The organism is Pseudomonas sp. 43NM1 (assembly GCF_002836905.1).
GTDB lineage: Bacteria > Pseudomonadota > Gammaproteobacteria > Pseudomonadales > Pseudomonadaceae > Aquipseudomonas > Aquipseudomonas prosekii.
Genome location: NZ_MKGS01000206.1, coordinates 57,278 through 106,114, shown reverse-complemented (window position 1 = coordinate 106,114; position 48,837 = coordinate 57,278). Strand labels below are relative to the sequence as shown.

The window sequence follows — 48,837 nt, the reverse complement described above, 5'->3', positions numbered from 1 at the left end:
ACCCAAAACTTTCATAACCCACCCCCCGCCATGCCTCTGCGCGACAAGCCTTACCTGTGCACGAAAATTACTTTCACCTCGTTTGAATATCGCGCTCTGAAATGATTTATGAGTTTCACAAATCAATCGACGTGACCCTTTCGAGGAGTACCGCATGACGCCTTCCTTTGGCTATTGGCTGCTGGTTTATGCCGCTGTCGCCATCATTGCGCTGATCGTTCTGATCGCGCGTTATCGACTCAATCCGTTCATCGTCATCACCCTGGTTTCGATTGGCTTGGCGCTGTTGGCAGGGATGCCGCCGTCGGGCGTGGTGGGCGCTTATGAGGCGGGCGTGGGCAAGACGCTGGGGCATATTGCGCTGGTGGTGGCGTTGGGGACGATGCTTGGCAAGATGATGGCCGAGTCGGGTGGCGCGGAGCAGATGGCGCGCACGCTGATCGACCGTTTTGGCGAGAAGAATGCACATTGGGCAATGGTGTGCATCGCGTTTCTGGTCGGGTTGCCGCTGTTTTTCGAGGTCGGTTTTGTCTTGCTGGTGCCGATTGCGTTCACCGTGGCGCGGCGCGTCGGGGTGTCGATTCTGATGGTCGGTTTGCCGATGGTCGCGGGGTTGTCGGTGGTGCACGCGTTGGTGCCGCCACACCCGGCGGCGATGTTGGCGGTGCAGGCGTATCAGGCGTGGGTCGGACAGACGCTGCTGTACGCGATTTTGATTGGTATTCCGACGGCGATTATCGCCGGGCCGCTGTACGCCAAATTCATCGTGCCGCGCATCCACTTGCCGGCAGATAACCCGATGGAACGGCAATTTCTCGACCGCGAGCCGCGTGATCGGCTGCCGGGTTTCGGCATCACCATGGCGACCATTCTGCTGCCGGTGGTGCTGATGCTGATTGGCGGTTGGGCCAACCTGATTTCCACGCCGGGCAGCGGCTTCAATCAATTCCTGTTGTTTATCGGCAACTCGGTGATCGCCTTGCTGCTGGCGACGTTGCTGAGCTTCTGGACCTTGGGTCTGGCGCAGGGCTTCAGCCGTGAATCGATCCTCAAATTCACCAATGAATGCCTGGCGCCGACCGCGAGCATTACCTTGCTGGTCGGTGCTGGCGGCGGTTTGAATCGGATTCTGGTGGACGCCGGCGTCACCGATCAAATCGTCAGCCTGGCGCAGGTTTTTCACCTGTCGCCACTGATCATGGGTTGGCTGTTCGCCGCGTTGATGCGCGTTGCCACTGGTTCGGCGACCGTGGCCATGACCACCGCGTCCGGCATCGTCGCGCCGGTGGCCATTGGTCTGGGTTATCCGCATCCGGAGTTGCTGGTGCTGGCGACGGGCGCAGGCTCGGTTATCTTTTCCCACGTCAACGACGGCGGCTTCTGGCTGATCAAGGAATACTTCAATATGACGGTTGCCCAGACTTTCAAGACCTGGACGGTGCTCGAAACGCTGATCTCAGTGGTCGCTTTCGGGCTGACCCTGGGTCTTTCCTACCTGCTTTAGCCGGAGCCCCCGCGCCATGGACATCCTCTACCAGATCCGCGCTCGCCAGGATTCGTTCAGCGCCGGCGAAGGTCGCATCGCCCGGCTGATGCTCGACGACGTCGGTTTTGCCTCATCCGCCAGCCTCGACGAATTGGCCCTGCGCGCGGAAGTCAGCACCGCCACGTTGTCACGGTTCGCGCGCACGGTCGGCTGCCGCGACTTGCGCGATTTGCGCCTGCAACTGGCGCAGGCCAGCGGCGTCGGCAGGCGTTTCCTCGACCCGGCAGGCACGCCCGAACAGTCGGGGTTTTATCGGCAGATTGTCGGTGACATCGAGTCGACCTTGCACCAGCATTTGGCCGCGTTTGACGAGTCGCGGTTCGCCGATGCGGTGAAATTGCTCGGCAAGGCGCGAATGATTCATGCGTTCGGCATGGGCGGTTGTTCGACATTGTGCAGCGATGAACTGCAAGTGCGCCTGGTGCGTCTCGGCTACCCGATTGCGGTGTGCAGCGACCCGGTGATGATGCGCATCACCGCCGCCAGCCTCGGCGCCGAACACGCGGTGATTACCTGCTCGCTGACCGGCATCACCCCGGAGCTGCTCGAAGCCGTGGAACTGGCGCGCAGCTACGGCGCGCGGATTCTCGCGATCACCCGCGCCGACTCGCCGCTGGCGCTATTGGCCGATGTATTGCTGCCGCTGCAAGGCGTCGAAACCTCGTTTATCTACAAACCGACGGCTGCGCGCTACGGCATGTTGCTGGCCATCGACGTGCTCGCCACCGAGCTGGCGCTGGCCAATCCTGAAGACAATCAAGAACGTCTGCGGCGGATCAAACTCGCCCTCGACGATTACCGTGGCGGCGACGATCACCTGCCGCTGGGAGACTGACATGCTGTACGACACTCTGATCCGCAACGCCCTGATCATCGACGGCAGCAATGCGCCCGGTTATGCCGCGGACGTGGCGCTTCTGAACGGGCGCATCGAACGCATCGGCGACTTGCACGACGCCCGCGCCAGCGAACAAATCGACGCCGCCGGCCGCGTGCTGGCGCCGGGTTTCATCGACGTGCACACCCACGACGACACTGTGGTCATCCGCCAACCGCAAATGTTGCCCAAGCTCAGCCAAGGCGTGACCACGGTGATCGTCGGCAACTGCGGGATCAGCGCTGCGCCGGTCAGTCTGCGCGGCGATCCGCCCGATCCGATGAACCTGCTCGGCACTTCGGCGGCGTTTGTTTACCCGACCTTCCGCGATTACCGCGAAGCGGTGGAAGCTGCGAACACCACGCTGAACGTCGCCGCGCTGGTCGGCCACACCGCGTTGCGCAGCAATCACCTCGACGACTTGTTGCGCAGTGCCAGCGCCGAGGAAATCACCGCGATGCGCGAGCAATTGCGCGAAAGCCTGGAGGCCGGCGCATTGGGGTTATCCACAGGTCTGGCGTATGCGAGCGCGTTCTCGGCGTCCACCGATGAAGTCATGCAATTGAGCGAAGAACTGACGGCGTTCGGCGCGGTGTACACGACCCATTTGCGCAGCGAATTTGCGCCAGTGCTGGAAGCCATGGACGAAGCGTTTCAGATTGGCCGACACGCGAAATCGCCAGTGATCATTTCCCACCTCAAGTGCGCCGGCGTCGGCAATTGGGGGCGCAGTCCGCAACTGTTGGCGGCGCTCGAAACCGCGGCGCAGAGCCATCCGGTCGGCTGCGATTGTTATCCCTACGCGGCGAGTTCTTCGACGCTCGACCTCAAGCAGGTTACCGACGCTCACCGCATCACCATCACTTGGTCCACACCGCATCCCGAACTGGGCGGCCGCGACTTGATCGACATCGCCGCCGATTGGAACGTGCCGCTGCTCGACGCCGCGCGCCGCCTGCAACCGGCCGGGGCGGTGTATTACGGGATGGACGAGGCGGACGTGCGGCGAATCCTCGCGCACCCGTTGTCGATGGTCGGCTCTGATGGCCTGCCCGAAGACCCGTTCCCGCACCCGCGCCTGTGGGGCGCATTCCCTCGGGTGCTTGGCCATTTCAGTCGTGACGTCGGGCTGTTTCCGCTGCACACCGCCGTGCACAAAATGACCGGGCTGTCGGCTGCGCGTTTTGGCTTGAAGCAACGCGGGGAGATTCGCGCCGGACATTGGGCGGACCTGGTGTTGTTTGATCCGCTGACCATTCGCGACGTCGCCGATTTCCACGATCCGCAACGCGCGGCGCAAGGGATTGACGGGGTTTGGATCAACGGCGTGCTGAGCTACGTCGATGGCAAAGCGAACGGGCGCCGGGCCGGACGGTTTCTGGCGCGGGAAGGGGATTTGCGTGACGGTTTTTAGCCCTCGCGCGCCGCAGTGATCGCGCGGTGAGCTTGAAGAAATTTCGGATAATGCCCAAGCACTGACATCCAGCCCGGCTACACTGCGCTTTTTTGATCAGGGAGATACCCATGAGCTTCGGCAAAACCACACCGATCCTGCGCATTTTCGAAGAAGCCAAAGCGGTCGAATTCTACGTCGACTTCCTCGGTTTCCAAATCGACTGGCAGCATCGCTTCGAAGCCAACTTCCCGCTCTACCTGCAAGTCTCCCGCGGCGAATGCGTGCTGCACCTCTCCGAACACCACGGCGACGCCACCCCCGGCTCGGCGCTGCGCATCGAAACCGACGAACTCGAAGCGTTCCAGCAACAACTGCAAAACAAGGACTACGCCTACGCCAAACCACAAATCCAGGCAACGCCATGGGGCAGCCAGGATTTGACCGTGACCGACCCGTTCGGCAATCGGCTGGTGTTTACCAATGCGATTTGTGTTTGAGAGCCGCTCGGCGGTTAGTGAGTTTTAACTGAAAAACCTGTGCTAGCCTGCAATCAATGATTTCATTGATTGCGGGGGCGTTATGGCCAGTATCACCATTCGAAACCTTGACGACCAAATCAAGGAACAACTGCGTATATCCGCCGCTCACAACGGGCACTCGATGGAAGAGGAGGCGCGCCTGATTCTGGCAAGGGCGCTGGCAACTGTTGACCGTGCTGGTGGACTCGGAAGCCGGATTCGCAACAGGTTCAGTGAAAGTGGCGGAGTGGACCTCGAACTTCCGGCGCGGGACGCGAAAGCCGTGGCGGTGGATTTCTCCGAATGATCTTGCTCGATACCAATGTGCTTTCAGAGTTCATGCGATTGAAGCCCGATGTAAAAGTCTTGGCTTGGGTTGATGCTCAGCCCGTAATGGAGTTGGCAATCAGTGCTGTCACTGTCGCGGAAATTCTCCATGGCATTGCCAGGCTGCCCGTCGGTAACCGCAAACAAAAGCTTGAGGCGCATGCGATGGCGATGTTCGAAGAGGACTTCGCTGGGAGGATATTTTCTTTCGATGCGCACGCTGCCGTTGAATACGCAACGCTGGTCGCGAACTGTGAAGCTAACGGCCGAGCAGCATCAATGGCCGACGCTCAGATAGCTGCGATTTGTCGAAGCCATGGAGTACCGATCGCCACCCGCAATGTTCGGGACTTTGCGTTTTCCGGGGTAGAGGTCATCAACCCTTGGGAGGCGTGATATTGGCGGCGTTAGCGTGAGGTTACTCCGCGTGGGAATGCCGCCGGGGACGCTCCGTGTTCCGCTGGTGAAGGTGACGCAGAGCTTCACGGGATGCATTCCCACGCAGAGCGTGGGAATGATCAGTTCTGCTGTCAGACGCGGAAGTGGCTGACCATCTGTTGCAGTTGGCCACCCAAACGCGCGAGTTCGACGCTGGATTTTGCGGTTTCGTCGCTGGCAGCGGCGGTTTGTTCGGAGACGTCGCGCACGTTGACGATGCTGCGGCTGATCTCTTCGGCCACGGCGCTTTGCTGCTCGGCGGCAGCGGCGATCTGCTGGTTCATCGACTGGATGTTGGACACCGTGCGGGTGATGTTTTCCAGCGAGACGCCAGCCTTGCGGGTCAACGCGACGCTGCTGTCGGTCAGGGAACGGCTGTTGTTCATCACCGCCGACACCTGTTGCGTACCGTTCTGCAGACCGGCGACCAAACCTTCGATTTCTTCAGTGGACTTCTGCGTGCGCTGGGCCAAACCACGAACTTCGTCGGCAACCACGGCAAAACCACGACCGGCTTCACCGGCGCGGGCCGCTTCAATCGCGGCGTTCAGCGCGAGCAGGTTGGTCTGTTCGGCCACGGCTTTGATCACGTCCATGACGCTGCCGATCTTGTCGCTTTCCTGTTGCAGCACGCTCATCGCTTCGGTGGAGCGTGCCACTTCGGTGGCCAGACGTTCGATCTGCGCAATCGCTTCGTTGACCACTTTGTCGCCCTCGCGCGCTTCGCCATCCGCGGCGGCAGCGGCTTGCGAGGCTTCTTCGGCGTTACGCGCAACTTCCTGCACGGTGGCAGTCATTTCGTGCATCGCGGTGGCGACTTGATCGGTTTCGATCTTCTGACTGTTGACCCCGGCGCTGGTCTGCTCGGTCACGGCCGACAGCTCTTCAGCGGCGCTGGCGATTTGCGTAACGCCGTCGCGGATCCCGCTGATCAACTCGCGCAGGGTTACGCCCATGCGGCCGATGCCTTGCTGCAACACACCGAGTTCGTCGCGGCGAGTGACTTTGACGTCCTGGGACAAATCGCCGCTGGCGATACGGTCAACCACGGTCATGGTTTCGCGCAGCGGGCCGGTGATCTGGCGCGTGATAAGCACCGCAGCAATCACGCCAACCAGCAATGCCAGCAACGTGCTGATCAGTTGCAGAGTGCGCGCCTGGGCGCTTTCGATGTCACGACGGTCGAGCTGGAATTGATACAGCTTGTCGCTCAGGGTGACGATCGCGGCGCCCTGATCGGTCATGTCCTTGCGCACGCGCACGGCGTCGCTGGTCGCGGCTTTGAACGCCATCAGCGCGCTGCGGTAATTGGTCAGTGCGGTGTCGAGTTGGCGCAGCGCGTCTTGCTGAGTGTCGGCGAAATGCGCATTCAACGGCTTCAGACTGGCGATGGCCGCGTCGACCTGGGCGAGGGCTTTTTGCTCGGTTTCGGCGTTGGTGGTGGCGGTGTAACCGCGCACTTCGTAACGGGCGAGCATGAACGCTTCTTTGGCCTGGGTGATGGCCTGGAATTCTTCGAAACGCAGGTCGCTCAGGGGCATTTCCTGCACCCGCGCGCTGATGGAATTGATCAGCGTGTAAGCGGTTTCGGCGTTGGCGGCCATGGCGTCGCGGGCACCGTTGCCGGTGCGGTAGGCGGCGCGCATTTCTTTGAGTGACGCCTGATAAGCGGCGATGACGCCAGCCTGCTCTTTGAGCATTTTGACGTTTTCAGCATTCTTGAAACTGCCCAGCAGCGCGGTTTGTTGCGCGGCAAAACTGTCGAGGGTGGTCTGCACATTCTGCGCGGCGGTTTCATCGCCGTTGGTCAGCATGTATTGCAGGCGCACCACGCGCAATTTGGTCAGGCCGGCGTTGAGCTGGGTGATGTCGCTCATCCAGTTGCTGCGGTCAATCAACCCGCCCAGGCTCGTCCAGCCGGTCAGGGCGAGGACGCAGGTCAGTGCCAGGACAAGGCCGAATCCCAGGCCCAGTTTCATGTTCACGCTGATGTTGCCGAACCAGCTATTCATCACAATTCCTCCAGGAACGTTGTGCTTCTTGATCGTCAGTTGGCTGGAAGATTGTTGTTTTTAGGCGCCAGCAAGGTGTGTTGCAGACCTGTATCGGCAGCAATCGCGAGAGCTGAAAGGTTTTTCCCCTGGAGGTGGGATGCGGATCAGGCGAGCGGTTTTGACCAGCGCTGTTCCGGTGTTTCAAAACGCTCGTTGATCAACGCCGTCAGCACATGATCCTGCCAGCGCCCGGCAATGCTCAGGTAGGCCTTGGCGTAACCTTCGCGCTCAAAACCGAGACGTTCGAGCAGCCGCGCGCTGCGTTCGTTGCCGGGGATGTAATTGGCCATGATCCGGTGCAATTGCTGCACGTCGAACATGTAACTGATCGCCGCTTCCAGCGCTTCCTGCATCAAGCCCTGGCCCTGATGCTCGGCGTCAATGTGATAGCCGAGGTAACACGCCTGGAACGCGCCGCGGGTGATGCCGCTGAAGTTGCAGGCGCCGATCATCTGGTCGTTGTCCGGGTTGAGCAACGCGAAATGCACCGCCAGACCGGCGGCGAAAGCGCTGGCCTGAATCTCCAGACGCGAACGCACGCGTTCGGTGCTGTGGTAATCGGCGGGGCGGATCGGCGACCAGCGCGCCAGATGCCGCTGGTTGCGCCGGTAGAAATCGCTCTCCAGCGACGCCTGATCAGGGTCGAGCACCGCCAGGGTCAGGCGTTTGCACGGCAGGGACAACAGCGGCATGGGGCGCTCCGGTTGGCGGGGATGTTTGCGCAAGCATTGCGTGGCCGGCGGAAAAACTCAATCCGCTGCCGGAAGCGGGACCAGCGGCAACGTGACGATAAACGTGCTGCCGCGGCCATCGCCATCACTGGTGCCGACAACCGTGCCGCCATGCGCTTCAACCAACTCGCGCACCACCGTCAGGCCGATGCCGAGCCCGGCGCCGTTGAAGCCGATGGCATGAACGTCTTGCACGAACGGCTCGAAGACAAACGGCAAAGCCTCGGCGGAAATCCCGATTCCATCGTCGCGAATGTTGATTGTCAGCAGGTTATCGCTGGCAGTGACCAACAGCGTGACGTTGCCGTAGGCCGGGGTGTACTTGGCCGCATTACCGAGCAAGTTGCCGAGAATTTGCGCCAGCCGTACCGGATCGCCATCCACAGGCAAGGCGCAGGTCGGCAGTTCAGCGTTGAAGTGCAATTGTCGGGTGGTCATCACCGGGCCACAGATATCGATGGCCTGGTGAATGATTTGCAGCATGTCGACGATCTGGCAATTGAGGCGCAATTTGCCGGTGCTGGCGCGCGACACGTCGAGCAAATCGTCGACCAGCCGCGACATGTGCCGCACCTGGCTTTCGATCAGCGACTGCATGCGCGGCAGCTCTTCTTTCGGCACGCGAACCAGCCGCCCGGCGATCATGCTGATCGGCGTCAGCGGGTTGCGCAGTTCGTGGGCAACGAGTGTGAGAATGTTGCGCTGCTGCGCCAGGGTGTGTTCCGCCGAAGCTTGCAGGTTTTGCGCGCTGAGCGCGGCGATGACCAATTGCGCGTTGGCCTCGCGCATCTCCAGAAACAGCCGCTGTTCTTCTTTCGAGCGCTGGGGTTTTTCCGCATCCGATTGCGCCAGCAGAATCGCCAGGACCAATTGCTGGTTGGCCTCGACCAGTTGCTCGATCTGCTGCGCGTCGACCAGGCGGTTATTGGTGTCGCTCAGTTGCTTTTGCAGCGACGCCAGCACTACACGCGCCTCGGCGGTTTTCTGGCCAAGCACGAACAACTCACGAGCGGCCGTCGCCATCGCTTGTGCATTCGTGCCATTGGCCTCGGTCATTGGCTTGGCTTACGCCTCGTCACTTCCGGGCCGCCGGGTCGGCCGGCCCCCGAGCAAACCTTCCTGGTCCGGGAGCATTTCGCCGACCTGCAAGCCGCCATCGTCGATGCGGTACAGGCGCAACTCGTCGGAATGAGCGCTGGCGCGAACCTTGACCACGGCCATGATGCGCAGCAAACGGCTCTGCACTTCGATGTAGCGCTGGACGATGATCGCATCGGTGAGGAACGCCGTGCCGTAAGGGCTGAAACGCAGGTCGGTGTAGCGGTCTTCCAGTTCCGAGGTCATCAGCACGCTGACGCCGGCACCGGTCAGCGCCGTGACCATGCGCGACAGCGACTCGCGGAAGTCTTCGCGGAAGGTCGGCGCCAGCGCCAGTTCGAAGCCCGACAGCGAGTCGATGACCACGCGCGTGGCTTTCAATCGATTGATTTCGCCGAGCAATAACTGGACGATTTCGTCGATCGACAAGTCCGGCGCGCGGCTGTCGACCAAGCCGACCTGACCGCTCTCAATGAGTTTGGCCAACGTGGTGTTTTGCGAGTGATTGGGCCGTTGCTCAAACACTGCAATTACCCCGGTTTCGCCATTGCGCGCGCCTTCCGCGAGGAACGTCGCGGCGAGAATGCTTTTGCCGGAACCCGACGGCCCGGCCACCAGCAACGAATAACCACGAGGCAAGCCACCGCCGAGCATTTCGTCGAGCTGCGGAACCCCCATTTTCAGGCGTTTGATCGGGAATTCCAGCGGCACTCCAACCCGGTTGAGCGGCGCTGGCGCGAAGACTTTGATCCCGGACGTGGCGATGCGGAAGGTGTGCAAACCGGGCAATGTCGGCTGGCCGCGCATCTTCATGATTTCCATCTTGCGCACCATCGAGTTGCGCTCGACGCTCTGGCGCAACCAGATCAGGCCGTCGGCCACGGTGAAAATCGGGTTGGTATCGGTTTCGGTGAAGTATTCGCCAATCAGGAAGGTCGTTGCCTGCCAGGTGGTCATCAACATGCCCAGTTGCTGAACGAACTGCGGCAGGTTGTTGTTGGGATTGTCCTGAGTCTGGCTGGCCAGCACCACGGAGCGGAACGAGTCGACGAACACCAGCGCCGGGGCGTGGGTCTCGACTTCGCTGACGATGCGCCGCAATACCTCATCCAGATCGCCGGCCAACGTATCGTCGACCAAATTGATGTAGCGGATCGACCGGTTGATCGCGTCGCTGTCGAAAAAGTCGAATTGCTGCTGATAACGCAGCATCTTCAGCGGCGGCTCGCCGAGCACGGTAAAGAACAACGCCGGGCGTTCCGGCGTCGCCAGGGCAAACATCATTTGATGCGCCAGGGTGGTTTTACCGCAGCCAGGAGGGCCGGCGATCATGTTGAACGAAAACTCGGGTAATCCTCCGCCCAGCACCTCGTCCAGGCCTGGCACGCCGGTGGCCAGACGGTTGATAGTCACTTTGGTGCTCATGGCGAAGTTTCCTGCGAAGGGGTGTCGCTCAAAGAAGGTTCCCACACGCAACGAAGCAAACGTGCGGTGAGCGAGGGCCCGATCAGGGTGGTCAGTAGTTCATAAAACGTGGTCAGCAGCACTTCACCGAAAAACAGCGCATCGACCTCGCTTTGCTTGACGAGTACGGATTGGAGCGCAATCAGGTCCCACGCCGCTTGGACGCTGTCGTAAATGCTGGCCAAACGCGGCTGATTGGAGACGCACAGGTGGATGCTGCGGCGGTACAACGCGACAACCCCTTGGTGGCCAATGATCGGCGTGAGGGCTGCGTCCATCTCCTGCAAGGTCGAAACGATCGCCTGGGCGATGCTTGCAGTGTCAGCGTTAGGGCCAACACGGTGCGCCAGAGAAGCTACGATCTGGCGGCTCTCTTCGCTTAGCGTGGGCATGGCTAACTGATATCTGATTGACAGGCAGCGATGGTACACCCTATGAGCATGCAGGTCGTTAGTTGCATCAACTCTGATTACTCATGCCGATTTTATGAACATTGCCGACCTAAACTTCGCAGGCCATAGGTCGTTGATATCAGTGAAGATGGACCGAAATTGAAGGATGAAATATGGACGTTTTGTTAACCCGGTGCCGGTCTCCAGTGAGTTTGCGGGCGCCGGATCCTGCGTTGTCCGTGGCGCTGCAGCGAGCGTTAAATGACAGCTTTGCCGTGCATTCGGAGTTTTTGCCTTGGGCGAAATCCTTTACCTCGGAGGACGAGGCGCGGGCGTTCATGGTGCGCTCGGTCGATGAATTCACTAGCGAGACTGGCGAGCGGCGGTTTTTTATTGTTGCCGGCGATGGCGAGGCGATTGTTGGCTGCATTGGCTTGATCCCGCGCGGTCGCAATCGGCATGAGGTGGGTTATTGGGCTAACACTGAGTTTGCCGGCAAGGGTTATATGCGGCGGGCGCTGACGGCGTTGATCGGTAATTTGCCGGGCGATGTTTTTTATCTGACGACGTCCTCGGCGAACCTGGCGAGTCAGCGGTTGGCGGTGGCGGCGGGTTTTGCGTTGATCCGCATATTCAAGCGCGCGCGGCACACGGAACGGCACGGGGTTCAGGATACGTACCTTTATCGCTTGAAAGGGGCGTAGGCGTGGCGGTTAATCGCGGGCAAAAAAAAGCCCGCGGGAGGGCGGGCAAACCGTAGTTTCTTGAATGAGCGAGGGCAATGTATCTGATGGGGCGGGGTGTTGGGGTGAAGAAAAATTCATGTGGTTTCATCGATAATATTGCTCGTCGCAAGGTTACGTATGCGTTACATTCGTCGCTCAATGTCACGGTAACGGAACATGGACTGCTATCTGCTCATTTCACGGCTTGCGAAACAGATCCGCGAAAAACGCCTTAACCGCGGCCTCACGCAGGCCAGTCTCGCCGAGCTCGCTGGTCTGACGCGGCAAAAAGTCATTGCTGTAGAAAAGGGCAGTCCTTCAATTGGCATGCTGGCGTATGCGCGAGTCCTTGGCGCTCTTGATTGCGAATTGGCGGTGCTCCCCGCCGCCATGCCGACCCTTGAAGAGCTTGGAGAGTTGTTCAAATGAAGATGGTCACTCTCAAAGTCAGCACACCTGACGGCAGTAGCGGCAGTGTTTTTACCAGCGCTGAGGACTTCATTTTCCGTTACCACGAAGACGCGTTGCCGCCAATGGCGATCAGTCTGTCGATGCCTGTACGACCTGACGAATTCCGCCGACGAGATCTGCACCCGATCTTTCAGATGAATCTCCCGGAAGGCTACGTGCTGGAACAACTGCGTAATCGCCTGGCCAAAACGGTAAACATCGACCCGATGATGTTGTTGGCACTCTCCGGTAGCAGCTCGCCCATTGGCCGAGTGCAGGTTCGTTCTGACGCGATCGACGTATTGCTCGGGGAACAGCAATTCAAAGGTGAAAAACTCGAAGAAATTCTGGCGTGGGATGGCGCTGAGGACATCTTCGCCGACCTTCTTGATCGCTATATCCTGCGAGCCGGTATTTCGGGCGTTCAGCCCAAGGTATTGGTGCCCGAACAGCGAGGCTCTGAGCTGTCCCGCGTAACCACGAAGACATCTGATCTGATCATTAAAAGTGGCCGGGACGAATTCCCGGGCCTTGCGATCAATGAGTTTCTTTGCATGTCCATCGCCAAGGAGGCAGGCATCCCGGCACCGGAGTTTTACCTCTCTGATAACTCCAAACTGTTCGTCATGCGCCGCTTTGACCGCGACCCGCAACTTAATCCAATCGGCTTCGAAGACATGGCCGCGCTAATGGGCCTCTCGGCCGATCAGAAATACAGCAAAAGCTACGCCGCCATCGCTAAAGCAATACGGCTGTTTTGTCCGGCGGAGCATCAGCGTTCATCGCTTGATCAACTATTTGATAGCGTGGCGCTCAGTTGCATCGTCGGAAACGGCGACGCGCATTTGAAAAACTTCGGTTTGCTCTATTCCGAGCCAACGCAGCGCGATGCACGACTCGCTCCCGCCTATGACATCGTCAACACCACCGCTTACATCCCCGAAGATGTGTTGGCGTTGGACCTGGCGGGCAACAAATCAATGTTCGCCTCCCGTCAGGGCTTATTGGAGTTTGCACAAACCTGTGACGTAGAGCATCCCAAAGAGCGCATTCAGCGGCTGCTTACAGCGCTCGAAAAAACCCTTGGCAGTTATCCCGAGTACAGAGAGCAGGCGCCCCACGTGGTCAGTTCCATTGAAGAGTCCGCCGCACCTTTCGCGTTAACGTTCAGATAGGCCCGACGCCGGTAACGGCATTTCACGAACGCTTAATGAAAAACCGGCGTTTGCCCCCGAGCTTCAAGATTCTTCAGCGCCCGGTTGATCAAAATCTCGCTCAACATGGCCAACTTGCCAATCACCACGACCGTATTGCGGTCTCGGCCTTCCATTTGCGTCATCAGCTCTCTCACCAAGGCCTTGACCAGCGCCAGATTCTGGCTGGCGTGATCGAGCATCGTGATCGCATCGGCGTCAGGCTGGACCTCGAAGATGCAGGTCATCGGGTCAACCAGTCTCGGGGTTCGCACGCGAGCGCTGGTCGGAGGTTGAGTGACGGCGGGGGGCGCGTTCTGGTCGGCTGTGTCGGGTTCTGCAAGCACGGTATTTTCAGTTGAATCTGGGCTGATCTTTTTCAAGGAAGAACTCCGGAAGTCAGGTTTCCTGCGCTTTTCGGCGTGCCGGTTGGCAGCAAAAAATCAGGTTATCTGCTCGCAAGTGCGCTCGGTAGTTCATGGAGTTCGCCGCAGCTTGAAGGAAATTTCCTAAGGCGTGTATTTGCTGTTTAGCGCACTGAAAAAATCCGCCAATGAACACCGCCGTGCATGGCATCGATGAAAACATGGTGGCGTCAGCGCCATCTTGGGCGCGGGTCTATCCACGAGTAGCCTGGCGCGCAGCATAGGGGTTGCGAGGTTTTCAAAAGCGTTAATAGGGCGTACTCGATCGGGGGTAAAAAACTAAAAAGGGCCCATCTGGGCCCTTTTTCAGGTAAAGCGTTTACTTCTTCAGCCAACCCTCGACGACGTCGGCACCATGCTCTGCTTTCCACTCTTTCAATGCTTTGTGATTGCCACCCTTGGTTTCGATGACTTCACCCGTCTTCGGGTTTTTATACACCTTGAGTCCGCGTGGCTTGCGCGTCTTGGCGACAGGTAATGCAGATTGGCGTCGGGCCGTGGTCTTCGGCTCCAGCAGATTGATGATGTGATTCAGACTAAAACCGTACTGTTCGAGCAGCTTGCGCAGCTTGGTCTCGAACTCGATTTCCTTCTTCAGTCCGTCATTACCCTTCATCGCCTCCAATGCCTTGAGTTGCTCGGCAAGATGTTTTTCCAACTGACGAAATTCTGCGAGTTTGGACATCGTATTTCCTCTGCTCAATTCAATGTTGTACGTAGTTATTGAGATAGGCGCAGATGCTTGCAAGTTCAGCGCTATTTTTTGGCGCGTCAGTTGGCTTTGGATAGGCGTCATTTGCGCTCTGGTCGCGTTGCCGGTGGGGGTGAAACGAATGCAAAGAAACGGCCTGGGGCGGTCGCTAGGCAGGTGAAAGCCGCCTAGGTCGTGGCCAAGCATGTGCGGCAACGGCTCTGAAGCGTGAAGATATTGGACGAGGGTGGATTGCCAGAAACAAGAAAGCCCGCACTAGGCGGGCTTCTTGAGGTGTTTCGTAGACTGTCCGAGACAGGTCTAAACAGCTAATTTGGTGGAGCCGGGGGGATTTGAACCCCCGTCCAGCCATTGTATTACGCGGCTTTCAGCGCTCAAGCTGCCATTTTGCTGTCATTTGCCAATCAGCGCGATCGTCAGATGGTTAAGCTTAGGTTCGTGGCAACGCTTGTACCGCTCACCGCTGCCGCACGCACACTGGGCGTTTCGGTTGGCGCCGTTCCTGATTGCTTCGAGTATAAATTCTTTGGCCTGAGCGAAACTTGTATATAGATTCGCTTCACGCCCCTCAAGCTGTGCGCCATCTCGGACTTGTCCAAAGCGTACGTAATTTGCTTCGCACAACTTGATAAAGTCTCCAATCATTTTATTTTCACTGGCCGCCACTCGGATGCTATCAACTCGACGTCCTTGATAAGTGCGTGAAGCATCAGGCAAGAAAACGACCTGTTTTTTTCCGTCATATGTTGGTGTTACGTCTCTGATAACCCCTTCAGGCGATTTCCATACAGCGTGAAATTCCGCTTCGGTAAATACTCCCGGCCAATCCCATATCAGCCACCCATGGGCAACTTCGCCGCCTTCCTTTTCGATTTGTGATGCGACATTGTCGAAGCACTCAGCTATCCGGCTGAACGACTCAGGCGTAACATTCAATAGTACTGGCTGATTCGATGAGATTCTTTTGCAGAAATCTCGAATACGTTGTGGAAGTCCAACGGGCGCTACTGTATTCATAACTTCACCTGTTGTAGATTTTTTCGATCTTGTCGTCCTCACTATCGCATGTCCACATCTGTACAGCTCTTTCGCCCGCGATCATATCTGCGGCCGGCATCCATCGTCCGTACACCCTCGCAATCATCGTCCAATCGCTGTGCCCCATTTGATTTGCCACCCACATCGGATGCTCTCCAGCAGAGAGCATCATCGAGGCGTAGGTATGGCGAGTCTGGTACGGCCGGCGGTACCGAACGCCAGCTTTCTTCATCGCCGGCACCCACATTGTTTTACGGATCGGGCCGTCGCCGGACCAGCGTTCGAGTGTGCGCGGATTCTGGAAGACCTCGGCATCAGCCAGGAACGTGTGCGCCTTTTGCGCTTTCAACGCCTCCAGCGCCGGTCGTAGCAGTTTCACGCTACGACGCCCGGCGGCAGTCTTTGTGGTTTCGGCTGTGCCCTTACTCGCCTGAGTCATCGCCCGACTCACCATCACCTCTTCACGAAGCCAGTCGATGTCACCCCAGTCCAGCGCCACCAGTTCGCTGGTGCGAAGGCCTGTCCACAACGCGAACTGCATCATGTTGCGAGCCTGGGCGGATAGGGCGGCTAGCACCGCCTGTTGCTCTTCGGGGCTGAACGGGTCGACGTCATCCTCTTTGGGCGGTGCGGCTTTGCGGGAGTAAGTCCAGCCGGCGAGGGGGTTCAGCTCAATCAGCTCCTCCTCGGTGGCATCGTTCAGCGCCGAGCGGAGACAGCTCTGGATATTGCTGAGTGTCTTATTGCTCACCTCCAGAGTGTCGAGCCAGTCGCGGACAGCCTTGCGCTTAAGGTCGACCAGCATGGTATCGCCGAGAGCAGGGATCAGCCGGAGCGTGACCAGCTTTCGATAGCCATCGAACGTACTGCTCGCGACGTGTTTCTTCTTCGCATCGAGCCACCTGGTCAAAAACCCGTTCATTGTTTCGCGCGATGACTCGGGGGCAAACTTCGCCGCCCGGGCAGATCCTGGAAACGTAACCGAGTAGTCGAAGGTGCTGATCGATATTGCATGTTCGATCGCCGCCTTGTGTTGCTCTGCTTTCTTCAGATTAGTGGCGGTGGGCTTGAGCGTGATCCGCTCGCGGCACCGGACGCCCCGATACATGAACGTGATTTCGATACTCGTATCGGAGACCGCCCGAACTCCCCGCCCGCCTCTACCCATGATTCATATCCTTCTACGTCGAGAAGCGTCCGGCCATCCGGCGCCTTGATCCATATCTCACCGAGCCGCCAGATCCCGTCACGGATCTTTGAGCGGATCGCGTCTTCTGTGTAGCCAGACTCGCTGGCAAATTTCCTGACAGTCACATAGCGCATGACTTCACCGTGCTTCGTGTCGCGACACGTTTTAATCGTTCGCGTTTTGTGTCGCGTCACGGCCATGCGTCGCGCGAGCTGGAAATGCCACGCCTTCCCATTTTCCGGCCATCCCACGAATGTGATGACGGTCAACGTGTGGGCGACGTGGTTTGCTTGCGTACAGGCTGGCACAGGCGTCAAACCGCTCGGCATCACCTGTCGCATCGATCAGCACCTGGTGCTCGGTCGAGTTGACTTTGATCCAGCCGTCCTTGGTCTTCCCGTGATCGTTGGTGCGGCTCAGGATGAACCGCCGGCCGCTGTTCTTGGCGCCAGTCGACGACTCGTTCAGGTAGTAGGCGATCGCGCCTTGGCGCACGCGCAGGATTGTCTTAGCCAAGAATCACCCCCTGCACTTTTAAGGTTTTTGAGCCTGTCGGCGGACGCGCTAAAACGTTACACCTGTAACGTTTATAAGAATGGATTGACTCCTCGGAGCCGTGGACGTATTTAAATAATCCACGCTGGAAGTCTGTAGGTTCTCCGGGTAAAGGAGCGGGAAGATGCCACATCGCGGATCGACTTTTTGGTTGTGGGCCGACTGTGAGTTGCATCACAGAACGCACAGTGAAGTAATGAGTGATGGCGTCGTAATCGACGTTCAAGCAAGGCTTTCCCGGAAGGGTATTACACAGCTTTTTCTGGGGGTTTATTCCGAACATCTGCGGATCATTTACGAAGAAGCGCACACCGAACGGGTTGGCGAGACAATGAGCACCGCGCTTCTGTGGGGCGTGGGCAAAGCTAGACGCATCGCGGCTCAATCTTCCGCGCGATTGAGCGGCAAAGTTACGCATATTCCCTTTCCTCAGAGTCAGCAACCACGTGCAACTTGAAGTTGATTCCGCAGGCGTGAGCCAAGGCAACCAACTCGCCAATAGTGGTAGTCCTTTCTTGAAGAGCATGTCCAAATCGAATGAGGCGAGCCCCCAGACTCGCGAACTCATTTCCCGCTACTGCATGTTCCTGAGTGCTGGTATTCATAATTTGAACCTCTCATCCTGTGGGAGCGGGGCGGCCTGCAAAGGGCCGTTTTCTGCTGTCGAACTAGCAGTAGAGGCGCGGCCCGCCTCGCGCGTTGGGGCGGCGGTCTGTAGGAGCGAACTGTCCGGCAAGCAGCTGATGCCGGTATTGTTCAAAATCCAGCAGGTGACGCCGCGCTGCCTGTCGTGCTGAACGCTGATGACTTGTTCGGCAGAGACGGCCTGGCCAGCGATCAGCAGTAGGGCGACGAGGATCAGTCTGCGCATGGGTGCAACTCCTCAAGGCGAGGCAACCGAGAATGACTCACCACGGTACTCCGCGGGTTTGCAAGCTTGCGCTCACGGACCTCGGCGCGATCCACGGCTACATGCGTCGGCGCTACGACGCCCAGGCGAACTTGCTGGCCGGTGACGCCAAGCACTGTTACGGTGATGTCGTCGCTGATACAGATGGTCTCGCCGACTCGGCGGGTGAGAATCAACATGCTGTTGCTCCTTTCTTAAGGCCGAGCGAATCCCGGCCGCGCTGTTGGCTTTCGCAAAAAATTAGATCGGGTTAGGCGGTAAGGGCGATCTCTACGCGGCGGACGGCCACCCGCGTCTCAATCTTGCGTTCGTTGGTGCCGCGGCGAGTCTTGAGCATCTGCTCATCGCCAGCCATTCCGTGGATGGCCAGCACGAGAGCAAGCGCTGTGGCTGCAGGAGAAATTAAGCCGCGCTTAAACGCTTCCAGCACCAAGCCGCGCATTGTCTTTGCACCCAGCTTGAAGCGGGCACTTTCGAGACGCTTCTCAGCGGTGTTCGGGCTGATGCCCATGACACGACCAATCTCTTTCACCGTCAGATCAGCGGCAGCCCACAGCGTAGCTTCAAGCTCGCGAGGAGCCAGGCCCATCTTGAGGGTGCCCTGCCAGTTGCCGGCGGTGAGGGTGTTGGTGGTCATGTCTGATGCTCCATGCTGGGATGCGATGGAGTAAAGTTACCTGTGGGTTATTTTTAAGTCAATACCTGTGGGTTACTATCTTTTGCGTTGACGAAAAAAAGCCGCCCAACGGCGGCTCATTAATGCCTTTTTTGATTACCTGGCAAACATCCCCCACCAGAAAATATGCCCTAAAATGGTTAGATTCTGGTCCTGTATATCCTCAAAATTATAATCTTCGTCGGGATGTTCTTCTCGATTGAAGCTGCGCAGCCTCAGGCCTGTAGGGGTGCGATATAACTGTTTGACTCGCAATTGACCATTATGATTGATGGCGTAAAGGTCGCCATCAATAATGTCGCCAAGGGATGTTTTGCCGGTATCAACACCTACGGTTGCCCCGTCGCGAAGCACGGGCGTCATGCTGTTTCCGCGAACAGTGACGCATCTTGCGTGATTGAACTGAACACCGTTCTTGCGAAGGCTTTGCTTTCCAAACCGAAGCGTCGAACCCTCGACCTCCTCAATTGCAAACCTGCCCGAGCCGGCCGAAAGCTCTACTTCCTGAAGAAAAGGCACGCAGACCTCATCGTCCAGAATCGGCGAAGATCCATCCCATATAGATACTTCGCGCAGCTCCGGGTGTACGCCGCGATCTTCCTGGCGCAGCTTTCTTTCAGCTATAGGGGCGCCTACCTCATGCGCCCGGTCCAGCCAAAGCGCATCAAGGAACAGGGCTTCCTCGATATCCCTAGCCATTTGCTCACCGATACGTTTTCGATGTTCTGGCTTTCCGGTAAGGCAGCGAGACATATAGCTGGGTGCTTTTCCTACAGCTTCGGCAAGCCCGGCTATGCGGCCGTTAAATTGCGAGGCGACGAGCGATCTTAGGTTTTCGCGGCGAGTTTCATATATGTCCATGCGTCATGATCCTCAATTATACTCCGCAGGTAAATTCCCTGTAGGTGTTGAACATTGGTAACCCGTAGGTTATCTTTCGTGCATACAACCGAAGGGCAAACCATGGATACCAAGATTTCCCCATTACTGGCCTGGCTAAAAACCGCCAGCGACTCAGATATTGCCGAGACGGGTACCACGCGCGGGTACCTGCGGCGAATCGCTTACGGGCAGAAGGTTGCGTCGGCCGAGATGTCTGCCGGGATCGAGCGCGCCACTCTTGGAGCGGTTACCCGAAAGATATTGAGGTCTTCCGACTGGCATCGAATCTGGCCCGAGCTGGCAAACGCCTCGCCAACCTTGGATCAAATGATGCCTCAGATATCGACCGCCGATCAGTCTGGCAAACCCTCTGTTCATCCATCCAGTGCCGGTATTCAGCGATGAACGATACCAAGTCGGATGTCGTGCTTCTCGATCTCGGTGAGGCGGTAGCCAGGTTCGGCCGGACGAATGTCGCCCGCTCCCTTGGCTGTACTGCACCAGCCCTCGCAAACGTCCTTCGTGTAAAACGGATGATATTCGTTCGAGTTATAGGCAATAACTTACTGTATGCGTTCGAAATTTCATCGTTTCCAGGGAAAGGTTTTTGTAAGAAATCATCCCGTGGAACACTAAGTTTTCGAGGCGATATTTCTAGTATTCTGAAAAAAGAATACAGCTGCCACGAGCACCTTCAAGTGCAAATAACCCCGCCAAAAGAACTACCGATTTTGTTGTCCGGCTAAATCGCAGGCAACAAAAAGGCCCGCATTCGCGAGCCTTCTTATCCAGTCCACGCCAATGGACTTTTTGAATCTTCGTCCTTAGGAGACGATTTCATGCACCCGAAAAATAGCACCACCCTACAAGCAGTGCAACTACCAAAGTTAAAGCCTTGTGCGTTCGGCATGGAGTACACCGATCTGTTCAGCATCAATCCGGATGCGAACTTGATTGACGCGCTCTCTGTTGCATCTGACCTGTCCGATGGCATTAGCCAACTCTGCACTCGTCTCGCCCATTCCATTAACGATGGCGAACTGGCCTATTTGTCAGAGGTTCGCACCCTCGGCTTCATCGGTGATGTCGTCTCGGCGCTCACTCGACCCGCAGAGCGCGGGCTTAAGGCTGTATATCAGTCGGAGGAAGCTCAATGAAGCCTCCAATGTGGAACCAGTTGCTGGTCGACGTTGAGCGCGAGTTCCCAGCGTGCTCAACAAAGGGCGCGAAACTCACGGCTGACCAGGTTGAGCGGCTGCAATCCGTGGAAAACGCTAACGACAACTTCCAGATCAGCACCCTGCACGGTGTTGCGGCTATCGGCGAGCTGATCGCGAACGCAGCGAACCGCAACGAATTGAGCGAAGAAGTCGCGATGAGCGCCGGCTGGCTGATCAATTCGCTGGCGTTGCTCTCGATGTCCATGGCCGAGGCCGGCGCTGCTGCTGCGTACAAGCTGCAGAACATCCCCCACCAGGGAGTCGCCAAATGAACAATTCATTGCCAGCCATGCAACAGGCAGCGGAAGAGGCCGAGTTTCAACTGTGCGCAGCCAAGGACGTGCTCGAGTGGCAGCACGCGCTGATCAAGGCCATTCACCTTGACCATCTGCACGACGGCGGAAAAGGTATTGGCACCTTGTTTGAGGTGGCTAAATACTTCAGTGACACCAGTTTCGGCGGTGTTTATAGCGCCATCGACCAATTCAAGGAGCTCGGCGAATCGGTGGCACAAAACGCAGAGATGTCAAATCGTGGCGCGCACGGACTAGGCACCAGCCTATCGCTTGCTGAGTTTGCTAAGGGTCGGCAAATTGATGCGGCTGCTCAGCTAGGCATCACTCAGCAAGCGCTGAATACCGCCCTTAAGTTAAACAGGCAGATTCAGGTTCTGGAAATGCCGGATGGAAGCGTTACCGCTGTCGAGACAAAGGCTTTCCCTGCGCCAGGTAGGAGGGCTCGCCAATGAGCATCGTCATTATCAAAGACGGCGATGCCGTCACCACCACCCTGGCAATTGCCGAGGGAACACTCAACGACCACGCCAGCGTTATTGCTCTCGCCCGAAAGTATCAGGCCGATCTGGAAGACTTCGGCTTGGTCCGATTTGAAATCCGACCAAGAGAGGCCGGCCAGCACGGCGGTGGCGACACCGAGTTCGCAATCCTCAACGAACCCCAATCCACTCTGCTGCTGACGTTCATGCGCAACACGGACATCGTTCGGGCGTTCAAGAAGAAGTTGGTGCGTGAGTTCTGGGAAATGGTCCAGCAGCGCAACCAGCGCGGCCCAGCAATGCCGACGGACTACATCGGCGCGCTGGAACATCTGCTGGCTTCGAAGCGCTCAGAACAGCTAGCCATCGAGCAGCGCGACCATGCCATAGAAACCAAGGCCGAGATCGGTTCGCGTCGCGAAGCCACGGCCATGGCAACCGCTTCGGCTGCAGTTCGGCAGGTGCAAAAACTCAAGGATGACCTGGGCCTCGGCACCCGGCAGGCGGCAGTGCTCGCCGTAGAAAAGGCTGTCGGCCGCAAGTTCGGCGTGTCCGGGTATGTGCCCCTACGCCGCTGGTGCAAGGCCCGAGGCATCACCGCCCCCAAGGTATTCCATCCCACTTTCGGCTTTGTCCGCTGCTGGCCTGCTGGCGCCTGGATGGACGCCTACCAAATTGACCTGGCTGATCTGTTTGGCGCCGACGGAGAACAAGCATGAGCAAAGTAATCGATTTTCCAAAGGCGCCCGCGGTCGAGACCATCGACCAAGCTTTCTTCGAGAAATTCGCAGATGCCGCATTGCTGCTCAAGTGCTTCGAGTGCGTTAAGGACGCGACGGAGTTCGTGGAGGAGGGCGGCGCGATCGAGGTCCGTGATGATGTCTATGTCGGCCTGATCGAGGCGTACTGGGCGTTGAAAGTCCTGTTCGAACGCAAGACCGGCGGCGATGCCAAGAAAGTCTCCGACGAGCACTGGGGAATCGCCAGCAAATACTTGCTGGCCGGGCAGGAGCCGCCGGACATGCATATCCCGATTGCTGAGGCGATCGTCCGGCCTACACCGCCCGAGCAGTACGTCCAGCTCAGTGACTTGGCATTAGCCTGTTCGGCCTACAACGCCGGCGACAAGGTCAGGATGGGCACCAATGCCACCTTGGCGGCGGACAATGCGCGGATCACCGCGACGGTGTCTGTGGAGGCGATCAATGTGACCACCGCTCTTGGCATCCTGGTGCGCCGTCTTTCCGGCGGCACGCTCACCGACATGGCTCAGATCGTGAGCAGGATCAACGGCACTGGCTCGGAGACTCTTCAATGAAGAATCTCTCGAAATCAAATATCCGTAATCCCGGTAGTTTGCCAGGCACCGCGCCCGTGATCGCCGGCCCCTGGCCGAACTACTCCAACTGCCGACACCTTACCGAGCGTGATCGCTGGGAGATTTACGGTCTAGCCAAGGCTGGTCGCGCAGCGCTGGAAGACAGGGGCATCATCATGGATGAGTCCTATGACCAGTTCATTGCCCGGATTACGCGGGAGCTGGACATATGAGCGTTCAAGCAATGTCCTGGGCTCTGTCACAGCAGGTTGTCACGGAGTCTCATGCGCGGCACGTGTTGCTGTGCTTGGCCAACTATGCCGATCAATCGGGGCGGGCGGCATTCCCGGCTGTTTCGAGCCTGGCGCTCGATACCGGCCTGGCGCCGAGAACTGTTCAATATCGTCTGCGCGACTTGGAAGAAATTGGTTTGATCAAGCGTGGTAATCAGGCGATCGCCGCAGCCTATATCACCCAGCGAGATCGCGTGCCGGTGTGCTACGACCTCGACCTTTCACGGGGTGCACAGGATGCACCCCGCTCCGAACGGGGTGCACGTGGCGACGCAACGGGGTGCACGCCAGAACCTAACGGGGTGCACGCCAAGACCGAACGGGGTGCACAGCGTGCACCCAATCCATCCATTAACCACCCATTAACCATCCTTAACCAAAAAGAAGGCGCCAAGGCACCCGAGAAGGGTGGGAAGAGCAAGGTTCAGAAGTTCGATCCATTGACTGCTAAGCCATCGAATGCATCGGAACAAGCTTGGGCTGACTTCTGCGAAATGCGGAAAGCCAAACGTGCCCCGCTGACCCTGCGCGCTTGCGAGTTAATCGCCAAAAAGCTGGCCAACCATCCGGAACCCGATGCCGTGCTGGATAAGTCCACCACCAGCAGCTGGTCGGACATCTACCCTGAATCGGTGCTGCCCGGTGCTGGCGCCAAGAACGGCAAGCCATCCGCATTCAATGGGCTGCCAGTGCACACCGAAAGCATGTACCAAGGAGGCGAAGATGGCCCAGCGTTCTAATTTCCGCCGCCAGCCTGAGCAGCGCACCTTCACCGGCGAGTGCCCGGTCCACGGTTCGGTGGATCGCTCCGAGGTTGAGCAGTTCGACGGTTCGATGGCGGTCCGCCCATGCAAGCAGTGCCAGTTCCACGGCCTGCGCGTTGCGCCTCAGGGCGGCGAAGATCATTCGCAGGCGCTGGCCAACCTGCAAGCCGAAATCGTCAACAGCGCGCTTGTAGGCTCTGGCATCACGCCACGCTTCGCCAGCAGCATGTTCGCCAACTACCGCGCCGAAAACTCGGCAATGGTGCAGGCGTTGGCGATCTGCCAAGGCTACGCCGACAACTTCGGCGAGCACTACCAGGCCGGCCGCAATCTGCTGCTCTGTGGGAACGTCGGTACCGGGAAAACCCATCTGGCCACAAGCATCGTCCAGCAGTTGATCCGCCAGCACCGGGCTGTGGCGGTGATCACATCCGCCGCAGAGATAATCCGAGTGTTCAAGCGCTCGATGGATCGCAGCGCCGGCTACACAGAGGGTGATGTGATTGACGAGCTGGCGAGCTTCGACTTGCTGGTGATCGATGAGGTGGGTGCCCAGTCCGGGACCGCTTATGAGTTGGGTGTGCTGCATGAGGTGTTTGATCGCCGGTATCAGATGATCAGGCCGACGGTGGTGGTCTCAAATATGGACGCCAAAGGGCTTGGCCAGTACATCGGCGAGCGGGCTCTCGACCGGCTGCGCGAGAACAAGGCGTTGCTGGTCGGCTTCACCTGGGAATCCGAGCGGAGGCGCGCATGAACCAAGAGGACAAGTATTACCGCCTCGAATCCGAGCAGGGCGTGCTGGGCGCGATCATGATCGCATCGCTCCAGGAGAATGCCGGGATGCTGGAAGAGATCGTATCGCAGATGAAGTCGGGAGACTTCTGGCACCAAGACAACGCGGCGCTGTTCGATGTGATCCACGACTGCCACTCGCAGCGGATGCCCGTCGACGCGGTGACACTCGGCTCGATCCAGCGCTATCTGCCCAGCGGGAAAACCACGCTGGAATACACCATCGATCTTTGCCAGAACGTCCCCTCGGCTGCGAACTGGAAGGCTTACGCCCAACAGGTCAGGAAGTGGGCGCTGGTCCGGCAGTTCCGTGATCTTGGGCGCATTGTCGACACCGGCGTCTACGACGACCTGCCGGCGGATGAAATCCTCGACCAGTGCGGTCTGGCACTGGCGGATTTACGGGATCTGCAAGCATCGGGTAAGGCAGGCTACAAGCGGATGAGCGAAGTTCTGCCGATGGTGCTGGACCACATGGATGACGTGCTCAACGATAAGGCGCCTCCGAAACTCTCCACCGGCCTAGCGGACCTGGACAAGCTGATTGGCTTTTTGCGCCAGAAATCAATGGTGGTCATCGGCGGGCGCCCGGGTAGCGGCAAGACGATGCTCGGGCTGCAGATCATGAATCACGTTGCAACTCGAGGGCGTGGTGTTGGTCTTGTCGTCAGCCTTGAGATGCCGGGCGAGCAGTTGACGCTTCGGACCATCGCAAGCCTGGGCGGCGTGGATCTGCGCCGTATGGATGAGGTCAAGTGCCTGGAACAGGAAGAGTGGAACCGGATCGGCATCGCAGCGGGGAAGATCAAAGAGGCCGAGCTGTACCTACTGGACACGCCCGGCCTGACGATGCCAGCCATCCGCGCCGAGGCCCTAAAGCTTCGGCGGGAGGTTGGGCTCGACATCCTGATGATCGACTACGTGCAGATTGTCGGCACTGACGGCAAGTCGCAGAACCGTGCGGACGCGGTGGCCAAGGTATCGATCGCCATCATGAACCTCAGCCGGGAGCTCGCGATTCCTATCCTGGTGCTGGCGCAACTGAATCGGGGACCAGCGAACCGGACCAACAAGAAGCCACAAGCCAGTGACCTCAAGGAGAGCGGTCAGATTGAACAGGATGCGGATGCTGTGATCCTGGTGCATTACGACCGGGATTCTGAAATGGGTCAGCAGGGCGTCACTGAGCTGATTCTTGATAAGGGGCGCCAGGCAGAGGCCGGCTCCTGCCTTGTTCAGCGCCAGGGACAATTCGGGCGCTTCGTCAACTTCGCCGGCCGAGAGCCTTCACAGGAGGAGGTCGAAGCCAGTCGCCCCTTCTCCAGCAAGTTCAAGGGGAGATCCCAATGAGTAATGTAACTGCGGCATTGCCGCGCAAGAGCCTGACCTCAGACGAGCGAGACTTTCTGAAGCAAGGAAACCGACTGTTGCTCGACAAGCCCAATGGACGCATCGCCGCCGCCGCGCTGATGGACATGGTCGCTGACTGGGGAAACCATCGTGGCAGTCTTGGTTTTCAAGACTATGCCCGCCGATGGATCACCGAAGGGCACGCCAAGAACAAAATCGCCGACAAGATGCTCCGAGAGCTGTTTGGCCTGAACGAACCGACACCGAGGAAAGCGGCATGAAGAAGCGAACGTATATTGGCAAGCCCCTGGGTGACACCGAGTATCTGCTGGAGCAGTGGGGGTCTTGGCGGATGGCGGGAATGGGCGTTCCTCGGTACGTCTCCCCGGTGGCCGCGATGATGAACCAGTTCAACCCCGAGCCCAGCACTCAGTCATACGTGATCACTGATGACGTTGCGCTGGTCGTGGATGCGGCGCTTGCTCGATTGACCAAGCGCGAGCAGCAGATGGGAGACTTCGTCTGGTATTACTTTGGCGCGAAGTGGCCAGCGAACCGTGTTGCGCGGGAGCATGGGATATCTGAGCGGAAGGCTTGGGAGCTGATCAAGGCCGGGGTGGCGTGGATCGACGGGGCAATTGATCGATCTACCGAAGCCGCATAAAAAAGCTTTCCGTACAGATAAACACCTGTTTTCATGACACGGTGTTCAGCTGTTTCAGCGCGACACCATAGAGAAAGCCCAGCCCACGCGCTGGGCTTTTTCGTTTCTGGAAGGTGGCGCTCAGTGGTGGGCAATCCGGTTTGAACCCGGAGCTATCGGAAACGGTAAGAGTTCGACTCTTTCACCTTCCGCCAGTTTCCGCTGACTGAATGTGCGCTGGGACGCACACGGGACTGTAAATCCTGCGTCGAGTGCTATGTGGTTCGATTCCATCAGGCAGCACCAGTTTTGATGTGGGCGTTAGCCATAGCCAGGGTGGGCCTCCGGGCAGGACCTGGACGCGGTATCGCCGGTAGTCACGCGTTACGAAAGAACACCGGTAGCCAATGCGCTCTAGTCCTCAGTTGTGCTTGCGGGGCGGTGCTGGCGGACTGATGGAAAGACATCGAACCTATTTCAAGGCTCGCCATTTCGGCGGGCCTTTTCTCGTTATGAGGCACAGCAAATGTACGGTTCGTTGCAATCCCATGATTACGCACCGGGCATGTCCGGACTGAAGATCGACCTGAAAACTGGTGAGTTCGAACTGAACAGCGCCAGGCTCCAGGCAGGAACGCTGCCAAGCGATCCGCAGCCGATCACCATCACCGCCGGCGAATGGTCTGACTACGACCTGCCGGCCAATGCCGTGGAGCGTCATGCCTTCATCGGCGCCGAACTGGAAAAGATTCCGGCCGAGTGCCGCGGCAGTGCTGAGTTCACGACTGAGGACATCTCGTTCGATCGTGATGGCTCTGACTACCGCACCACATTGACCTACGTTCGCCAGGAAACTCAGGAAGAGGCCAAGGCCCGTCATGAGAAGGCGAAGGTGGCCGGCACGCGCATCAGTCTGTTGGGTGGCGTGTTGAGCGTCTCGCACGATGGCGTGCTCCGAGCCCAGATCGGCGATCTGCAAAAGGATGGGCAGCCTGCGCCGTTCATCCTTATCGATGGCGTCACCCACATCAACGCGGCTTGCATCAAGGGGCACGCGCTTCTAGTGGCAGCCCTGACCCCAATCAAGCGCGAATGATCCTGATTGGGTAATGGAGAAGGAATTTATGGCTGGACCAAGATTTTTTGCAGGAAAGCGGTTTGGCGGGCTAGCTCCTCACGCATTTGTGGTTCATCCGGAGCCTGAATATAAAGCTGAATGTCTGCCGTGTACGCCCATACACTCTCTTCCTTCAGCCAGTGCCTACGCAGCCGCACTTCAAACGGAAGGGCGTTATCTGGGAACTCATCACTGTGAGCCAGCGCAATCACGATGCTCCGGGAGAGGACTAGATACGCATCAGGCGTCTCTGCCCACTGGCGGTTCCTAAAAATAACCGCCACATACATCGAGCGGGTGATGCCAGCTTCCGTTTTCGTCGTTGTATGGGCGCAGCGGAAGGTTTCGAAGTCTTGTCCTGTGCCATTAATGGCGCGAATCAAGCCCGTCAGTTCCGGCTCGCCGTCAAGCTCTGGTATTTCATCGATTCGGTCAGGCTCTTTCGACAGCCAGATCATCGGGTGATGGCCTGTCTCGATATCTGTCGCATACGGCAGGTTTCGATGCCCTGTAGTAAATGTGACCTGAACACTTGCTGTTTTTTCGTTTTCCATGAGCTGCGTGCGTCCGTTCTGTGTGGAAGCCGAACGATAGCACGGAGCCATATGCCCGCCATTGAGCGGGCTTTTTATTAATCCCCCGAAAGGGAGCGCACCGGAATGTCGACCATGCCTGAAAAACCAGACACATGGGCCGCACTCTGGGTGGCCCTCTCAAACCCACTGTGGCAGGGCGCAATCATGGCGATCCTCATCTCCTTACTGCGCGTGCTGTACGACGCCAAAGAAACCAGCAAGCGCCGGATCTTCTTCGAGGCGCTGATCTGCGGTGGGTTGAGCTTGTCTGCCAGTAGCGTGATTGAGTGGATGGCATGGCCATCGAGTTTGTCGGTTGCTGCTGGAGGGGCTATTGGGTTCCTCGGTGTTACTGCCATCCGCGAACTGGTAACCCGCTTCCTGGGTCGCAAGGCGGATTCAGCATGAAGGTATTCGCAGCAGCAATAATCATCGCTTTGGTCGGCCTGCTACTGGTGGGCATTCAGCAGTCCCGCGTCATTGCGCTGCGGGGGGAGGTCGCGTTCGAGACCGGCGAGAAGACAAAAGCCTTCGCTGCCAACGTCGAAAGCCAGGCCACCATCACCACGCTCCGGGCCGAAGCCCAGCGCAACGCTGACTACCTGAAAGACCTGAACAAGCGAATCAAGGCCAGCGAAGACAAAGCCAAAAAGGCGAGGAAAGACTTTGAAGATCTCAAGCGCAACAGCAAGCCTGTTCGTGATTGGGCTGCTCAGCCTTTGCCTGACGGCCTGCGCGGGAAAGCAGCCAGTGGTAACAAAGACCCAAGCGGTAAGAATTGAAGCCCCTGAGTTGATCCCCTGCGAGCGGGTAGACCCAGACGAGTCTGACCTTCGCCTCAACGGTGACGTGTGGGAGTTGAAAGATCAGGCCATCAAGCTGCTCGACACGTGTGCTGACCAGGTGGATGCGCAGATCAAGCGCAGCCAGAGCAAGTAGATCGAATCGAGGTGGTTGTGATGAAGCTGGTCCTGATGCGAATAGAGCAAACCGTTGAAGCTACTTCGTTAAGTGACACCGAGCCCGTGCATTACCCGACTGGCCAGCCAGGCCCATTCGCCTTGCACACCGAAGACGGCGCATTGCTGCCCTGTCAGGTATCGACCAGCCTGGATAGCAGCGGAGGTGGCCATCCAGTTAGGTTGACCGTCACCTTCACTGTCGATGGCGATCGGATCAGGGTGCAGGGTGACCAGTGATGGCATGCAGTGGATGCTCCGCCCGGCGCGAATGGCTCAACAAGATGAAGAGGCTGGCATATGAGCGAGCAAGTGAGCTGCTTACTGGTCGAGATCCTCGGCGAGCAGAAGAAACAGACAGCGCTGCTCGAGCAGATAGCCAAGCAACAGATCTTGATGATCGAGGTTCTGGCAGACGAGCAGGGTGACGACGACCCTGATGCCGCACCAACAACCTACATGGATGGGAGCAGGGTGACCTGATGGCCAGACTGACCTCAATCAAGTCGACACTTAAGCCGGTTGAAGGGCGAAAGCTGAGCACTGTTGCAGAGGGTGCCGGTGGCGACGGGTGGGGCTCTGGCCGAGGTGGCAGACCTTGGCGACGTCGCCGCGCTACCATTCTGTTGCGCGATCATTACACCTGCAGAGTCTGCGGCTTGATCACGGACCAGCTCGAGGTAGACCACATCGTCAACTTGGCGCAGGGCGGCAGTGATGACGATGACAACCTCCAGGCAATCTGCATCCCTTGCCACAAGGTCAAGACCGCCCGCGAGGCGACGGCGCACCGATAGTCTTTTGAAATCTGGCACGTCACTCGCGTGCCTCACCAGATAGCGGCACGTCACTGGCGTGCAACAAAGGGGGAGGGGTGGGGTAAAAGCTCCCAACCTTTTGTCTCGGACACCACCCCCTCCTCACGCGCAGATTTTTTCCCCTTTTGAGGTTTTTTGTTAATGGCGTTAACACCCAAACAGCGCGCCTTTGTCGTCGCCGTGAAGGGTGGCGCCTCAAATAAGGACGCAGCCATCGCCGCAGGCTACGCGGCTTCCAGCGCATCGGTCGCCGGATCGAGGCTGGCGAAACACCCCAATGTAATGGCCGAGCTTGCCAAGGCCGGCATTAACAAAGTTGTTAATGCTCCGATCAAGAAGGCAGCTGTGCCGAACGGCTTGGAGCAGGCCCCAGAAGAGCTTGTAGAGGCCGGCTTCGATTTAGCTCAAGCGCTTAGACATTCCGACCCCAAGGATTTCCTTCTTGCTGTCATGAACGATTTCGGCAGTGAGGCAAAACTGCGGGTTGATGCCGCCAAGGCGCTGATGCCTTTCCTTCATTCGCGCAAAGGCGAGGGCGGCAAAAAGGATGCCGCGAAGGAGGCGGCAGAAAAGGCTGCTGGAAAATTCTCAAGACAAGCCCCTCCGAAACTAGTCGCGGCGAATGGTAAGCAGGTTTAACTATGGAATGGTCGACCGCATGCCCAGACTGGGAGCAGCGCCTGATCGACCACAAGTCGATTATTCCGCCGCCGATTTTTGCAGATGAAGCGGAGCGTGCTCTGCAAATTTTCAAGGAGCTCCGCGTACCAGATTTGCCGGGCAAGCCTCGGATGGCCGACTGCTGCGATGAGTGGGTATTCGACTATGTCCGTTGCATCTTCGGCGCTTACGACGCTGAGACCGGCAGGCAACTGATCCGCGAGTTCGGCCTGCTGATCAGCAAGAAGAACACGAAGAGCACTATCGCCGCCGGCATCATGCTCACCGCTTTGATCCTGTGCTGGCGTGAGGAAGAAGAACATTTGATCCTGGCGCCTACGCGTGAAGTTGCCGACAACGCATTCAAGCCAGCCGCGGCAATGGTGCGAGCTGATGAAGAGTTGTCAGCGATGTTTCACATCCAGGATCACATCAGGACGATCACCGACCGCACTACGCGAAATTCGTTGAAGGTTGTTGCAGCTGACACGGATACCGTCTCCGGTAAGAAATCCGGCAAGGTTCTGGTCGATGAGCTTTGGGTCTTTGGCAAGCGCGCCAATGCCGAGTCCATGTTTATGGAAGCGCTCGGCGGACAGATATCCCGTGAAGAAGGGTGGGTGATCTACCTGACCACTCAGAGCGATGAGCCTCCGGCTGGCGTGTTCAATGAGCGTTTGAAGTACTGGCGCGACGTGCGAGATGGCAAGGTAGTTGATCGCAAGACGCTGGGCGTTCTCTATGAGTTCCCGGCGCAAATGATTGTGACCAAGGCGTATCTGAACCCCGAAAACTTCTACATCACGAACCCAAACATTGGGCGTTCGGTGAGTGCAGAGTGGCTGGAGGACCAGCTCAAGAAAAGATTGGGCACTTCGGATGGCTCTCTGCAGAAGTTCGTGGCCAAGCACCTGAATATCGAAATCGGTCTGAATTTGCGTACTGACCGCTGGGCAGGTGCTGATCACTGGGAGGCCGCAGGCGATACCTCGCTGACCTTTGAAGAGTTGCTTCGGCGTTCCGAGGTGATCGTGGTGGGCATCGATGGCGGCGGGCTTGACGACCTACTGGGCCTCACCTTGATTGGTCGCGAGCGTGAAACTCGGCGGTGGCTGCACTGGGCGCACGCCTGGGCTCACAAGATTGCGCTGGAACGACGCAAGGACATTGTTTCCAGCCTGCGCGACTTTGAAGCTGACGGCGATCTAACCATTGTCGAACGGCCTGGTGATGATGTTCTGGAGGTTGCAGACATCATCTGCGAGGTTCGTGACGCGGGACTTCTTCCGGACAAACAGGCCATCGGCGTGGACTCGGCCGGGATCGGCGACATCGTTGATGAGCTGACCACGGAAGAGCGCGGCATCACTATGGAGCAGATCGTTTCGATCTCCCAGGGCTGGAGGCTCAACGGAGCAATCAAAACCACTGAGCGCAAGGTCGCCGGTGGCGAGTTCGTTCACGGCGGCACACGGCTTATGGCTTGGTGCGTCGGTAATGCCAGAACGGTCGCGGTTGGCAATGCGATCGCAATCAACAAGCAGGTGAGCGGGTCAGCAAAGATTGACCCACTTATGGCTACCTTCGACGCAACGACACTCATAGCGCTAAACCCTGTTGGGTGTGGCGATCTACAAGGCTTTTTCGATAATCCAATTATGGTGGGGCTTTGATGGCGCGCGAAAATAAACCCGGGCGAATCAAGGCCGCTCTTCAGGACTGGCTTGGTGTGCCCATCGGATTAAAAGATGGTGCGTTCTGGAAGGAATGGTTTGGCAGCTCGGTCAGTGGTCAGCATGTGTCGGTCGACAAAGCGATGCAGCTGTCCACGGTCTGGGCCTGCGTCCGCTTGCTTTCGGAGTCGGTCTCGACGTTGCCACTGAAGCTGTACCGGCGGATGCCGGATGGGTCGCGCGCCCCGGCCACCGACCACCCTCTGTATCGGTTGCTTTGCCGGGTGCCCAACGCGGAAATGACTCCCCAGCGCTTCATGCTGCTGGTGGTGGCAAGCATCTGTCTGCGCGGCAATGCCTTCGTCGAGAAAAAGATGCTGGCTGGCCGGATCATCGCCTTGGTGCCGCTTCTGCCCCAGTGCATGAAGGTCAAGCGCGATGACAATGGCCGACTCAAATACACCTATACCGAAAATGGAGTTGAGCGCGATATCCCGGAAAAGACCCTGATGCATATTCGCGGCTTCGGTCTGGACGGGGTCTGCGGGATGCTGCCTGTCACGACCGGCAAGGAGATTTTCGGTTCAGCCATGGCAGTCGAGGAGGCCGCCGCGAAGGTTTTCGCCCAGGGCATGCAGGCCTCCGGAATTTTGACCAGCGACAAGGTGCTCACCCCGGCCCAGCGCGCGCAACTGCGTAGCAGCCTCGGATCGTTCATGGGCTCCAAAAACGCCGGAAAGATCATGGTGGCCGAAGCGGGGCTGAAATATCAGGGCATCACGATGAACCCTGAAGCGTCCCAGATGCTGGAGTCGCGTTCGTTCAGCATCGAGGAGATGTGTCGTTGGTTCCGCGTACCGCCCTTCATGGTCGGGCACATGGACAAGCAATCCAGCTGGGCCAGTTCGGTGGAGGCGCAGAACCTGCACTTTCTAACCAACAGCCTGCGTCCGCTCCTGGTGAACATTGAGCAGGAAATCACTCGCTGTCTGATCGGCGAGGCCGATGCCGACGAATTCTTCGCAGAGTTCGCGGTTGAAGGTCTGCTGCGCGCCGACAGTGCCGGTCGCGGCGCCTGGTACAACACCGCGCTGCAAAACGGCTGGATGTGCCGTAACGAGGTTCGGCGCCTGGAGAACATGGCGCCAATCCCGGGCGGCGATACGTTCACTGTCCAGTCGGCGCTCGTCCCGCTGGACCAGTTGGGCAAACAGTCCGCAGGTATGTCACCGGCCGCCACGGCATTTATGTTGCGCATCGCGTCGGCCAACCAAAGCGGCGACAAAAGCGCCATTCAAGAGGCGTTCGATTTGGCTTCCAAAGCGCTGGAAGTTGGAAACCCTGATGGGCCAATGATGGCTCACGCACTGATATCGCTACCGCGGCTCGCCGCTTGATCCTGGAGTAACCCATGACCTTAAAGACTCTTCCGGCCGCGCCGGAGGCTCGGCCGTGCGCGCAGGTTCACTGCGACCTGACGCCGAAGGCCTTGGAGCGGTGGAATCCATCGATCAAGGCTGCGAGCACTGATGACAACACCATCACCATCTACGACCCGATCGGGTACGACTGGTGGACGGGCGAAGGGGTCACGGCAAAGCGCATCAGCGCCGCGCTGCGGTCCATCGGCGACAGCGATGTCGTCGTCAAGATCAATAGCCCGGGCGGGGATGTGTTTGAAGGGCTGGCCATCTACAACCTGTTTCGCGAGCACAAGGGCAAGGTCACTGTGCAGATTCTCGGCCTTGCGGCTTCTGCTGCTTCGTTCATCGCCATGGCGGCGGACGAGATCCAGATTGCTCGCGCCGGCTTCCTGATGATCCACAACAGCTGGACCATGGCCGCCGGCGATCGCAACGACATTCGTGAGGTCGCCGACTTCCTCGAACAGATCGATGGCACGTTGGCCGACATCTACGCCGTGCGAACCGGCGATCCAATCGACGTCATGCGCAAGCTGATGGATGTCGAGACCTGGATGGGTGGGGCTGCTGCTATCGACGCAGGGTTTGCCGACAGCCTGCTTTCCTCGGATGCCGCTATCGAGGATGTGGGCGCATCGGCGCCGCACCAGGTTGCCGCCCGCCGTATGGATCTGATCCTGGCAAAACAGGGCATGCCGCGCTCCGAGCGCCGCGCCCTGATTCAAGAACTCAAGGCTGGTAAGCCTGGCGCTACCACCTCCGGCAAGCAGAACGCTGCCGCAACCCCGGCCGATTTGGCCGACCCCATTGCCGAACTACAGGCCGCACTTTCGCGGTTCTCGGCAGCAGCTACCCAAACCGGAGAAAAACCATGAGCGACACCACTGCAGACCTGTTGAAGAACGTCTCCAATGAGCTCAAGAAGGCCACCGACGAATTCAGCAAGCAGGCTGAAAATGCTTTGGCTGAAGCCAAGAAGGCGGGCTCCTTGTCGGAAGAAACCAAAAGCGCAGTCGACGAGCTGGCTACCAAATTCAACAGCCTGACCGAAGCCGAGAAGCAACTGAAGGCGCAGCTCGGCGAACTTGAGCAAGAATTTGCACGCGCTCCAGCCAATACTGCCGCTGCTTCCCGCGACACTGTCGGCGGCGTCGTCATCAAAAGCGAAGCACTGAAACAGTTCTCCGCTCACGTCGAGGGTAATCGTCGAGTCAGCATTCCTGTGCACGCTGCTCTGCTCAGCACTGGCGTGCCAGGCGGCGTCGTAGAACCGCAACGTCTTCCAGGCATCGACGTGGCGCCCAAGCAGCGCCTGTTCATTCGCGATCTGATCGCACCGGGCCGCACCACTCAGCCGACAATCTTCTGGGTGCAGCAAACCGGCTTCACCAATGCTGCGCGGGTCGTGGCTGAGGGCACCAAGAAACCGTATAGCGATATCCAGTTCGCCACCAAGATGACCGCCGTGAGCACGCTGGCACACATGTTCAAAGCGTCGAAACAGATCCTTGACGACTTCGCGCAGCTGCAATCGACTATCGATGTCGAAATGCGTTACGGCCTCAAGTATGTCGAAGAAGCGGAAATTCTGTTCGGCGACGGTACTGGTGTTCACTTGCACGGCATCGTTCCCCAGGCCACTGCGTTCGACGCAGCATTTGACGTGGACAAGCAGTCCGGTATCGATGATCTGCGCTTGGCGATGCTCCAGGCACAGCTGGCCCGCCTGCCGGCTTCCGGCCACGTACTGCACTTTATTGACTGGGCAAAGATCGAGCTCACCAAGGATTCCTTGGGCCGCTATATTCTGGCCAACCCGCTGGGCTTGTCCGGCCCTCTGCTGTGGGGCTTGCCAGTTGTCGCGACCGAGATCGCCGCTTTCCAGGGCAAGTTCTTGACCGGCGCATTCCAGACCGGTGCGCAGTTGTTCGACCGTGAAGACGCCAACGTGGTGATCTCGACTGAGAACGCCGACGACTTCGAGAACAACATGATTTCGATCCGTTGTGAAGAGCGTGTGGCGCTGGCCGTTAAGCGCCCTGAAGCTTTCATCTACGGCTCGTTTACCGCGCCCGCTGCTTCGGGCGGCTAACCCTAAATAGGCCGTTCTCGGACGGCCTTTGGAGGCAACCATGAAAATGATTACCCGCAAGCCGCTGTACCTGGGCGGCAAGGCGCTGGCAGAAGGCTCGCCGTTCATCACCGATGAGCAGCACGGCCGACAGTTGATCCAAATGGGTTACGCCGAGGAGTGCGATGACGACGGCGACCCGCTGGTGGATCTGACTGAACAGAATAATTCACCCGATCCGCTGACCAGCGACAAGGCAGCAAGCAAACCGGCCGGCAAGAAGAAAGGCGCCTGACATGACCGTCATCGCTATCGAGGTCGCCATGCGTCACTTGCGAGCCGAAGATTTTGACCAGCCCCATGTCGAGCTTCTTCTCGCTGCCGCCGAAGACAGTGCCGCTCAATACCTGAATCGGCGCTTCTATGCGGACGCTGATGCACTGGCCGCTGCGGTCATTGATGGTACGGCGGGATCTGATCCCATCGTGATAAACCCGTCGATTGTTGCGGCCTGTTTGTTGAAGGCTGGGAGCCTTTACGAGCATCGTGAAGACGATGTCGCAGGCGGCGCTTTTAGCGAATTGCCGTCGGGTTCAAAGTCTCTGTTGACGCCATATCGGGTCGAGTGGGGTGTTTGATGCAGGCCGGAAAACTGCGCCATCGCATCGAAATTCAGCACAAAATCACCCTGCGAGATCCATCTACCGGCAATTTTCTGGAGCCGGCGTGGGTGAAGCTCGCCGAAGTCTGGGCCAGCGTTGAAGATTCGTCGGCCCGCGACCTGGTCGCTGCCAAAGCTGCCAAGTCGGTGGCCACTGGCCGGATGGTGATCAGGTATCGCCCGGGCGTGCTGCCGACGATGCGGATTCTTTATCGCGGCGAGATCTACAGCATTGAGGGGCCGCCGCTCGCCGACAAGGTTTCCGGTCTTGAGTACCTGACGCTGTTGGTTTCGAAGGGGGTCAAGGATGGCTAATTCGATTTCCTCGCGCTTGCAGGGTGTCGCGTCGACGGTCGAGAAAATGCGTGGTCTGGCGCCAAAGCTTCAGAAAAAAGGCCTGCGCAAAGCGGCCCGTGAAGCGATGAACATCGTTCGCGATGACGCCAAAGCGCGGGCCAAGGCGCTGGATGATCCGGAAACAAAAGAGAAGGTCTGGAAAAACATCATCACCCAGGAGGCGACCAAGCAATCCCGGCGCGAGGGCGGCGTAGTGATGCGCGTCGGTGTGCGGGGTGGTGCTGGGTCAAACCAGCACAGCAAGGACGCCAGCGGCAATCCGGGCGGCGACACCCGGCACTGGCGCTATATCGAATTTGGCACCCAGTTCACGCCGCCGGCGCCTTTCATGCGTCCGGCGTTTTCACAGAACGTCGGCGCGGTCACTGACCAGTTTGTGGCGAGTCTTGGTCGCGAGATTGATGCCGCGCTCAGGGGGAATTGATGGACCCACCTATTTTTTTGGTCTGCTCATCTGATCCCGGCGTCGCCGCGTTGATCGGTGCGGGCATCGACTGCCGCATTTACTCATTCGGCGAAGTGCCCGAAGACGCGCCCAAACCTGTGCTGAAACCTTACGTGGTCTGGAGTCTGATTGACGGCAGCCCCGAGAACTACCTTGCTGGCCGACCTGACGCTGACGGATTCACGTTGCAGGTCGACGTTTATGCCGCCAGCGCGGACTCCGCGACGAGAGTCACGAAAGCGTTGCGGGATGCTCTGGAATTGAGCGCAAACATCACCCGCTGGGGTGCGTCTGGAATGGACCCGACGACGAAGGATTATCATCGCAGCTTTGATATCGACTGGATCACCCTTCGATAAAGCACCACCCCCAATCAACCCGCCGAGTGCGGGTTTTTTTATGCCCGACATTTGGAGAATGCCATGTCGATTCTTACCCAAGGCACGCAGGTTTACGCGCTAGTGCCGACTGCCGCCGATCCAGCGGTTTTCGAAGTACTTGAAATTGAATGTGCTACCGCTTTCAGTCCAGGTGGCAACCCTGCGGATCAGATCGAAGTCACTTGTTTGAGCGACAAAGTCCGTCGCTACATGCGCGGCCTGCGCACGCCGGGACAAGCTTCGCTCACGCTGAACGCCGACCCGCGCAACGCTTCTCACGTTCGCCTGCATCAACTCTCGGAAGACGACAGCATCGAGAGCGTGGCTTGGGCGGTGGGTTGGTCGGACGGTACTGATATTCCGCCGACCCTCAACGTTGGCGGCGATGACTTCGTGCTTCCGCCTTCGCGCACCTGGTTCATCTACGACGGCTACGTCTCTGACTTCCCGTTCGATTTCGCGGCCAACACCGTGGTCAGCACCGCCGCAACCATTCAGCGTTCGGGCGGTTCTGCCTGGATCCGCAAAACTGCATAAGGGGCTCGCATGAACCTGGCTCAACTGAAAAAGAAGGGGGGCGTCATTGCTGACGCCTTGGTGGCTCGCGATGTGGAATGGAAACACGCCGACGCCAAAGGCAAGGAAGTGACCGACAAATTCAAGGTGCACATCCGTCGTCATGCGTTCGGGGTCATGGAGGCCATGTTCGCTGGCGGTGAAGCAGAGCGTTTCAAAAATGCTCGTTACCTGTCTGCCAGCATCATGCTCGGCGATACCGGTAACGAAGAGCTGCCCTTTGAAGATGCGGTGAACCTCGACTCCGATCTGGGCGTCGCTTTGTTGCAGGCAGTGAACGAGGTCAATAACCCGGTAAAAAACTGACGGCCGCCGATGAGTTGTTGCACGAACTGGTGCTCAACGGAGTCGGCGGGTGCACCATCGCGGAAGCGAAGGCCAATCTCTCATATGCTGAGGTATTGGCCTGGTCTGCCTATCGCGACAAGCATGGAACGCTTGATGTAGGACGGCGATTAGAGCTGTCCACTGCGATCATCGCGCTGCAGGTGAATCGCGGCGCGGGCGGCAAGGCCGAGATTTCTGATTTTATGCCAAACGCCGACCACCAAGCGCTGGCGCTCGAAAAGGCGATGGAGGAGTGGGCGTGATCATCACCATGGATGGTGATAAATTGCACCGACATTCACGGAGGGATACCGATGCGGTTTTTTCTATTTTCAGCGTTTTTTCTGGTGGCTCAGGTAAATGCAGCGGCGCCAATTTCTGATCATGCATTGACTAATTATACGAAGGATGGATACAGAAAAACCTTCGAAAGATGGGGAGATGCCGGTGTCGAAAGAATTAAGAAGCTGGAGCGCTTGGCAGTTTCAAAGGCTGCAGAGTCTCCGAGTTGTGACTCCGTTGATTACGCGGGACTTTCCGATCAGCGAAGTTCACCGCCTAATAACATCGTCGTTTTTGTCGATTGTAAAAATAGTCAGAGATTTTATTTGTCTGAGGATGATATCGGTTCGGATGCGGTCACTCAGTCAAGCAAGGCTGTAACCGAGTCAAATGCCGGAGAGTTGTGCCGCGAGCTTGTACTCCAAAACTCTAAGTTCCCATCATCCGTAAATTTCAGCGCGCTTAACTCGTCAGCATTTTCAAATAAAACAACAGGCAATACCGTCTCTCAATTGGAATTTGAGGCGAAAAATGGTCTCGGCGCTGTCCTGCCATACAAAGCAAGGTGTGTTTTTACTGAGGTAGGAGCCCCGGAGATCGAAATAACGGAAAGATAAAGGCTGAAAGAAATTGCCCGGCACAAGCCGGGTTTTTTATGTCTGGAGAAAAGTAAATGGCATCTCGATCGCTAGGCACGTTGACGCTGGATCTGATTGCGCGAATCGGTGGATTCCAGCAGAACATGGATCGTGCGTCACAGTCGGTCATGCGCACCGGGTCCTCCGCCGACGCCGCATCTGCGCGTATCAACGCATTGCAGAGCCAGTTTCTTTCGCTCTCCAGCGTAGCCTCTCGAATTGCCGGCCCATTGGCGGCAGCGTTCAGCGTCAACAGTGTTTACAAGGCCACTGAGGCATACAGCACTCTTACGAACCGGCTCAAGCTGGTCACCTCAGGCTCATCTGAGCTTGTTGATGCACAGAAAGCAGTCTTCGATATCGCCCAGGCTTCTGCACAGCCGTTATCTGCCACTGCTGAGCTATATCAAAGGATTGCGACCAACCAAGACGCGCTGAAACTTTCCGGGAAGGATGTCGCCGGCGTGGTCGGGACCGTCAGCAAAACGCTGGCGATCTCGGGAGCGTCCGCTGAGAGTGCGAACGCAGCCCTTATTCAGTTGGGCCAAGCGTTCGCATCTGGCGTGTTGCGCGGCGAAGAGCTGAACTCGGTGATGGAGCAGGCTCCAGCGCTTTCCCAAGCTATTGCGGCCGGAATGGGGAAGACCGTCGGTCAGCTGCGCGCTTTGGGCGCCGCTGGCGAGCTGACGGCCGAAGCAGTCGTTAAAGCAATTCAAAGCCAATCCGGCGCGGTCGATGCGCTGTTCGACAAAACAGCCACGACGATTGGCAATAGTTTCACGAAAATCAGCAACTCAATGACACGGTTCGTTGGCGAGCTCGACCAGGCTACAGGTGCAAGCTCGCGTGTTTCTGCCGAGTTCGTGGGTATCTCGCAAGCCATTGACAAAGCGCTGCCAAGCTTGAAGGCATACGGCAAAGAGAACGAAGCCTATTTTAGTCAAGCTGGAACATCTTACATATACGCGGGTTTGGGGCTGATTGCTGGACGCTTCACGCTCTGGGCAGGAGAAGCGCTATACGCTTCAAAGGCAAACCAGACTCTGCTTACTTCGACCGCGGCTACCGCTAAGGGAGATTTGTACGCGGCTCAGGCCAAGCAAATTGATGCTAAAGCTCTTTTGCAGCGGGCCGGCTTAGAGATCAAGGCTGCCGAAGGCAAGGTAGCCTCTGATCGTGTCAGACAGTCCTCCGAGCTTTCGAATATTAAAGCGGTCCAATCGTCGCTGGTCGCTGAACGCCTTTTAGAGCAGCAACGTCTGGCTGCCCAGATCAACGATATAGGCCGCGCAGCGTCGATTTCGCGTCTTGCCGAGCTGCGCTTGGCAGAAGTTGCGGTCATCAAGAAAGTCGAGCAAGCAGAGCGCTCACTTGCGACAACAACGATCGCCACTTCAGCTCAAATAGAGCGGGCTTACGCGATGCGTGCGGCGGCAGCAGTTGCCTACGCTGAGACTTCTGTTGCTGCCAGCGCGCTGGCGGCGACGTCGCGCGCTGCGGATGCCGCCGCCGCGTCAGCCACCTTGGCCGGCCGTGCATTTGGAGCCATGGCAACGGCTGGCCGCGGGCTCCTCGCCTTAATGGGCGGTCCGATTGGGCTCCTTTTCATTACCGGCGCAGTCGCACTTTCATTTGTGGACTTTCGAAGCAGTGCAGAGAAAGCCGCACAAGGCCTGGAGGGATTGAAGGGTCCGCTTGATGACGTAATTGCAAAGTTCCAACAACTGACCCGCGACCAAAAAGCGGCTGCCCTGATTCGGTGGGGTGAAGCCGAGGCCGAAGGCATCAAGGCCGCAAAGGAAAAGTACGAAGAGCTCCAAACAAGTCTTAAGACGGGTCTTGTCGGTCCACGATCTAGCGCGAGCGGGACGGCAATTTTTCTTGAGTATTCAAAGAGAATTGCAGAGGCGTCGGCCGCCGGAAAAGAGCTTTCACCGATAATTGAGGAGCTGCGCTCAAACGGCCAGGTAGACCCGAAGGTCGTTGATTCATGGATAAAACGAGCAGGTGCCTATTCGGAAGCATCTGCTTCTGCCACAGATGCAAGGGGCCGGCTAAACGCCTTGAATGGCGAGATGAACAAAGGGGTTGCAGCTACGACGGGCGCTGCTCAGGCCACAAATGGTCTAACTGCCGCCGGCGAGAAGTACCTGAAGACATTGCAGGGTCAGCTCGGAAAACTGCAAGACAACAACGACGCTGTCAAAGAGGCGAGCCGCTACATCGCTGAGCATAAAGAACTCTCCGAAGCAGATCGCGCTGCAATTATGTCGACCGCCCATGCTTCCAAGGCACAGGCAGAAGCGAATAAAGCGGCAACCGCCGAAACCAAAAGCAACACCTCGGCTATCAAGACCAACCTCAAGACCTTTGAGGACGCTCAGGAAAACTATAAACGCCAGATTGCTCTGATCGACGAATCATCCGGGAAGCGCAAAAGCGCTACCGAAGTGGAGAAGCTGGCGTTTGAAATTTCCAGCGGTAACTACGCGAAACTCAGCGAGCAGCGGAAGTCGGAGCTGTCCGGCCTGGCCGCCGAACTGGATACTAAAAAGGCCTTGGTCAAGGCGAATGAAGATGCCGCTAAGCTCGGCGCACTGAAGTTCAATCTCGACGAGAGCAACCAGTCGGCCAAGGATGGGTTTGACCAGGAATTGGCTGGCGCGGGGCAAGGCGACAAGTACAAATCCAGACTCAAGGAAATGCTGTCGATCGATCAGGACTTCAACAAACAGCGTCGGGAGATGTACAAGCAGTATGAAGCCGCATCTCTGGCTAAAGATCCGGATGCAAAGACAAATTATGACAAGCAGACCGCCGCTTTGGATGAGGCGCTTGCTGAGCGTCTTGTCATTCAGCAGGACCACTACAATCAGCTTGATGAAGCTCAGTCGAACTGGATGGATGGTGTCAGCGATGCTTGGCAGAACTATGTCGACGCGGCATCCAATTATTCGGCTATGGCGGCAGAGGCAACGTCCTCTGTGCTTGATGGTGCGAAAAGCAGCCTGAGTACATTCCTCTCCGATGTGGCGAGTGGTGCCGAGGATGCCGGCGATGCTCTCGGTAATCTGGTGGGCAGCTTCGCCAAGTCAACATTGCAGGCGCTTTCGGACATGGCCGCGCAATGGCTGATCTATCAAGGTGTGCAACTGCTGGTGGGCAAAACCACGCAAGCGAGTGCTATTCCAGCCTTGGTGGCCAACGCCCAAGCGACAGCTTTTCAGGCGAGTCTCGCGGCGTTTGCTTCGACCGCTGCAATCCCTATCGTCGGCCCAGCCGCTGCTCCGGCGGCTGCCGCTGCCGCTGCGGCGGCTACCGCGCCAATGGTTGCAGGCGTTGCCAACGCAGCGCTTGCGGGTATGGCGCACGATGGCATGGGCAACATTCCCAAGGAGGGCACCTGGTTACTCGATGGCGGTGAGCGGGTTGTCGCCCCAGCGCAGAACAAAGACCTGACCAATTTTCTGGCCCGTCAATCTGCGGCGACTGAAAGCGTGGGCGAAGGCAATGGCGGCGGGCGCGGCGGTATCACCGTCAATGCACCTGTCACCGTGCAGGCTCAGCCCGGCACCAGTGACGCAGACGCGCGCCGGCAAGGCGAAATGATGGGCGAGGGTTTGACTGCCACCGTCCGCCGTGTTCTTCAGGGTGAGATGGGGCAAGGCGGTTTGCTGTGGAGACGAGTCTGATGGTGGAAACATTCAGCTACTGCGCACAACTCGGCACTGACGGCGACGTTACTCAAAACGTTTGGGAGAACGATTTCGGGGATGGATATACCCAAGCCGGCGGCATCGGGATCAACACCAAGCGGCAGACTTGGAACATGACTCACACCGGCGCGCTGGCACCGGGTTCTGAGTTAAGAGGTGTCTGGGATTTTCTCGATCGGCACGAGGGGTACAAGTCGTTCCTCTGGACGCCGCCCGGTGGGCAGCAAGGCCGGTACCGATGTACCGGATATAAGCCGCGGCCCCTCGGCGGTGACATGTACACGCTGACCTTCATTTTCAAGCAGGTCTACAACCCCTGATCGACAACATCAACGAACCCCGCCCAGCGCGGGGTTTTCTGTTTCTGGAGGCCCATGAATTACACAGCTGACATTCAGAAGCTCGAGCCGGGCAACCAGATCCGGTTGTTTGAGCTCGACGCTACACGCTTGGGCGCCAATCTCTGGCGTTTCCATGGCCACGCGGAAGAAGGGGACATCATCTGGCAGGGCCAGGTTTATTCACCGCTCCAAATCACTGCAAAAGGTTTCGACATCCGCGGCGACGGACGCCCGGCGACGCCGACGATGCAGGTGGCCAACGAGTTGGGCGGCGTACCGGGCGCCATCACCGCGCTGTGCTTGCAGTTCCGTGACCTAGCCGGCGCCAAGGTTCGTGTCATCGAAACGTTCCGGCATTTCCTGGATGCGGCGAACTTCCCGGAGGGCAATCCCAACGCGAGCGACCAGAGCAAGGTCAACCTCTGGTACATCGAGCAGAAGACCGAAGAAAGCCGCGCGGCGGTGGTGTTCTCGCTGTCGAGCCCCACGGATATGGAGGGTCAGCAACTGCCGTCCCAGCAGATCACCAAGATCTGTCGGTGGGCTTGCCGTGGCGGGTATCGCGGCGAGGCCTGCGCCTACACAGGCGGGGCGATGTTCGACAAAAAGAACCAGCCCACTGATAACCCGGCAGAGGATCGCTGTCCTGGGCGTTGGAGCAGCTGCAAGCTGCGCGGCAACACCCGTCGGTTCGGCGGCTCAATGGGCGCCAGCCTGATCACCAGTTCGAGGTAATTCATGCGCATCAACAAACAGTTGCAGGACGCGATTCGCGCCCACGCGGCGCAGGCGTACCCGGCAGAAGCGTGCGGCCTGCTGATCAGCACCGTCGCCGGCCGCGAATATGTCCCGTGCGCCAATTTGGCAAAGACCGATCGCGAAAACTTCCAGATCAGTGAGCGTGACCAGGCTGCCGCCGAAGATCGCGGCGAAGTGCTGGCGATCATCCACAGTCACCCCGACAAAGCGCCGGCGCCCAGCATGGCCGATCGGGTCAGCTGCGAGCTGCACGAACTGCCTTGGGGCATTGTTGGCTGGCCGGGCGGTGAGTTCGAGTGGTTCAAGCCATCAGGCTTCCGGGCGCCGCTGCTGGGTCGAGACTTCTCCCATGGCTTGCTGGACTGCTGGGCGGCGTGCCGCGATTGGTACGCGCGCGAGGCCGGCCTGCAACTGCCGAACTTTGAGCGCCATGATCTATGGTGGGAAGACGCCGCCGGCCCAAGCCTCTACGAGGACAACTTCAAGGCGACCGGTTTCTACCAGGTGGACACGGCGCAGCGCGGCGACATGCTGGTACTGCAGATCCCGACGCCGGGCCGCGACTGCTTTCATCCCAACCACGCGGTGATTTACCTGGGCGATGAGCCGGCGCTGGTCAGCGAGCCCGCGGCAGCGCTGGGCGGCGCCGGCCCGTTTATTTACCACCACATGCCTGGCCGCCTCGCGTGCCGTGAAGTTTATGGCTGGTCGATGGCGAACCGGGTGAAGTTGATTCTTCGACACAAGGATTACCGTTCATGAGCATGATGATGATCAAACTTGGCGGAGTACTGGGTAAGCGCTTCGGTCGCCAATACACCCTGGACCTCCACGGTTTTCGTGATGCGATGAGCGCCATGTGCAACATGAAGCCAGGCTTCGAAAAGTTTGTGCGCACCGCCGAAGAGAGAGGATTGGTCTTTGCGGTGTTCATCGACGAGCGAAACGTCGGTGGCGAGGAGCTAGACCACAAGACTGCCGGTATACGCACGATCCGCATCATGCCGATCATTCAGGGCAGCAAGCAGGCAGGCATGTTCCAGACCTTGCTCGGCGTGGCGCTGATCGTGGCTGGTATGTTCAGTGGTGGCTCGACAACAGGCCTCGGCGTTGCACTGCTCGCAGGCGGCGTGGCTGTCGGCTTGGGCGGTGTGGTGCAGATGCTGTCGCCAACCACGAAAGCGAACACCAACGACAAGAATGAAGACGGCAACAACCCGAGCTACGGCTTCGGCGGCGCGGTCACGACCATCGCCCAGGGCAATCCGTACCCGTTGCTCTACGGCGAGCGCGAGATTGGCGGCGCGGTCGAGTCGGGTGGGATCTACACCCAAGACAACATTTAACCACCCGCTTCGGCGGGTTTTTGCATTCTGGAGGGCGCATGAGCGCAGCAGCAAAAAAGGCGCAGGCCGAGCCTAGAAAGCGCCGATCCATTGCCGGCAGCAAAGGTGGCGAAGCCAAGCAGAAGCAGCCGAGCATCGCCTCGAACGGTGTGCCCTCTATTGCCACGGCGCGGATTGTGTACCTCTGGAGCTGGGGGCCGATTGTCGGCCCGGTGAATGGGCTTCGTTCCATCAAGCTCGACGGTACGCCGGTACAGGCCGAGGACGGCACGCTCAACTTCCCGGGCGTGAAATGGCAGTTCCGTTCTGGCGAGCTGAACCAGACGCGCCTCGAAGGCATAACCGAAGCCAGCAACGAAATCTCCGTCAACCAAGAGCTGCTCAGCACCACACCCTGGTTGCACACGATCAACAACTCGCTGATCGATGCCGTCCGCATTCGGCTGGCGTGGCCTCGGCTGCAAAGTCAGGATGCGAAGGGCAACATCAACGGCGTCAGGATCGAATATTCGGTAGAGATTTCGACCGACAGCGGCCCGTATTTGCCGGTCCTGAACTCTTTCGTTGATCGGAAAAACATCACGAAATACGAGCGCTCACATCGGCTTGAGTTACCCGCCGGCAGCCGCTGGACAATCCGCGTGCGCCGCCTCACGCCAGAGGCGAACAGCTCTGTCGTAGAAGACGGAATGCTGATCGAGGCCATCGCCGAAGTGGTCGACAGCGACCAAGAATACCCACTCACGGCGGTCGGCTGCCTTGAGTATGACGCTCAGCAATTCGGCGGCGATATCGCCAAAGTCGCGGCACTGATGCGCGGGCGCATTATTCGCGTGCCGGCCAACTATGACGCGGCGACCAGGACCTACCGCACCAGCGGCACCGGCACCAGTAACGGCATCTGGGACGGCAGTTTTCAAGAGGCTTACACGAACAACCCTGCCTGGATCTTTTACGACCTGGTGCTGCATCCGTATTACGGCCTCGGCGAGCGGATCGACGCGACCATGGTTGATCGGTGGTCGCTGTATCGCATTGGTCAGTATTGCGACCAGATGGTGCCCGACGGTAAGGGCGGCCAAGAGCCACGCTTCACCTGCAACCTCTATTTCCAGAAGCAGGCGGAGGCCTACGCTGTTCTGCAGGATCTCGCCTCGATCTTTCATGGCATGGCCTATTGGGATGGCAGCCAGATCGTCGTGAACGCCGATATGCCTGGCGACCCGGTTTACACCTACAGTCCGTCTCAGATTCTCAACAACGGCGAAATCAAATACGAGGGAACCCGCGCGCGGGACCGTCACACCTCGGCCATGGTGGCTTGGGATAACCCGGATCAGGGCTTCGAAACCGACAAAGAGCCCGTGTTCGATGAGGACGCCATGGCTGAGCTCGGCATTGTCCGCGAGCTTGCTGTCGACGCGATCGGCTGCACGTCTCTCGGCCAAGGCCAGCGCGCGGGCCAGTGGGCGCTGTTGACTGAGCAGTTGCAGACTCGCGGCGCAGTCATGCGCGTGGGGCTGGACGGGCAAATTCCCAAGCCAGGGCAAGTGGTTGCGATCGCCGATCCCGCGCTGGCCGGGCGTGCCAATGGTGGGCGCATCTCTGCGGTTGCCGGCCGGGTTATCACGCTGGACCGCGACACCGCTGTGCCGGCGGGCGCTCGACTGTTCCTCAACTTGCCCAGCGGCAAATCAGAGGCGCGCGTGGTGAAGTCGGCGGCGGGGCGAGCGCTGACGGTCATGGCCGATTACAGCGAAGTGCCCGAGGCCGAATGCGGCTGGGCGCTGGACTACGACGACCTGAAGTTGATGCAGTTCTACGTCCGCAACGTGACTCGCCCTGAGTGGCACCAATACCAGTTCGAAATGATTCAGCACGAGCCGAGCAAGTTCAATGCGATCGATTTCGGCGCCGTCGTTGATGTCCGCCCGATTACGGGGATCCCCATCGGTACTCAGGCAGCGCCGGCCCGAGTTCTGCTCAGCCAGCACGTAGTCGTGGAGCAAGGCATTGCTGTCACCAGCATGACCATCGCCTGGGACGCGGCGCCCGGCGCAGTGGCTTACGACGTCGAATGGCGTTGGGGCGCCCGAGAGTGGACCAAGGTTCCTCGCACAGGAGAATTGATGGCCGAGGTGCGCGGCATTTACTCCGGCCAGTACCTGGCGCGAGTGCGAGCCATCAGCGCACTGAATGTTGCATCCATTCCGACTAATTCGGTCCTGACTGATTTGCTCGGCAAAACGGGCGCGCCGCCAGCGGTCTCGTTCCTCACAGCATCAACACTGTTGTTCGGCATTGGCTTGAAGTGGGGTTTCCCCGCCGGCGCCGAGGATACGCAGCGCACCGAGATCTGGTACAGCCCGACGACCAGCCTTGAGCAAGCAACAAAGCTTTCTGATCTGGCTTACCCACAAAAGGACTACACCTTGCAGGGGTTGGCCGCTGGCGTGACGTTCTTCTTCTGGGCGCGCCTGGTAGACCGGATCGGCAACGTCGGGCCGTGGTACCCGGCAGGTCTGGGCGTCATGGGTCAGTCAAGCTCGGACGCGGCCGACATTCTCGAGATGATCGCCGGCAAGATCAGCGAGTCGGAGCTCGGGCAGCATCTTCTGGACCGAATCGACCTGATAGATGGAAGCGGCCCTGGCTCCGTCAATGAGCGCTTGCAAGAACTGCAGGATGAGATCGGCGATCTGGTTGATGCTCTGGAATACGTCCCGACCGACGCCTATGTACGAGACAACACTGTGAGGGTTGGCGACAACCTGTGGACTGCAATCGTCGATGTTCCAGCGAACGCAGACGGATCTAATGGACCACCGAACGCCAATTTTTGGGTGAATAGCGGCCAGTCAATCAGGACCGCCAACGGCGTTGCCGCCCAGGTCACGCAGAACACCGCCGCTATCACAACGGTTGACGGTAAGACGACGGCCAATGCTCAGCAGATCT

Annotated in this window: 65 protein-coding genes, 1 tRNA gene and 1 pseudogene (1 of these 67 running past the window's edge); 49 read left to right on the top strand and 18 right to left on the bottom strand. The window is 58.4% G+C overall.

Annotation, left to right across the window (positions count from 1 at the left end):
- The first annotated feature begins 154 nt into the window (after window positions 1–154).
- From BI292_RS27810 to BI292_RS27785, 6 genes are all read left to right on the top strand, one after another.
- Entirely contained in the window at window positions 155–1,504 is a 1,350-nt protein-coding gene (locus BI292_RS27810; protein ID WP_101209912.1) for a GntP family permease, read from the top strand.
- Between the two features lie 16 nt (window positions 1,505–1,520).
- Window positions 1,521–2,381 (top strand): MurR/RpiR family transcriptional regulator, encoded by an 861-nt coding sequence (locus BI292_RS27805; RefSeq protein WP_101209911.1) that lies wholly within the window; start codon window positions 1,521–1,523, stop codon window positions 2,379–2,381.
- 1 nt (window position 2,382) lies between these two features.
- Window positions 2,383–3,837: an amidohydrolase family protein gene (locus BI292_RS27800; protein WP_101209910.1), complete on the top strand. Its 1,455-nt coding sequence runs from the start codon at window positions 2,383–2,385 to the stop codon at window positions 3,835–3,837.
- A 110-nt stretch (window positions 3,838–3,947) separates the two neighbouring features.
- Window positions 3,948–4,316, top strand: a complete 369-nt coding sequence (locus BI292_RS27795) for a glyoxalase superfamily protein (protein WP_101209909.1) — start codon at window positions 3,948–3,950, stop codon at window positions 4,314–4,316.
- Window positions 4,317–4,398: 82 nt separating this feature from the next.
- Window positions 4,399–4,644, top strand: coding sequence for a plasmid stabilization protein (locus BI292_RS27790; protein ID WP_101209908.1), 246 nt, complete (start codon window positions 4,399–4,401; stop codon window positions 4,642–4,644).
- Window positions 4,641–5,060, top strand: coding sequence for a type II toxin-antitoxin system VapC family toxin (locus tag BI292_RS27785; RefSeq protein WP_101209907.1), 420 nt, complete (start codon window positions 4,641–4,643; stop codon window positions 5,058–5,060). Before BI292_RS27790 ends, BI292_RS27785 begins: the two co-directional genes overlap by 4 nt.
- Window positions 5,061–5,194: 134 nt before the next feature.
- On the opposite strand, the gene BI292_RS29580 is transcribed toward BI292_RS27785, so the two are convergent.
- The 6 genes and pseudogenes from BI292_RS29580 to BI292_RS27760 all read right to left on the bottom strand — a co-directional run bounded on the left by BI292_RS29580 (window position 5,195) and on the right by BI292_RS27760 (window position 10,841).
- Window positions 5,195–5,899 carry a methyl-accepting chemotaxis protein gene (locus BI292_RS29580; protein WP_371918774.1) on the bottom strand — a complete coding sequence of 235 codons (705 nt, stop codon included), beginning with the start codon at window positions 5,897–5,899 and terminating at the stop codon, window positions 5,195–5,197.
- A gap of 201 nt (window positions 5,900–6,100) precedes the next feature.
- Window positions 6,101–6,979 (bottom strand): annotated as a pseudogene (locus tag BI292_RS29575) (methyl-accepting chemotaxis protein); the annotation flags it as partial.
- 281 nt (window positions 6,980–7,260) lie between these two features.
- On the bottom strand, window positions 7,261–7,848 hold the full coding sequence (gene rimJ / locus BI292_RS27775; protein WP_101209905.1) for a ribosomal protein S5-alanine N-acetyltransferase: 588 nt from the start codon (window positions 7,846–7,848) through the stop codon (window positions 7,261–7,263).
- Between the two features lie 57 nt (window positions 7,849–7,905).
- Window positions 7,906–8,943, bottom strand: coding sequence for a HAMP domain-containing sensor histidine kinase (locus BI292_RS27770; protein WP_101209904.1), 1,038 nt, complete (start codon window positions 8,941–8,943; stop codon window positions 7,906–7,908).
- 9 nt (window positions 8,944–8,952) lie between these two features.
- Window positions 8,953–10,410: an ATPase domain-containing protein gene (locus BI292_RS27765; protein ID WP_101209903.1), complete on the bottom strand. Its 1,458-nt coding sequence runs from the start codon at window positions 10,408–10,410 to the stop codon at window positions 8,953–8,955.
- A complete protein-coding gene (locus BI292_RS27760) occupies window positions 10,407–10,841 on the bottom strand; it encodes a hypothetical protein (RefSeq protein ID WP_231987142.1) in 435 nt (144 codons plus the stop codon). Before BI292_RS27760 ends, BI292_RS27765 begins: the two co-directional genes overlap by 4 nt.
- Before the next feature lie 173 nt (window positions 10,842–11,014).
- Between BI292_RS27760 and BI292_RS27755 the strand changes: the two genes are divergently transcribed.
- From BI292_RS27755 to BI292_RS27745, 3 genes are all read left to right on the top strand, one after another.
- Window positions 11,015–11,545, top strand: coding sequence for a GNAT family N-acetyltransferase (locus BI292_RS27755; protein WP_101209902.1), 531 nt, complete (start codon window positions 11,015–11,017; stop codon window positions 11,543–11,545).
- A gap of 198 nt (window positions 11,546–11,743) precedes the next feature.
- Window positions 11,744–11,995: a helix-turn-helix transcriptional regulator gene (locus BI292_RS27750; protein ID WP_092273594.1), complete on the top strand. Its 252-nt coding sequence runs from the start codon at window positions 11,744–11,746 to the stop codon at window positions 11,993–11,995.
- The gene (locus tag BI292_RS27745) at window positions 11,992–13,191 is read left to right on the top strand and encodes a type II toxin-antitoxin system HipA family toxin (RefSeq protein ID WP_101209901.1); all 1,200 of its coding nucleotides are present in this window, start codon (window positions 11,992–11,994) and stop codon (window positions 13,189–13,191) included. The genes BI292_RS27750 and BI292_RS27745 overlap by 4 nt, the downstream gene beginning before the upstream one ends.
- 32 nt (window positions 13,192–13,223) lie before the next feature.
- On the opposite strand, the gene BI292_RS28880 is transcribed toward BI292_RS27745, so the two are convergent.
- The 10 genes from BI292_RS28880 to BI292_RS27690 all read right to left on the bottom strand — a co-directional run bounded on the left by BI292_RS28880 (window position 13,224) and on the right by BI292_RS27690 (window position 19,575).
- Window positions 13,224–13,592 (bottom strand): DUF6124 family protein, encoded by a 369-nt coding sequence (locus tag BI292_RS28880; RefSeq protein ID WP_157831317.1) that lies wholly within the window; start codon window positions 13,590–13,592, stop codon window positions 13,224–13,226.
- 361 nt (window positions 13,593–13,953) lie between these two features.
- On the bottom strand, window positions 13,954–14,319 hold the full coding sequence (locus BI292_RS27735; protein ID WP_101209900.1) for a histone-like nucleoid-structuring protein, MvaT/MvaU family: 366 nt from the start codon (window positions 14,317–14,319) through the stop codon (window positions 13,954–13,956).
- A gap of 420 nt (window positions 14,320–14,739) precedes the next feature.
- Window positions 14,740–15,363: an SEC-C metal-binding domain-containing protein gene (locus BI292_RS27730; RefSeq protein WP_101209899.1), complete on the bottom strand. Its 624-nt coding sequence runs from the start codon at window positions 15,361–15,363 to the stop codon at window positions 14,740–14,742.
- Window positions 15,364–15,367: 4 nt separating this feature from the next.
- A complete protein-coding gene (locus BI292_RS27725) occupies window positions 15,368–16,552 on the bottom strand; it encodes an Arm DNA-binding domain-containing protein (protein WP_101209898.1) in 1,185 nt (394 codons plus the stop codon).
- 186 nt (window positions 16,553–16,738) lie between these two features.
- Window positions 16,739–17,089, bottom strand: coding sequence for a hypothetical protein (locus BI292_RS27720; protein ID WP_101209897.1), 351 nt, complete (start codon window positions 17,087–17,089; stop codon window positions 16,739–16,741).
- Window positions 17,082–17,546 carry a hypothetical protein gene (locus BI292_RS29570; RefSeq protein WP_157831316.1) on the bottom strand — a complete coding sequence of 155 codons (465 nt, stop codon included), beginning with the start codon at window positions 17,544–17,546 and terminating at the stop codon, window positions 17,082–17,084. The genes BI292_RS27720 and BI292_RS29570 overlap by 8 nt, the downstream gene beginning before the upstream one ends.
- A 183-nt stretch (window positions 17,547–17,729) precedes the next feature.
- Complete coding sequence (locus BI292_RS27705; RefSeq protein ID WP_101209894.1) at window positions 17,730–17,999, bottom strand: hypothetical protein; 270 nt, start codon at window positions 17,997–17,999, stop codon at window positions 17,730–17,732.
- Window positions 17,987–18,217 (bottom strand): carbon storage regulator CsrA, encoded by a 231-nt coding sequence (gene csrA / locus BI292_RS27700; protein ID WP_101209893.1) that lies wholly within the window; start codon window positions 18,215–18,217, stop codon window positions 17,987–17,989. Before csrA ends, BI292_RS27705 begins: the two co-directional genes overlap by 13 nt.
- A gap of 71 nt (window positions 18,218–18,288) precedes the next feature.
- The gene (locus tag BI292_RS27695) at window positions 18,289–18,675 is read right to left on the bottom strand and encodes a response regulator transcription factor (RefSeq protein WP_101209892.1); all 387 of its coding nucleotides are present in this window, start codon (window positions 18,673–18,675) and stop codon (window positions 18,289–18,291) included.
- A gap of 135 nt (window positions 18,676–18,810) precedes the next feature.
- Window positions 18,811–19,575 carry a S24 family peptidase gene (locus BI292_RS27690; protein ID WP_256592746.1) on the bottom strand — a complete coding sequence of 255 codons (765 nt, stop codon included), beginning with the start codon at window positions 19,573–19,575 and terminating at the stop codon, window positions 18,811–18,813.
- Between the two features lie 102 nt (window positions 19,576–19,677).
- Here BI292_RS27690 and BI292_RS27685 point away from each other — a divergent pair, with 102 nt between their 5' ends.
- The 15 genes from BI292_RS27685 to BI292_RS27620 all read left to right on the top strand — a co-directional run bounded on the left by BI292_RS27685 (window position 19,678) and on the right by BI292_RS27620 (window position 27,850).
- On the top strand, window positions 19,678–20,001 hold the full coding sequence (locus BI292_RS27685) for a hypothetical protein (RefSeq protein WP_178076638.1): 324 nt from the start codon (window positions 19,678–19,680) through the stop codon (window positions 19,999–20,001).
- Complete coding sequence (locus BI292_RS28870) at window positions 19,998–20,342, top strand: hypothetical protein (protein WP_157831315.1); 345 nt, start codon at window positions 19,998–20,000, stop codon at window positions 20,340–20,342. The genes BI292_RS27685 and BI292_RS28870 overlap by 4 nt, the downstream gene beginning before the upstream one ends.
- Before the next feature lie 93 nt (window positions 20,343–20,435).
- Window positions 20,436–20,753 (top strand): hypothetical protein, encoded by a 318-nt coding sequence (locus tag BI292_RS27680; RefSeq protein ID WP_101209891.1) that lies wholly within the window; start codon window positions 20,436–20,438, stop codon window positions 20,751–20,753.
- Window positions 20,750–21,088 carry a hypothetical protein gene (locus BI292_RS27675; protein WP_157831314.1) on the top strand — a complete coding sequence of 113 codons (339 nt, stop codon included), beginning with the start codon at window positions 20,750–20,752 and terminating at the stop codon, window positions 21,086–21,088. Before BI292_RS27680 ends, BI292_RS27675 begins: the two co-directional genes overlap by 4 nt.
- Window positions 21,085–21,564: a Cro/CI family transcriptional regulator gene (locus BI292_RS29315; protein ID WP_256592745.1), complete on the top strand. Its 480-nt coding sequence runs from the start codon at window positions 21,085–21,087 to the stop codon at window positions 21,562–21,564. Before BI292_RS27675 ends, BI292_RS29315 begins: the two co-directional genes overlap by 4 nt.
- Complete coding sequence (locus BI292_RS27660) at window positions 21,561–22,310, top strand: Rha family transcriptional regulator (RefSeq protein WP_101209889.1); 750 nt, start codon at window positions 21,561–21,563, stop codon at window positions 22,308–22,310. Before BI292_RS29315 ends, BI292_RS27660 begins: the two co-directional genes overlap by 4 nt.
- Window positions 22,307–22,909, top strand: coding sequence for a hypothetical protein (locus BI292_RS27655; protein WP_101209888.1), 603 nt, complete (start codon window positions 22,307–22,309; stop codon window positions 22,907–22,909). Before BI292_RS27660 ends, BI292_RS27655 begins: the two co-directional genes overlap by 4 nt.
- Window positions 22,906–23,142 (top strand): hypothetical protein, encoded by a 237-nt coding sequence (locus tag BI292_RS27650; protein WP_101209887.1) that lies wholly within the window; start codon window positions 22,906–22,908, stop codon window positions 23,140–23,142. Before BI292_RS27655 ends, BI292_RS27650 begins: the two co-directional genes overlap by 4 nt.
- The gene (locus tag BI292_RS27645) at window positions 23,139–23,942 is read left to right on the top strand and encodes a helix-turn-helix domain-containing protein (RefSeq protein WP_101209886.1); all 804 of its coding nucleotides are present in this window, start codon (window positions 23,139–23,141) and stop codon (window positions 23,940–23,942) included. The genes BI292_RS27650 and BI292_RS27645 overlap by 4 nt, the downstream gene beginning before the upstream one ends.
- A complete protein-coding gene (locus BI292_RS27640; RefSeq protein WP_101209885.1) occupies window positions 23,926–24,723 on the top strand; it encodes an ATP-binding protein in 798 nt (265 codons plus the stop codon). Before BI292_RS27645 ends, BI292_RS27640 begins: the two co-directional genes overlap by 17 nt.
- The gene (locus BI292_RS27635) at window positions 24,720–26,111 is read left to right on the top strand and encodes a DnaB-like helicase C-terminal domain-containing protein (protein ID WP_101209884.1); all 1,392 of its coding nucleotides are present in this window, start codon (window positions 24,720–24,722) and stop codon (window positions 26,109–26,111) included. The genes BI292_RS27640 and BI292_RS27635 overlap by 4 nt, the downstream gene beginning before the upstream one ends.
- Entirely contained in the window at window positions 26,108–26,392 is a 285-nt protein-coding gene (locus BI292_RS27630) for a hypothetical protein (protein ID WP_101209883.1), read from the top strand. The genes BI292_RS27635 and BI292_RS27630 overlap by 4 nt, the downstream gene beginning before the upstream one ends.
- The gene (locus BI292_RS27625; protein ID WP_101209882.1) at window positions 26,389–26,775 is read left to right on the top strand and encodes an antiterminator Q family protein; all 387 of its coding nucleotides are present in this window, start codon (window positions 26,389–26,391) and stop codon (window positions 26,773–26,775) included. Before BI292_RS27630 ends, BI292_RS27625 begins: the two co-directional genes overlap by 4 nt.
- A gap of 210 nt (window positions 26,776–26,985) precedes the next feature.
- Window positions 26,986–27,060, top strand: a tRNA-Tyr gene (locus BI292_RS28865).
- A 220-nt stretch (window positions 27,061–27,280) separates the two neighbouring features.
- Window positions 27,281–27,850: a hypothetical protein gene (locus BI292_RS27620; protein ID WP_101209881.1), complete on the top strand. Its 570-nt coding sequence runs from the start codon at window positions 27,281–27,283 to the stop codon at window positions 27,848–27,850.
- Between the two features lie 26 nt (window positions 27,851–27,876).
- On the opposite strand, the gene BI292_RS27615 is transcribed toward BI292_RS27620, so the two are convergent.
- The gene (locus BI292_RS27615; protein WP_101209880.1) at window positions 27,877–28,425 is read right to left on the bottom strand and encodes a hypothetical protein; all 549 of its coding nucleotides are present in this window, start codon (window positions 28,423–28,425) and stop codon (window positions 27,877–27,879) included.
- A 105-nt stretch (window positions 28,426–28,530) separates the two neighbouring features.
- Here BI292_RS27615 and BI292_RS27610 point away from each other — a divergent pair, with 105 nt between their 5' ends.
- Genes BI292_RS27610 through BI292_RS29040 form a run of 3 tightly spaced genes read left to right on the top strand, consistent with a single transcriptional unit; the run spans window position 28,531 to window position 29,385 of the window.
- Window positions 28,531–28,854 (top strand): phage holin, lambda family, encoded by a 324-nt coding sequence (locus BI292_RS27610; protein WP_101209879.1) that lies wholly within the window; start codon window positions 28,531–28,533, stop codon window positions 28,852–28,854.
- Window positions 28,851–29,228 carry a hypothetical protein gene (locus tag BI292_RS27605; protein WP_101209878.1) on the top strand — a complete coding sequence of 126 codons (378 nt, stop codon included), beginning with the start codon at window positions 28,851–28,853 and terminating at the stop codon, window positions 29,226–29,228. The genes BI292_RS27610 and BI292_RS27605 overlap by 4 nt, the downstream gene beginning before the upstream one ends.
- The gene (locus tag BI292_RS29040; RefSeq protein WP_256592744.1) at window positions 29,197–29,385 is read left to right on the top strand and encodes a hypothetical protein; all 189 of its coding nucleotides are present in this window, start codon (window positions 29,197–29,199) and stop codon (window positions 29,383–29,385) included. The genes BI292_RS27605 and BI292_RS29040 overlap by 32 nt, the downstream gene beginning before the upstream one ends.
- A 68-nt stretch (window positions 29,386–29,453) precedes the next feature.
- On the opposite strand, the gene BI292_RS28860 is transcribed toward BI292_RS29040, so the two are convergent.
- Window positions 29,454–29,651, bottom strand: a complete 198-nt coding sequence (locus BI292_RS28860; protein WP_157831313.1) for a hypothetical protein — start codon at window positions 29,649–29,651, stop codon at window positions 29,454–29,456.
- 54 nt (window positions 29,652–29,705) lie between these two features.
- Between BI292_RS28860 and BI292_RS27590 the strand changes: the two genes are divergently transcribed.
- The 22 genes from BI292_RS27590 to BI292_RS27485 form a co-directional block, all read left to right on the top strand.
- A complete protein-coding gene (locus BI292_RS27590) occupies window positions 29,706–29,888 on the top strand; it encodes a hypothetical protein (protein WP_101209875.1) in 183 nt (60 codons plus the stop codon).
- Window positions 29,888–30,202: an HNH endonuclease gene (locus tag BI292_RS27585; RefSeq protein WP_101209874.1), complete on the top strand. Its 315-nt coding sequence runs from the start codon at window positions 29,888–29,890 to the stop codon at window positions 30,200–30,202. The genes BI292_RS27590 and BI292_RS27585 overlap by 1 nt, the downstream gene beginning before the upstream one ends.
- A 162-nt stretch (window positions 30,203–30,364) precedes the next feature.
- Window positions 30,365–30,862, top strand: coding sequence for a terminase small subunit (locus BI292_RS27580; RefSeq protein WP_101209873.1), 498 nt, complete (start codon window positions 30,365–30,367; stop codon window positions 30,860–30,862).
- A gap of 2 nt (window positions 30,863–30,864) precedes the next feature.
- Window positions 30,865–32,556 carry a terminase large subunit gene (locus tag BI292_RS27575; protein WP_101209872.1) on the top strand — a complete coding sequence of 564 codons (1,692 nt, stop codon included), beginning with the start codon at window positions 30,865–30,867 and terminating at the stop codon, window positions 32,554–32,556.
- Window positions 32,556–33,953 carry a phage portal protein gene (locus BI292_RS27570; protein WP_101209871.1) on the top strand — a complete coding sequence of 466 codons (1,398 nt, stop codon included), beginning with the start codon at window positions 32,556–32,558 and terminating at the stop codon, window positions 33,951–33,953. Before BI292_RS27575 ends, BI292_RS27570 begins: the two co-directional genes overlap by 1 nt.
- 14 nt (window positions 33,954–33,967) lie before the next feature.
- The gene (locus BI292_RS27565) at window positions 33,968–34,855 is read left to right on the top strand and encodes a head maturation protease, ClpP-related (RefSeq protein WP_101209870.1); all 888 of its coding nucleotides are present in this window, start codon (window positions 33,968–33,970) and stop codon (window positions 34,853–34,855) included.
- Window positions 34,852–36,072 (top strand): phage major capsid protein, encoded by a 1,221-nt coding sequence (locus BI292_RS27560; RefSeq protein WP_101209869.1) that lies wholly within the window; start codon window positions 34,852–34,854, stop codon window positions 36,070–36,072. Before BI292_RS27565 ends, BI292_RS27560 begins: the two co-directional genes overlap by 4 nt.
- 40 nt (window positions 36,073–36,112) lie before the next feature.
- Complete coding sequence (locus BI292_RS27555) at window positions 36,113–36,346, top strand: hypothetical protein (protein WP_101209868.1); 234 nt, start codon at window positions 36,113–36,115, stop codon at window positions 36,344–36,346.
- 1 nt (window position 36,347) lies between these two features.
- A complete protein-coding gene (locus BI292_RS27550) occupies window positions 36,348–36,689 on the top strand; it encodes a head-tail connector protein (protein ID WP_101209867.1) in 342 nt (113 codons plus the stop codon).
- On the top strand, window positions 36,689–37,027 hold the full coding sequence (locus tag BI292_RS27545; RefSeq protein WP_101209866.1) for a phage head closure protein: 339 nt from the start codon (window positions 36,689–36,691) through the stop codon (window positions 37,025–37,027). The genes BI292_RS27550 and BI292_RS27545 overlap by 1 nt, the downstream gene beginning before the upstream one ends.
- On the top strand, window positions 37,020–37,493 hold the full coding sequence (locus BI292_RS27540) for an HK97-gp10 family putative phage morphogenesis protein (RefSeq protein ID WP_101209865.1): 474 nt from the start codon (window positions 37,020–37,022) through the stop codon (window positions 37,491–37,493). Before BI292_RS27545 ends, BI292_RS27540 begins: the two co-directional genes overlap by 8 nt.
- Window positions 37,493–37,873, top strand: coding sequence for a DUF3168 domain-containing protein (locus tag BI292_RS27535; RefSeq protein ID WP_101209864.1), 381 nt, complete (start codon window positions 37,493–37,495; stop codon window positions 37,871–37,873). Before BI292_RS27540 ends, BI292_RS27535 begins: the two co-directional genes overlap by 1 nt.
- Window positions 37,874–37,936: 63 nt before the next feature.
- The gene (locus BI292_RS27530) at window positions 37,937–38,431 is read left to right on the top strand and encodes a phage tail tube protein (RefSeq protein ID WP_101209863.1); all 495 of its coding nucleotides are present in this window, start codon (window positions 37,937–37,939) and stop codon (window positions 38,429–38,431) included.
- Between the two features lie 9 nt (window positions 38,432–38,440).
- On the top strand, window positions 38,441–38,776 hold the full coding sequence (locus BI292_RS27525; RefSeq protein ID WP_101209862.1) for a phage tail assembly chaperone family protein, TAC: 336 nt from the start codon (window positions 38,441–38,443) through the stop codon (window positions 38,774–38,776).
- Between the two features lie 29 nt (window positions 38,777–38,805).
- The gene (locus tag BI292_RS27520; RefSeq protein ID WP_178076639.1) at window positions 38,806–39,060 is read left to right on the top strand and encodes a hypothetical protein; all 255 of its coding nucleotides are present in this window, start codon (window positions 38,806–38,808) and stop codon (window positions 39,058–39,060) included.
- Between the two features lie 51 nt (window positions 39,061–39,111).
- On the top strand, window positions 39,112–39,696 hold the full coding sequence (locus BI292_RS27515) for a hypothetical protein (protein ID WP_101209860.1): 585 nt from the start codon (window positions 39,112–39,114) through the stop codon (window positions 39,694–39,696).
- Window positions 39,697–39,752: 56 nt separating this feature from the next.
- A complete protein-coding gene (locus tag BI292_RS27510) occupies window positions 39,753–43,409 on the top strand; it encodes a tape measure protein (protein ID WP_101209859.1) in 3,657 nt (1,218 codons plus the stop codon).
- The gene (locus BI292_RS27505) at window positions 43,409–43,753 is read left to right on the top strand and encodes a phage tail protein (protein ID WP_101209858.1); all 345 of its coding nucleotides are present in this window, start codon (window positions 43,409–43,411) and stop codon (window positions 43,751–43,753) included. The genes BI292_RS27510 and BI292_RS27505 overlap by 1 nt, the downstream gene beginning before the upstream one ends.
- A 54-nt stretch (window positions 43,754–43,807) precedes the next feature.
- Window positions 43,808–44,509: a phage minor tail protein L gene (locus BI292_RS27500; RefSeq protein ID WP_101209857.1), complete on the top strand. Its 702-nt coding sequence runs from the start codon at window positions 43,808–43,810 to the stop codon at window positions 44,507–44,509.
- 3 nt (window positions 44,510–44,512) lie between these two features.
- Window positions 44,513–45,295, top strand: a complete 783-nt coding sequence (locus BI292_RS27495) for a C40 family peptidase (RefSeq protein WP_101209856.1) — start codon at window positions 44,513–44,515, stop codon at window positions 45,293–45,295.
- Window positions 45,292–45,879: a tail assembly protein gene (locus BI292_RS27490; RefSeq protein WP_101209855.1), complete on the top strand. Its 588-nt coding sequence runs from the start codon at window positions 45,292–45,294 to the stop codon at window positions 45,877–45,879. Before BI292_RS27495 ends, BI292_RS27490 begins: the two co-directional genes overlap by 4 nt.
- 38 nt (window positions 45,880–45,917) lie before the next feature.
- Window positions 45,918–48,837 carry the 5' portion of a phage tail protein gene (locus BI292_RS27485; protein ID WP_101209854.1) on the top strand. It continues 986 nt past the right edge of the window, so 2,920 of the gene's 3,906 nt are visible here — the first part of the coding sequence; its start codon is at window positions 45,918–45,920; the stop codon falls past the right edge of the window.

Bases quoted from the DNA above. Each gene is read 5' to 3' on its own strand.
- BI292_RS27620 (WP_101209881.1), top strand. From the start codon at position 27,281: ATGTACGGTTCGTTGCAATCCCATGATTACGCACCGGGCATGTCCGGA.
- BI292_RS27570 (WP_101209871.1), top strand. From the start codon at position 32,556: ATGGCGCGCGAAAATAAACCCGGGCGAATCAAGGCCGCTCTTCAGGAC.
- BI292_RS27770 (WP_101209904.1), bottom strand. From the start codon at position 8,943: ATGACCGAGGCCAATGGCACGAATGCACAAGCGATGGCGACGGCCGCT.
- BI292_RS27685 (WP_178076638.1), top strand. From the start codon at position 19,678: ATGGATACCAAGATTTCCCCATTACTGGCCTGGCTAAAAACCGCCAGC.
- BI292_RS27545 (WP_101209866.1), top strand. From the start codon at position 36,689: ATGCAGGCCGGAAAACTGCGCCATCGCATCGAAATTCAGCACAAAATC.
- BI292_RS27495 (WP_101209856.1), top strand. From the start codon at position 44,513: ATGCGCATCAACAAACAGTTGCAGGACGCGATTCGCGCCCACGCGGCG.
- BI292_RS27615 (WP_101209880.1), bottom strand. From the start codon at position 28,425: ATGGAAAACGAAAAAACAGCAAGTGTTCAGGTCACATTTACTACAGGG.
- BI292_RS27525 (WP_101209862.1), top strand. From the start codon at position 38,441: ATGAACCTGGCTCAACTGAAAAAGAAGGGGGGCGTCATTGCTGACGCC.
- BI292_RS27490 (WP_101209855.1), top strand. From the start codon at position 45,292: ATGAGCATGATGATGATCAAACTTGGCGGAGTACTGGGTAAGCGCTTC.
- BI292_RS27675 (WP_157831314.1), top strand. From the start codon at position 20,750: ATGAAGCCTCCAATGTGGAACCAGTTGCTGGTCGACGTTGAGCGCGAG.
- BI292_RS27555 (WP_101209868.1), top strand. From the start codon at position 36,113: ATGAAAATGATTACCCGCAAGCCGCTGTACCTGGGCGGCAAGGCGCTG.
- BI292_RS27635 (WP_101209884.1), top strand. From the start codon at position 24,720: ATGAACCAAGAGGACAAGTATTACCGCCTCGAATCCGAGCAGGGCGTG.
- BI292_RS27730 (WP_101209899.1), bottom strand. From the start codon at position 15,363: ATGAATACAGTAGCGCCCGTTGGACTTCCACAACGTATTCGAGATTTC.
- BI292_RS29570 (WP_157831316.1), bottom strand. From the start codon at position 17,546: ATGCGTAACTTTGCCGCTCAATCGCGCGGAAGATTGAGCCGCGATGCG.
- BI292_RS27550 (WP_101209867.1), top strand. From the start codon at position 36,348: ATGACCGTCATCGCTATCGAGGTCGCCATGCGTCACTTGCGAGCCGAA.
- BI292_RS27790 (WP_101209908.1), top strand. From the start codon at position 4,399: ATGGCCAGTATCACCATTCGAAACCTTGACGACCAAATCAAGGAACAA.
- BI292_RS27535 (WP_101209864.1), top strand. From the start codon at position 37,493: ATGGACCCACCTATTTTTTTGGTCTGCTCATCTGATCCCGGCGTCGCC.
- BI292_RS27625 (WP_101209882.1), top strand. From the start codon at position 26,389: ATGAAGAAGCGAACGTATATTGGCAAGCCCCTGGGTGACACCGAGTAT.
- rimJ (WP_101209905.1), bottom strand. From the start codon at position 7,848: ATGCCGCTGTTGTCCCTGCCGTGCAAACGCCTGACCCTGGCGGTGCTC.
- BI292_RS27760 (WP_231987142.1), bottom strand. From the start codon at position 10,841: ATGCCCACGCTAAGCGAAGAGAGCCGCCAGATCGTAGCTTCTCTGGCG.
- BI292_RS27690 (WP_256592746.1), bottom strand. From the start codon at position 19,575: ATGGACATATATGAAACTCGCCGCGAAAACCTAAGATCGCTCGTCGCC.
- BI292_RS27805 (WP_101209911.1), top strand. From the start codon at position 1,521: ATGGACATCCTCTACCAGATCCGCGCTCGCCAGGATTCGTTCAGCGCC.
- BI292_RS27795 (WP_101209909.1), top strand. From the start codon at position 3,948: ATGAGCTTCGGCAAAACCACACCGATCCTGCGCATTTTCGAAGAAGCC.
- BI292_RS28870 (WP_157831315.1), top strand. From the start codon at position 19,998: ATGAACGATACCAAGTCGGATGTCGTGCTTCTCGATCTCGGTGAGGCG.
- BI292_RS27785 (WP_101209907.1), top strand. From the start codon at position 4,641: ATGATCTTGCTCGATACCAATGTGCTTTCAGAGTTCATGCGATTGAAG.
- BI292_RS27500 (WP_101209857.1), top strand. From the start codon at position 43,808: ATGAATTACACAGCTGACATTCAGAAGCTCGAGCCGGGCAACCAGATC.
- BI292_RS27590 (WP_101209875.1), top strand. From the start codon at position 29,706: ATGAGCGAGCAAGTGAGCTGCTTACTGGTCGAGATCCTCGGCGAGCAG.
- BI292_RS27745 (WP_101209901.1), top strand. From the start codon at position 11,992: ATGAAGATGGTCACTCTCAAAGTCAGCACACCTGACGGCAGTAGCGGC.
- BI292_RS29315 (WP_256592745.1), top strand. From the start codon at position 21,085: ATGAACAATTCATTGCCAGCCATGCAACAGGCAGCGGAAGAGGCCGAG.
- BI292_RS27610 (WP_101209879.1), top strand. From the start codon at position 28,531: ATGTCGACCATGCCTGAAAAACCAGACACATGGGCCGCACTCTGGGTG.
- BI292_RS27695 (WP_101209892.1), bottom strand. From the start codon at position 18,675: ATGACCACCAACACCCTCACCGCCGGCAACTGGCAGGGCACCCTCAAG.
- BI292_RS27680 (WP_101209891.1), top strand. From the start codon at position 20,436: ATGCACCCGAAAAATAGCACCACCCTACAAGCAGTGCAACTACCAAAG.
- BI292_RS27560 (WP_101209869.1), top strand. From the start codon at position 34,852: ATGAGCGACACCACTGCAGACCTGTTGAAGAACGTCTCCAATGAGCTC.
- BI292_RS27505 (WP_101209858.1), top strand. From the start codon at position 43,409: ATGGTGGAAACATTCAGCTACTGCGCACAACTCGGCACTGACGGCGAC.
- BI292_RS27580 (WP_101209873.1), top strand. From the start codon at position 30,365: ATGGCGTTAACACCCAAACAGCGCGCCTTTGTCGTCGCCGTGAAGGGT.
- BI292_RS28860 (WP_157831313.1), bottom strand. From the start codon at position 29,651: ATGCCATCACTGGTCACCCTGCACCCTGATCCGATCGCCATCGACAGT.
- BI292_RS27585 (WP_101209874.1), top strand. From the start codon at position 29,888: ATGGCCAGACTGACCTCAATCAAGTCGACACTTAAGCCGGTTGAAGGG.
- BI292_RS27735 (WP_101209900.1), bottom strand. From the start codon at position 14,319: ATGTCCAAACTCGCAGAATTTCGTCAGTTGGAAAAACATCTTGCCGAG.
- BI292_RS27655 (WP_101209888.1), top strand. From the start codon at position 22,307: ATGAGCAAAGTAATCGATTTTCCAAAGGCGCCCGCGGTCGAGACCATC.
- BI292_RS27510 (WP_101209859.1), top strand. From the start codon at position 39,753: ATGGCATCTCGATCGCTAGGCACGTTGACGCTGGATCTGATTGCGCGA.
- BI292_RS27705 (WP_101209894.1), bottom strand. From the start codon at position 17,999: ATGCGCAGACTGATCCTCGTCGCCCTACTGCTGATCGCTGGCCAGGCC.
- BI292_RS27800 (WP_101209910.1), top strand. From the start codon at position 2,383: ATGCTGTACGACACTCTGATCCGCAACGCCCTGATCATCGACGGCAGC.
- BI292_RS27630 (WP_101209883.1), top strand. From the start codon at position 26,108: ATGAGTAATGTAACTGCGGCATTGCCGCGCAAGAGCCTGACCTCAGAC.
- BI292_RS27765 (WP_101209903.1), bottom strand. From the start codon at position 10,410: ATGAGCACCAAAGTGACTATCAACCGTCTGGCCACCGGCGTGCCAGGC.
- BI292_RS29580 (WP_371918774.1), bottom strand. From the start codon at position 5,899: ATGACTGCCACCGTGCAGGAAGTTGCGCGTAACGCCGAAGAAGCCTCG.
- BI292_RS27645 (WP_101209886.1), top strand. From the start codon at position 23,139: ATGAGCGTTCAAGCAATGTCCTGGGCTCTGTCACAGCAGGTTGTCACG.
- BI292_RS27540 (WP_101209865.1), top strand. From the start codon at position 37,020: ATGGCTAATTCGATTTCCTCGCGCTTGCAGGGTGTCGCGTCGACGGTC.
- BI292_RS27660 (WP_101209889.1), top strand. From the start codon at position 21,561: ATGAGCATCGTCATTATCAAAGACGGCGATGCCGTCACCACCACCCTG.
- BI292_RS27605 (WP_101209878.1), top strand. From the start codon at position 28,851: ATGAAGGTATTCGCAGCAGCAATAATCATCGCTTTGGTCGGCCTGCTA.
- BI292_RS27575 (WP_101209872.1), top strand. From the start codon at position 30,865: ATGGAATGGTCGACCGCATGCCCAGACTGGGAGCAGCGCCTGATCGAC.
- BI292_RS27530 (WP_101209863.1), top strand. From the start codon at position 37,937: ATGTCGATTCTTACCCAAGGCACGCAGGTTTACGCGCTAGTGCCGACT.
- BI292_RS27565 (WP_101209870.1), top strand. From the start codon at position 33,968: ATGACCTTAAAGACTCTTCCGGCCGCGCCGGAGGCTCGGCCGTGCGCG.
- BI292_RS27810 (WP_101209912.1), top strand. From the start codon at position 155: ATGACGCCTTCCTTTGGCTATTGGCTGCTGGTTTATGCCGCTGTCGCC.
- BI292_RS27515 (WP_101209860.1), top strand. From the start codon at position 39,112: ATGCGGTTTTTTCTATTTTCAGCGTTTTTTCTGGTGGCTCAGGTAAAT.
- BI292_RS27650 (WP_101209887.1), top strand. From the start codon at position 22,906: ATGAAGAATCTCTCGAAATCAAATATCCGTAATCCCGGTAGTTTGCCA.
- BI292_RS27640 (WP_101209885.1), top strand. From the start codon at position 23,926: ATGGCCCAGCGTTCTAATTTCCGCCGCCAGCCTGAGCAGCGCACCTTC.
- csrA (WP_101209893.1), bottom strand. From the start codon at position 18,217: ATGTTGATTCTCACCCGCCGAGTCGGCGAGACCATCTGTATCAGCGAC.
- BI292_RS27750 (WP_092273594.1), top strand. From the start codon at position 11,744: ATGGACTGCTATCTGCTCATTTCACGGCTTGCGAAACAGATCCGCGAA.
- BI292_RS27725 (WP_101209898.1), bottom strand. From the start codon at position 16,552: ATGGGTAGAGGCGGGCGGGGAGTTCGGGCGGTCTCCGATACGAGTATC.
- BI292_RS27755 (WP_101209902.1), top strand. From the start codon at position 11,015: ATGGACGTTTTGTTAACCCGGTGCCGGTCTCCAGTGAGTTTGCGGGCG.